Genomic DNA, 47085 nt, shown 5'->3' on the forward strand with positions numbered 1-47085 from the left:
GCTTCCTGGCAACGATGGAAAATCAGAGACAGAGTTTATTACAAGTTTAAAAGGAGCGACTGGAGCAGACGGTATCGGAGGTAAAACTATCGCAGGTACAGGTATAAGTATAACAGGATCTGGAACAGCTACTGATGAATATGTAGTTAGTGCTATACTTCCTCAACAAATAATTGACGAAGATACGGTTAGGACAGATGGTCAAGTTGATTTCACTTTAACACAAACACCTTATTTGGTTTCAAAAGTGAGAATGTATATCAATGGTGTACGTATTGCTAAGGATGCTATTACGGTAACTGGAACGACTGTTAAATATATTCCGGCTAATAATGGATCTTATGCTTTAAAAATAGATGATGCTATAACATTTGATTATTTGAAGTAATATTTTAAAAAAAAGGAAGGCTGTAAAGCTGATAAAAGACTAACCAGCCTTCCTATATATTTTGATATAGATATTTAGTACGTTGATCCTTAAAAATTGATTAAGAAATGAAAAAAATAATATATATGCTGTTATTGATCCAGAGTGGATTTATGATGGCACAGACCAAAACCGTTGTGACACCAAATGGTGAAAAAGTAACAATTAATCCATTTGTAAACAATGGGTTGTCGACTGATAATGGTTATATACAATTAGGTGGACCTTTAACAAGAGAATCTGTTTTAACAACTACCAGCGCCTTTACCTTGGCTATAAAAGGATTAGGAACAGGTACTACTTCTGATAATATATTGGTAGCCGATCCTACATCAGGTGTTCTTAAATATATCAGTGCTTCTTCTTTATCAGGAACTGGAACTTTCTGGAGTCTTTCAGGTAATGGAGGTACTGATCCAGCATTAAACTTTTTAGGAACGACAGATGATAAGCCATTACGTTTCAAAATTGAAAGTACTAACGCAGGAGCTTTAACTAAAACATATACAGCTTTTGGTTACAATGCTTATAACGCAGGTGCTACAGGAGCAGGTAATACGGCAATTGGTATAAGTTCATTGAATGCCAATACTACTGGTTGGAGTACTACAGCTATTGGTTTTCAAGCTTTGATGTCGAATACCACAGGAGCTAGTAATACAGCAGTAGGAAGCTCTACATTAAGTTTAAATAGCACTGGTAGCAACAATACAGCTTTAGGAAGTATTGCATTGCAAGATAATACAACGGGTGGCTCTAATACTGCATTAGGAGCTTCAGCACTCACACGAAACCAGACTGGAGATTGGAATACAGCTGTTGGATCTGCCGCTGTTAGCGGAAACACTACAGGTTATTCAAATACTGGGGTTGGTCATTTCGCTTTGTATAATAATACAACAGGAAATCAAAATACAAGTGTAGGAGATTATGCATTGAGAATAAATACGACAGGTAATAATAATACAGCTATAGGATATGAATCTGGAAGAAATATCGGAGGAAATAGTAATGTCGCTATAGGAAATAAGGTTCTTACCCAAGATACTACTACTGACAATGTTGCGTATTCAGGAGATAAAAATATCGCGATTGGAGATAATATTAAATTATCATCAAAAACAGCTTTTAACGAATTAAACATTGGAAATGCTTTATTTGGTACAAATGTAAACAGTACAATTGGTACAGCAAGAATTGGTGTAAATACTCAGGCTCCTGGTACAGCTTTACATGTTAAACCTGTTGGTACAAATGACCCTCTTACAGTAGAAGGGCTTAAAAATATAACTTTAGGAACTGAAAAAGTTATAGTAACTGGTACAGACGGTGTATTTAAAACAGTAGATGCTTCTTCTTTATCAGGAACTGGAACTTTCTGGAGTCTTTCAGGTAATGGAGGCACAACTTCAGCTAATTTTTTAGGAACTACAGATAATAATCCATTACGTTTTAAAATAAATAGTACAAATGCTGGTATATTGTCTCAGTCTAGTACAGCTTTTGGATATAATGCATTGAATCCATCTTCTTCAGGAACTGCAAATACGGCAATTGGTGATCAAGCCTTGACAAATAATACAAATGGTAGTCTAAATGTAGCTATTGGTAGTAATGCATTACAAAGTAATAATGGAGGATCTTCTAATAACGCTGTTGGATATAATGCATTAAAATCGAATAAGAGTACTTCACATAATAATGCTTTTGGAGCCTCTGCACTAGAAAATTTTAATGGCAGTGTTGTTGGTAGTAATAGTGCATTTGGAAGTAACACCCTTAAGGCTCTTGTAAATGGTAATTCAAACAGTGCGTTTGGTTTTAATGCTCTTACTGTCGCTACCTCTTCATATAATACTGCCGTTGGACATAGTGCTTTGCTTACTGCTACAACTGGTGCCAATAATACAGCTATGGGTTATGGTTCTTTCCAAACTTTAACAACTGGAGGTAATAATACAGGTTTAGGTTATCAGGCTGGTTTTAAACTTACAGGTAATAACAATATTGCTTTAGGTAATAATGCGGGTTACCATGCTTCTAATACTTACACAGGTGATAAAAATATCTTGATTGGTGATGCTGTAAATTTATCTGGTACAACAGCTGCTAACGAATTAAACATTGGTAACGCTTTATTTGGTACAAATGTAAACAGTACAATTGGTACAGCAAGAATTGGTGTAAATACTCAGGCTCCTGGTACAGCTTTACATGTTAAACCAGATGTTACGAATGCCGACCCTCTTACTGTTGAAGGTATTCAAGCAGGAACAGGAACAAATGAAAGTGTTGTGGTAGTTAATAATTCGGGGGTTTTCAAAAAAGTTGACGCTTCTTCATTATCAGGATCAGCAAATGCTTGGAATATTTTAGGGAATACAGGAACAACTCCTGGAACAAACTTTGTTGGGACTAATGATAACAATGCTTTAGCTTTCAGAGTAAATAAAAAATCAGCTGGATGGATTGGTACATCATCAGGTACAGGAGCAAGTAATTTTGCATCAGTATATTTAGGACAGGGAACAACACCTGTCACTAGTACTGGTGACGCCAATGTCGGTATTGGAGCAGCAGCATTAGGTCTTAATACATCAGGTAATGGAAATACTGCAGTAGGTGCTCAGGCATTACGTTCATACAATAGTGCTACTAATGGAAATAATACAGCAGTCGGTTATTTTTCATTAAAACTTGTGACTGATGCTTCTAATAATACAGGTATAGGTGTTGGTGCTCTTCAAAACACTACAACAGGAGGGTATAATACAGCATTAGGTGTAAATGCTGGTACAGGAAATACTACAGGAACTAATAATATTTTTATAGGGAGTAATAATCCAAATGGTTCAAAATTAGACGGATCGGCTTCAAATGAAATGAATATTGGTAATCTTTTGTATGGAACAGGTGCAAATCAAGCTTCAACAACACAAGCAGGTAGAATAGGTATTAACACTAATGCACCAACCACAACATTTCATATTTATAGTAAAGCAGCAAGTGATGATCCAATTCGTGTAGAAGGTCTTAAAACAGGCGCTGGTAGTGAAAGTGTCGTAGTTGTTGATAATACAGGTGTATTCAAAAAAGTAGATGCTTCTTCATTATCAGGTAGCGGATGGAGCTTGTTAGGAAATTCAGGAACTACAGATTCTAACTTTTTAGGAACGGCAGATGATAGACCATTTTACCTTAGAATTAACAATGCCAACTCAGGAAGTTTGAGCAAAAATAATACAGCTTTTGGTTATAATGCTTATAATACAACAGCTACTGCTTCGGCCATAAACAATACCGCAGTGGGTCTAAACACTTTGTCAAACAATAGTATTGGTGTAGAAAATACTGCCCTAGGTTCTGGAGCTTTAAAATCTAATACAAATGGAAGTTCAAACATTGCAATTGGTATAGATGCATTAGGAAAAAATACTTCAGGAAATTACAATGCGATTGTTGGTTATCAGGCTATGTCAAATGGGGTTTTAACAGGAAACTATAATGCAGCATTTGGTTATCAGTCATTGTTTAATAATGCTGGTGGAAACCATAACGTGGCTCTAGGAGAGCAGGCAGGCTACGGTTTAAAAGATGGTAATTTGAATGTTTACTTAGGATATAGAGCAGGTTACAGTACAACAGATTATCATGGAAATAACAATATCTTGATTGGTGCTGAGACATTGCCGTCAAGCCCTGTTAATAATGATGAAATTAATATTGGTAATGCTATTTATGGATTAAATGTGAATAATTCAGGAATTGGTTATAAATCAGCAAAGATTGGTATTAACACACCAGCACCTAATACAGCATTGCATGTAGTGCCTAAGACTATTGGAACAGATGATCCACTAACCGTAGAAGGTCTTAAAGCTGGTGCTGCTACAGATAAGTTTGTAGTAGTAGATCCTAACGGTGTTTTTAAATCAGTTGATAGAGGAAGTACCGGGGCTTCTATGAGAATTAGAAGAGTAACAGCAGCTTCAGCAACTCTTGTTGATGCAACTGATGATGTATTATTAATAGATGCTACAGGAGCAGCAGGTCCTTTAACGATTACTGTGCCAGCTTGTGCTGCAGGAAGAGTATTTACAATTAAGCGAGTGGATTCAGTTGTTCAAGATGTAAAAATTATATTTGCTGGTGGAGCTACAGTAGATGAAACTGATACTTTTATTTCAGTAGGAAATAAAACAACTTATCAGATTATCACTGAAGGCGCTAATAATAAATGGCAGACCATTTCGAGAGTATAAAAAGACGACTTGATTGAAGTAAATAATTTAAAAAAGGTTTAATAAACCAAACAAGGAGGCCGAGGCCTCCTTGTTTGGTTTATTATTAGATATTCATAAGGCATTTTTTTTGTTTGTTCTTAATCCGTCTGTTGCTGGTATGGCCAGGCTGGATGTAAAAGACTGGAATCCTGTACTTGCATTTCCTGCAGAGAACTTTCAGATTATCTAGTAATTGTAAATAATAATGGCAATTTGTCACAAAGGGTAGCAATCGATGTAGCTACTCCTTTAGTGATTTTGCAACTTTAGATGCTGGTATTCCTATTCCTGCTACTACCACAGCATATTTACTTTACATACAGATTCCAGTGTTACTTTACCATCACGTAAATGGTCTAGATATTGTTTCGAGTAATTCACTTGTAAGTTGTGTGCTACCTATTGTGTAACGCTTTGCGAATTAATAATTATTAACAATACCATGTCCAGAAATAAAACTTATTATTACTGGGCTAGAAATATAGTGGTGTATAGTACCTCTGGTAATTTGTTAAAGTTTGGTGGTAACGGTTTAGTCAAAGGATTATATTTCTTATCAGAAAATTAATTAATACAAGACGGTTGTCATGTAAGAATACATTGAGATAAGTTTAAACATATTAAGGAGGCTTTTGGTATCATTAATTTATGTTTTTTTACTTTTTTGGTTGTAGCGTTTTTTTGTTTATAACAGTAAGTTTAGAAAATATCAACTTCTAAAATTTATAATTGAAGTCTTAACTCCTTACAAAATTCCTCTCTGATATAAATCTTATTTTAATATAATTATGGCTTATTATAGATAATTAAGTTGTTTCGTTGAAATATTTTTATATAGTTCGTTTTTTGTTAAAATGTAACTGTTTGATATAAAAGCTATGGATTATTGTAAAGATTGTTTAAGAATTGTGTATAAAGGTTTTTTTAGAATGATTTTATGTTTTTAATAATTAGCTAAAAACAGATTTATTGGGGACAAGAACGAGTGATTTTACTATTATTAAATAAGTCAGGAATATTAAAATTTTAGGATATGGGAATAGTGTATGGAATAGATATATATCATAAAGGTTTTTTAAATAATTTGAATTATTATTCAGCTTATGAAGTCTTTACTCTTAAACAATTGGAAGAAGTCTTAGAAAAAGCAATTAAAACAACGGGCTATCAATTAAAAAGAATTAGTAATCACAGGCTTTTATTACAGTATTCTTGCACAGTCGAGAAAGAATTTGATGTGATAAAAGGAAATGAGCAGTTTACAATAGAAAATGATTTGGAGGGAAATAAAACAATAATTAGAACACAAACTCTAACTCCAAAATTATATAGTCTGTTAATACAGCTCTCACGCAAAAATAAAATAGAAGTTAAAAGCGAAGTAACTATACCAATTTATACGCTCGAAACAATGTCGCAATATAGTGGTATTGGGAATTACTGGCTGGTATATACAAGAAACTCTAGTGGACTTAAAGATGACGCAATGCAAATAGCAAACAGTTTTTTGGAATATAACGATTTCTGGGAATTTACCATTTTTGTAGAAAACTACGGATGTCTGTATTTTAATAATCATACCGATCAGCCTGCTGATGGTTTTTATAATGTTATCGTTAAGTTAGTTTCAGCTGTAGAAGAAAATAATGTCTATATCACATTAGAAGAAAGTGAAAATGTACTGGATAGTTTTACTCGTGTTTTGCTGGAAAAAGAACTTAAAGTCGTTTCTGTGCTTTTTCAGCCTCTTTATAAATCTTATCAAGGGATAAAGATTGAGATAGAAGGAAAGCATAATATAGAAAAATTGGTAAAAAACTATTTAGAGATTAATATAGATCAAAACAAAACTTTTAAAAGTTATGATGTGCAGCGCTTAACAGAATATATGATTAGTGTTTGTAACCAGTCTAAAAAAGAGAAAAGCAGATTTCGCAATTTAGAAATAAACGAAGCAGGTCTACAAAGAGGGCTTATTTATAATAAAATATACAATAAAGCTTTGTTCCATTTTTTATGTACTGAAATAGCGGCTAATTTCTGTCCCTGTTCACCAGAAGGGAGTTATAATAAAGGAGAGAAAATAATTTATTATAGACAGGCAAAAGATAAAGTAATTCTTCAAAAAACGTATGGTACCCATTTTAGAAATCTAATTTTTAAAAAGGTGTAGAAGTTTGTAATAACAAGCAAAACAGATTTGAAAAATTTCAAAGTTTTTAAAACTTAATTAAAATCGTAATGTTTTTCAAACTATATTTTTAGAATGACAAAATAGATATTCAGTCTAAAAAGCGTCAGTTTTTATTATTGTTTCAATCATCATTTGTAAAAAAAGGATAACGTTGAAAAATAGAAAAACGTTATTTTTTGGCTTATCGACCATTTGCATCAATTTATCTTTAATAAAAAATGCAGGTTTTTAAAATAAGCTACAATTAATTTATAAATCATTTTAGGATGCCACAATAAAGCTGATTTTTTAAATGTACCTACTAGGAATTTAAGATCTTATTTTAAAATTAGCTGTTTCTACACTTCAATCTATCGTCGCTTTAGAGTCCTTCTTTTCAAAATTCTATTGTAATTTCAAATCATTGCTATAAATGGTACTTAATAGCCGGGATTTTTAATAGATATTCTTTCCAAAAAATGTTTTATAAATAATTTCAGTAATAAAAGATAGTAAAATCTTAGGTAAAATGTTTTTTTTAAACCATAAATAAGATCACTGTTGTGTAAGTGTATAAGTTTATTTTAAAAGTATTTTCGGAAATGTATTTTGTTAAAAAGAAATTCAATATTTCTTAACGTTTATCATTTTTAGTATTTGGATTATTTTGTAGTAAAATTTGTTGCTGTAAAACATTGTAATACAGTGTTTTGTTTTTTGTGTTAAAAAGATGTTATATAACATTCTGACTTATTTTGATATACTTATAACTTTTAGTAGACATTCTAGAATCATCGTTCCTATAATTTTGCACTGTTATTTAATGCAATTTGTAAAGTAAACAGAATGATGGAAAATAGTATGTATAAAGTTTATCAATTTAAAAGTAATATTGATGTTATCAAAGAAAAATTCTTTTCCTGTCTTGGATTTTCTTCAATATTGTTTTGTTCAGTAAACAGTAATGCCCAGTTTGCAAATCAGGGTGATGTAAAAGTTAAAGAAGGAACTATATTGTCTGTTTACATGAATTATGAAAACACCAATTCGGGTAATTTTATTAATGATGGTTTAGTTTACATTTTTGAAGATTGGAGGAATAATGGTACCGTAACTTTTTCTCCTGATAAAAATGGACAGACTTTTTTCACTGGAAAAAAAGACCAGCGTATTGACGGAACCAAAATCGCTGATTTCCAAAATTTAATTTTTGAAAATTACAGTGGTCTAATTCCTTTCAAATTGGCAACTACCATATCTGTAAACAATAAAACAGAATTCCTAAACGGTATTATTGATGCAGATACATTCAATGGAAAGATGATTTTTCAAGAAGATGCTTTTCATACAGATGCTAGTGATTTAGCATTCGTAGATGGACAAGTACAAAAAAACGGATATAAAGAATTTGAATTTCCAATAGGAGATGAATTGTATTTTAGACCTTCTTATCAAGATCAAGCAGATAAAACAAAAAATAATAATGATAGCTACACCGCACAGTATTTTTACAAAAATTCAGATGCAATCCATTCTCATTCAAGTAAAGATCAGACCATAAAGCTCATCAATAATAAAGAGTATTGGAATGTTACTCGTGATAAAGGAACAAATCAAATTGTACTAAGTCTTACTCTAGACAGTAATACAACACCTTCCGAGTTTTTTGATCATGACGATAAGACACAAGTTATCATGGTAAGATGGGATGAAACAGCTGCTAAATGGGTTAGAGAAGGAGGAGAAGTGAGCGAACGAATGAATAAAGGAAGTAAAGGCGCAGGTTATACTAAATTATTGATGGGAAAAGTAAATGGATACGGAATGTTTACAATGGCATTAGTAGACAAAGAAATACCAAATGACGACTTAATTGTGTACAACGCTCTTTCTCCAAATGATGACGGTATCAACGACACTTTTCTTATAAAAGGAATTGATAAATATCCAGACAATACAGTTGAAATATACAACAGATGGGGAGTAAAGGTATATGAAGCAAAATCATATAATGAAAGTGATGTTATGTTTAGAGGATATTCTGATGGACGTGCTACTATCAATAGAAATGACAAACTTCCAACAGGAACTTATTTTTATATCATAAAATATACTAAAGAGCAGAGAGGAATGCAGAAAACAGGTTATCTGTATATCAATAACCAATAGTCTTAATTTTTAAGAATTAAATCAATTTAGAAATAATGAAAAAGATTTTTCACATAGTAATAGTATTGTGTGCAGGGATTTTTAGTGCCTCAGCACAACAAGAATCACAATATTCACAATACATGTACAATACCATGACTTTTAATCCTGGATATACAGGGTCAAGGGAAGTTCTAAGTGTATTAGGATTATATAGAACACAATGGGTAGGATTAGAAGGAGCGCCAAAAACAATGAATTTCTCTGTTCAAAGCCCAATTTCAGAAAGAAATGCTTTAGGATTAAATGTTGTAAGTGATCAGATTGGTCCGTCAAAGACGACAACTGCAACACTTAATTATTCCTACACTATTTTAGGAAGCACTGATGTAAAATATTCATTTGGTATTTCTGGAGGATTCGACAATTTTGAAGTAGACTATAATAAATTGAATCGCGAAAGACCAGAAGATCTTTATTTATCAGGTACTATATCTCAATTTTCGCCAAATGTTGGAGTAGGGTTTTATGTACATTCTTATAATTGGTATGTAGGATTGGCATCACCAAGATTACTTAAAACAAGCTATTATGACGATATTAAAGAAACTACTTATTCTACAAAATCACATGTTTATTTAATTGGGGGGTATGTGTTTGATCTTAACCCTTATTTGAAATTCAAGCCAGCAGCTTTAATAAAAGGAGTTTCTGGTGCACCTCTTTCTGTAGACGTTTCGGCAAGTTTTTTAATCAACGACAAATTAACTCTTGGAGCAGCATATCGTTGGGATGCCGCAGTAAGTGCTTTAGCTGGTTTCCAAATTACAGATGGATTACAAATCGGTTATGCATATGATTATGATACAACAAAAATTGGGAATTATAATTCTGGATCTCATGAAATATTCCTAAGGTTTGAATTGTTTAGTAAATCAAAAACTAGACTTGTAACACCAAGATTCTTCTAATAAATTAAAACTAAAACAAAATGAGCTACAGAAAAATAACATTAATTTTCGTTTTATTAACGTCATTAATAATGCAGTTCTGCAGTGGTTTGCATGCGCAGACTAAAAAAGTAAGCAAAGCGGATGACGCATATAATAAATTTGCTTTTATAGAAGCTGCAAAATTATATAGAGAAGAGATAAAAAATGGAAGTAATGCAGTCGATCTTTATACTAAACTGGGAAATTGCTATTATTTTAATGCCAATTATGCTGAAGCTGTAGAGTGTTATTCTAAAATAATAGAATCTTTGACAAGTGCTGAGCCTGAGTATTATTTTAGATATGCCCAAGCTTTAAATAATATTCAAGATTATAAAGAATCAGAATCTGTAATGAAAAAATATTATGAGAAATCCGGGAAAAAAGACTTAAGTGAAAATTGGAATGAAAAGAAATTATTGGCGGATATTAAAAAACAATCTGGACGTTATTCGATAAATACAGTAAGCATCAACACTCCATTTTCTGATTTCGGAACTGCATTGTACAATAAAAATAATGTAATATACGCATCTGCTAGAGATACTGGAATTGTTGTAAAACGTAAACACAGTTGGAACGAAAAAGCTTTCCTTAAACTATATTCTGCTGAAATTACTGTTGATGGTGGGCTTCAGAACCCTGTAAAGTTAAAAGGTGATGTTAATACAAGGTACCACCAAAGTTCGCCAGCAATAACAAAAGATGGTAAGAAAATGTTTTTTACACGAAATAATTATTTTGAAGGAAAACTGGGAGAGGATAAAAAAGGAACTACTTATTTGAAAATTTATTCGGCTGAAAACGTAAATGGGGAATGGAAAAATGTAAAAGAATTACCTTACCCTGTAAATAGTGATGGATTTTCATCTGCTCATCCTGCCTTGAGTCCAGACGAGAGCCAGCTTTATTTTGCTTCAGATCGAAACAACACTTTCGGTAATTCGGATTTGTATGTGGTAAGTTTAAAAAAAGGTGGAATTATTGGAAATGATGTTACGAAATTAGGTGACGAGATAAATACTTTAGGAAAGGAGACTTTTCCTTATGTAGATAAAAATGGAGTATTGTATTTTGCTTCTGATGGTCATCCTGGATTAGGAGGATTGGATTTATTTGCAGCTAGTAAAGATAGCGATGGAGTATATCATGTTGTAAATTTAGGCGAAGGAGTAAATAGCAGTTCTGATGATTTTGCTTATATGATTAACAATGATACAAAAATGGGCTTTTTCTCTTCAAATAGAAGTGGCAATGATGATATTTATAGTTTTGTAGAAAATAAACCAGTACAATTTGATTTTAATATTAGTCCTATGGTTTATGGACTAGTTAAATATTATAAAAGTGGAATGCCAATTGATGGGCTGTCAGTAGAAGTTTATAATGATAAAGACGAAAAAATTAAAACATTATTGAGTGATAAGGATGGTAAGTACTCAATGGAACTAGAGCCATACAAAAAATATAAGTTAGTATATAAAAAGCCCGGGCTGGTAGAAAAAACACAATTGGTACCTGAATTAAAGCCAGCAGAAAAAAGAGAATATATACATGAATTCTTAGATGAAATGATTGTACAGGTAGGAAATGATATTGTGCCGGTTGTTGAAGGAACTAATTTGACAGATATTTTGAAACTAAATCCAATTTATTTTGACTATAATGGATACAAAATTAGAGAATCCTCAAAACCTGAACTGGACAAAATAGTCGATTTTATGAAATTACGTCCAAATGTAACTATTAAAGTAAATTCGCATACAGATAGTAGAGGAAAAGATGATTTTAATATGAAGTTATCTGAAAATCGCGCTAAAGCTACTGTAGATTATCTTGTAGATCATGGTATAAATAAAGAGCGTTTAACCGGACAGGGATATGGAGAAACACAATTGATAAATAGATGTTCAAATGGAGTTCCTTGTTCTGAAGCAGAACATCAAGCCAATAGACGTTCTGAATTTATTGTACATATAAATCGGAATTAAATTGTTGATAAATTAAATTTAAATTGAGAATGAGGATGTTTCTTTAGAGATATCCTCTTTTTTTAAAAAAAAACTGCCTCACTTTTTGAGGCAGTCTTATTTTGTTTTTATTGGAGTCATTGTAATTTTTTAATTAGCTTTTTTTACAAAATCATCCATAGGTTTATGATTGAATAATTCAAAATATTTAGAAGAAAAATAGCTTAATTTACTATAACTTAATTCATACATAACTTCTGTAAGTGAGTAGTATTCACCACTTTTTAAAAGTTCTCGTCCTAGATTCATTTTTTCCCGGATGAAGAAATTATTAGGCGTAGTATCTGTGTTTTCTTTAAAAGCCATTTTATATTTTGACTCTGACATTCCTGCCATCGAAGCTAGAAATGTAACAGAAGGAAATGGACTGTATAAATTGGACAGCATATATTTTTTGGTTTTGTTTATGGCATCACTTTCTGCTTGGGTTAAATTATTTTTTGTCTCTCCTATATCGTAAAATTTACTAAAAAAATTGCCAAGAAGTTTCAGTGTAATACCTTTTAAAAATGGCTCAAAAGATAAATCATGAATTGATTTGGTTTTAAGGGATTGTAATAAAAGGACGCTGTTACTGTCGATGTTTCCGTAGTGATAAAATACTTCATCGTCTATTTTCTCATTTAGACTGCCTTTATATTTAATTTCAGGATATTTGGTTATAAAATCTGCCAGCATTTTTTTATCAACCAATATTCTAAGAGCAAAGGTTCTTTCTTTTAAAGCGGGTTTATAGGTACTTTCAATTTGATTATCAATTATAGCAAGATCTAATTTATCATAAGAACCTATCTCATAATTTTGGTTGTTAATCTTAATTAAATTAACATGCTCACTTAGATCAAAGTGAAATATATATAATTCGTAATCGGATCTCTGACGGTGTATTTTAAGAGGAGTATTCAAAAAAACATCCATAAAAACCACAGATATATTCGGAGTAACTTGAGTAAAATAACAATGCCCATTTCCGATTTTTTCTGGAAAAATAATTATTTTGTCAGCTATCATTTCACCACCAGTTTGTTCTGCCAGTTGTGGCATCCATTCAGGGCTCAAGCTGTAGTAGTGTAATATTTTCTTCATAGAACAATTAGATTTTTTTTGAACTGATTATTAGAAAACTGTTTTTATAATTCTTTAACAAATGTTTTTGGAGGTATACCGAAATGCTCTTTAAATTTAGAAGCAAAATAGGAGTTGTTAGTAAAATTTAGTTTATCAGCAATTTGTGATATTGATAATTGTTTGGCTTCAAGAAGTTCTTTTGCTAGAAGCAATTTGTTCTCCATAAAAAAGACATTCGGTGTGTTACCAGTGATTTTGCTAAATAAACTTTTGAATTTAGACTCCGACATATTTGCCTTACTAGCGAGTTGTTTTATGCTTGGAAAATTATCTTCTATATGTTCCATCAAATACATTTGTATAGAAATAATAGTGGCTAGGTCCTGCTGATTAACAGTTTGTATTATAATACGTTTTGTAGCTATTTTTTTTAGATAATTGGCAATTAGCATATGAACAGTCCCAGTAAGATATAAATCAAATATAGGCCCGCCTACTTTTACTTTTCTAAGATCATCTAGAATATGAAAACTGTCATTGCTCATTCTGTCAAATCTCACAATGGTATTTAATTTTGGGTTGACTATTTTATCAATGTCGGGTAAAAAAATATTGTTTTTAATGGCGAAAGATTCAATAATGTCTTTTCTAATAAAAATACAGAGAGCAAAAGTTTTACTTCCTTTAGTTACCTCATAATCAGTTGATAAAGATCCGTCAATTACAGATAGATTATACTGCCATTTAGTAACATTGTAGGCAAAGTCATCACCAGAAACTACGGCTTCTCCTTCAGTAAGATTATAATAGTATCCTACAAAATTAGGATTACTATTTCGCTGTATGAGGTGAAGTCTTTTTTTGTATTCCACATCAATATAATAAGCTATTATTCCTTCGTCACATTTTAAAAAATACCGTATACCAGTTTGAATATCTTCGGGAATCATAATGAAATTTCCCTTTACTTCGCCGCCAAATTGCTCCGCCAGATTTTCAACCCAATCCAAATCTGCACTATAAAAATGCTCAATTGTTTTCATAGATAAGTATTATTTGTCTTATAAAGTTAATATTTTTTTAATTTACTGTTTTACAGTGGTTTAAAAAAATATTGTTTTAATAAGCTACTTTACATGTTTAGTAATGTTTCAATTCATTATTAAAACTATAAAAGTAGGATTAGTCTTATTTTGTTGTTTTTTTAACTTATTGAAGACAAATGGTATGCCTAAAAAAAATATTTTTGATTATATGTTGGAAATCAATTGTTTAATTTTTAAGTCAAAATGTTTTGAAATTATTTACATGGGAATTTATACCTAAAAAGGGAATATTTCCTCAATCTTTTATTTCATTTTCTGATTTAAAGTCTTGCGGTCGATTTTCAAAATCTGTGCGGCCTTTGTTTTATTATTGTTTACAGATGATAGAACTTTTATAATTTGTTCTTTTTCATATTCCTTTAGAGATTTAAAAATATTATTAGAACCAGATATATGGTATTTCAAACGATCTGGAACTTGATTTAAGCTTATTGTATTGTCACTGAGGATAACCATACGATGGATAATATTTTCTAGTTCTCGAATGTTTCCAGGCCAATTATATCGAAATAAAACCTCGGTAACTTTATCATCCATCTTTATATTTGGTTTGTTGTACTCGCGAGTGTATTTTTCGATAAATGCATTAACAAGTAGCGGAATATCTTCTTTACGGTCTCTTAAAGGAGCAGTTTTTATGTTTATAACATTGATACGATAATACAAGTCCTGTCTAAATGTGCCTTTTGAAATCATTTCTTCCAAATCACTGTTTGTGGCAGATATTACTCTTACATCAATTTTTTCTGCTTTACTTGAACCTATTCTTAGGATTTCTTTTTCTTGTAAAACTCTTAAAAGTTTTATTTGAACCATCAAAGGAGCATTGCCAATTTCGTCTAGAAATATTGTACCGCCTGCCGCCGCTTGGAATAAACCAATTCTATTCTCTAGTGCTCCTGTAAATGATCCTTTTATATGTCCAAACAATTCCGATTCAATTAAATTTTCAGGAATTCCTCCACAGTTTATGGCTATAAAAGGTTTGTCAGCATTATTTCCTGTAAAATGTATCGCCTTCGCTATTAACTCTTTTCCAGTACCGCTTTCCCCCTCAATCAATATATTTGCCTTTGTATCTTTTACGCGTTTAATCATTTCAATGTTGTCTATACATTGACTTGAATGGCCAATTATTCCGCCATAAGATTTTTCATTTTTATAATATTCAAAATGTTCGGTAGTCTTTTTAGAATGATTTACTTTTTGTAAAGAACTTATTATAGCTTTATGTAATTCGTCACTTGTAAATGGTTTAGTTAAATATTCTAATGCTCCTGATTTAATAGCATTAACAGCTGCATGGACAGATGGAACACCAGAGATTACTAATTTGGGTATAAAAGGATAATGTTCTTCTGTATACTTTATCAATTCTATTCCATTGATATCAGGCATATTGATATCTGTTATTAAAAGATTTATGGATGACAGTTTCAAAACTTCGACCGCCTCAGTAACTGAGGAGGCTTTGTATGTGCGATAGTTTAGAGATTTTAATTGCCTTTGAATCAAATCAAGCATATCTGTATTGTCATCGACAATAAGTATGTTTTCTTTTCTAGAAGTCATTTTGATGTTATGTTAAAGGGATTTTGATTATGAATATGGTTCCATTAGGAAAATTATCTTGCTGGACTATTTCACCATTATGATTTTTAATGATGCCATGTACTACACTTAAACCCAGTCCACAGCCATAATTGACAGGTTTGGTTGAGAAGAAAGGATTGAATATTTTGTCTTTTATTTCTGCGGGGATGCCCGTTCCTTGATCTTCTATTTTTAGGTATAAGTTATAATCGTCATTATCCACAATAATTTTGATTGTACTTTTTTCTGGAGACGCATAAATGGCATTTATTATAAGATTGAATAGCACTTGTGTAATTTGAACAGAATCTATTTTTGCAATGATGGTATCGTCTTTTATAATAAGCTCATGTTTGATTTCTTTTTTTTGAAAGTTTGATTTTAAAAATGATAAAGCAAATAGAACTATAGGTTTTACTTCTTGTAGTTCTAGTTTCTGTGGCATTTCACAGGAGAAAAACATTAGTTTTTTTACAATTTCTCTAGAATAGATAACAGAATTTATTACAATAGAAATATCAGAATCAATATCAGGGTCAGTATTGTGATCTTTTATGAGTTCTGCAAAACCAAGAATATTTCCTAACGGTGTATTTAATTCGTGGGCAATTCCAGCTGTCATTTCTCCTAAAAGAGTAAGACGTTCCATTCGTTCTAACATTCTTCTTAAAGCCGTTTTTCTTTCCAAAGTTTGATATTTTTCAATATAGTTGCCTATCTCTATAGCAATTGTATCTAACAATTTCTGCTCATCTTCTTGAAAATCCTCTTGTGAATATTTTATGGATGGATAATGAACTTTAATATGACCAACATCTTCGTTTTTAATTTTTATTATACTTGACTGGAAAATACTGTTTTCACTATGTTCAGAAGTTGACAAATGATAGTCTATTACGTGAATTTCTACAGTAGCATCCAGATTAAATCTCCAGGCATTTTTTATGCTTACTATAATTTCGTGAAGCGTCTGAATATGAATAGAATTGGATTTGGAAATAATCTTCGAAATTTCATATAGGCAGGTAAGTTCTTTAATTCTTTCCTTTAAATTTTCCTCTGTTAATTGCAAATTCATTGTAAGAAAATGTTTGTTTTTTTGGTTAGATTGGGTTCAAAAGTAAATAATTATTTTTGTGATAAAACCAAAAGAAAGTTAAAACTTAACTTATTGATAATAAAATAAATAGCGCTTAGTTTTTTGTCTTATATTGCTATTTTTTTAACTTTTTAGGGTAAATTCTGAAAGATGTTTTGTGTAAAAAACTAAGCCGAAAACTAGTATTTTTCATAAGATTAGTTTTAATGAAGTTTTAAGAACTGGATATTGGTGAATTAAGTCTTATTTTAATAGTTTAAAAACTTATAGCTCTCTGCAAAAAGCACTGGTAAAAATAATTTTGTAGTCAAGAAAAGTATAACTGAAAACAAAAATTATGACAGCTGCTAATTTTTCATTAGAGTTTCAACTTAATATTTCCGAGATAAAAAAACTGAATAAAATGTACTTTAGACATTTATTTAGAGATCGCGTTATGTTTTGTCTTCTTGCTTTATTAGTGTTTGTAATTTGTATTGACTATATCCTAGAAACAGATTTCTTTAATTGGTTGCTTAAAAGTTTGTTTCTAGTCGTCATTTTTGTAATTATTCAGTTTTCGTTTATTGATGTTATTTCTAAAACCGTCTTTAGATGGACCAAAAAACTAATGAGGCTAGATAAATTCCCTAATAGATACAAATTGACGTTTACTTACTCTGATATTTGTGTAAAATCACCACTTGGAGAATTGACTCATAAATGGTCTAAAATTGAAAAAGTAATTTTGACCAAAAACTTTTTGTTTTTCTACATTAAAGAACGAAATGGATATATAATTTCTATCTCTAAAAAGGACAGTGATTATAGAAAAATTGAAGAATTGCTTTCATTCGTAGAAAAAAATGTTATTCCTGTTATTAAAGTCTAATTGTTAGCTTTCTTTTATGATTAAATAGATTAAAAAAATACCTTATAATTACCATTTTATGACTTTTTGTGGGTTATGCTAATAAGAGGATAGACTTAATTTTACAATGTTCTTACTGATTTATTGTTAGGAGAAAATATTCATTGTGGGATCTTAAATAAAATGAAAATGGAAAAGGAGCAAGTTTTAGTACGAGATAATAAAGGGATCTTTTTGAAAATGTTTAAAAGAAGGTTAAAAGCTGACTTTGATTTTTTTGAAAAATCCTTTTTTGATTATAGTGAAGACAAAATAAAACAGTATGACCGTATTGTTTATGTTGTATATGATAAAAATGAGTTGCTTGGTTTCTTACAACAGGAAAATAAAAACGAAAATATTCTAGTTTGTTTATTCGACAAGCAATTTTTTACAAGCCTTTCATTTTTAGAAATGATTAATAATTTGATTTTGTTTGACGAATCTAAAACCAGCCGAGAAGTTTTTAAGGAAGTAAAAACATTCTTTAAAAAGAAGTTAGATTTTAGAAATGATCGAATCTCTTTACAGCAGTTAAATTTTATGCAGGCAAAATTTCCTGAGTATTATAAAGCAATGTATTATTTAATGTAATTATTTATTTTTTATATTTTTTGTGTATCTATTTTGACTAATAGTACACCGTGAAATGCAGGATAAGGATTTTTTCTTATCCTGCATTCTTTTTTTAGGTTGCCAGGAACTAGTTAATAAAGTTTTTGATTTTTGCGTATTGATTATAATAATGGACTCCCTTGAATTTTTCAAAGAAAGGATTGATAAAAGTCTTATTGAGGACATTGTTTTTTTTAGCTGTCTATCTGAAACTAGGTGTTTTTCGATTAATTTTCTCCTATCTGAGACATTTTTTCTTAATTAAATTGTAAGAAAAGGGAGCGGTTGTTAATGAAATCTTTTATTATTTCTCATGTTTAGGATACTTTCTATAAAGCCTATGAAGGAAATGAAATAGTTTGTTTTTAAAATAAGTATTTGATTTCTAATTGATTGTGTTTGCTGGCGCTCACGAAAAATAGAGAGTCAATTTATTGTAAAGAAAATGAATGAAAAACTGCATTAAATTTAACAGCAATTTTGTTGTAACTATCACACAAACTTTTATTTTTGTGGCTTAATTTAACAATATATAAGCATGAAAGATTTATTAGTAAAAATCAACGCCGAAATTGACACATTTAAAGCAGAAGCTGAATCTTTAACTGAAAAAGGAATTAAAGCTGCAGGTCCAAGAGCACGTAAAGCTACTTTAGAAATCGAAAAACTTTTAAAAGAGTTCAGAAAAGTTTCTATCGAAGAATCAAAAAAATAATACAACTAAAAACCTCGTCAATTGACGAGGTTTTTTTTATAATTTAAATTTGATTACAAGCTTGAGACAGTGGTAAAGAAAACTAAGTATCTTAGATGGAATTTCTATCAATAAAATTAAAAGGAACTTTTATTTGTCCTCTTTCTTTGTTTAAAATCATTTGTGCAGCAGTTTCCCCCATGATATTAAAATCGGTTGACATTACTGTAATGCCTAATAATTCTTTTAAAGGAGTATCATTATAAGAAATCACACCGATCTCTTTTCCCAAAATAAATTCTTCATCACGAATTTGTTTCATTAAATTCACTAAGTCAGATTCTTCAATAGTGATAAATAGATCTCCTTTTTTCAGAATCATATCATCATAAACTTCGCTTAAAATTTCAAAATTGATTTCGTGTTCAACACAAAATTTTCTAAATCCATGTAAAATTCGCCTTGGATAAGGATAAACGGCTTTGTCAGGATAAACTAAAATTAATCTTTTATATTTATTGATTTTAGAAAGACCTTCTTTAAGAGCGTTGTAAATATCATTTTCAAAATCTTGATATATTTTAATGACATCATCGCCGGTTCCTAATTTAATATTGTCCAAAACAACCAATTTTTCTTGCGGAATTTTTTTTATGGCATTTACGACATCGTCGGTGAAGCTTAAGTGTTTTAACTCGTCTGTCTTAAAGTGAGTCGTTATTACATAATAGTCATAAGCACCTTCAAATTTGTCCAGTATATTAAGAAATAAGGTTTCGTCACAATGATAAATTTGTAAATCGACATGTGCATTTGCTCCCAAGGTATTGATAAAAGAGCTGTAGGTCTTCATTTTATAAGAACTCAGCTTATTGGTCAAAAACAAAATGTTTACTTTAGACTCTAGTTTTGTTCTTGTGATATAATAACCTTTACCTCTAATAGAAGAAATAATTTTTCGTTCTTTTAAAATATTATATGCTTTTTCCACAGTATCACGTGACATATAAAATTCTTCGCTAAAACTATTGATAGAAGGAATCTTTTGATTGATTTTTAAATTTCCGTTGGCGATGTTCTGAAGAATAGAGTCTACAATTTGCTTATACTTTGGAACTCGTGAATCTTCGTCTATTTTAATAAGTTTAATCATGGTGTCTGGGAAACTTGTTCCGTATTTCAACGAAACGATTTTTTAATTATAACTTTTATAAGAAAAACTCTTTAAGGTAAATGTTTTTTCATAAAAAAAAAGAGATTTTCAATCGGCTTGTAATACTTTTTTTATATTTATTGAAATTTCCTCAAAATTCGGATTCAACAATTACGAAATCGATTGCTAAAGTAGCCATTTTAAATTTATTTCCCCAATAATTACAGGCTGTTATTTCTAATAATCCTCGCTTTTTAACAAAAAAACCAAAAAACATAAAGGATAGTACAGGACAGTTTTGTTTTTTACATTCTATTATTTTACAAAACCAAATTACTAACAAACCTAACCTTAAACCAAAAACATTATATGGAATCATTATTAGGAATCATTTTTCATTCTATCGGAGGATTTTCTTCGGGTAGTTTTTATATGCCTTTTAAAAAAGTAAAAGACTGGGCTTGGGAAAGCTATTGGTTGGTAGGAGGATTTTTCTCTTGGCTGATTGTTCCACCATTGGCTGCTTACTTAACGATTCCAAATTTTACCGAAATTATCGCATCAGCTTCTCCATCAATAAAATACTTTACTTTTTTAATGGGATTGATTTGGGGAATTGGTGGTTTAACTTATGGTTTAGGCGTTCGCTATTTAGGAATGTCTTTAGGAAACTCTATTACATTAGGATTCTGTTCTGCATTTGGAGCTTTAGTGCCTTCTATATATTATGATATCGTTCCAACAGAAGGTAAAATATCCTTTTCTCATATGATTTCTAATTCTGGCGGACAGCTGGTTTTATTTGGAGTTGTAGTGTATTTGGTTGGAATTGCGATTTCTGGAAAAGCAGGAATGCTGAAAGAAAAGGATTTTGCAACCGGTCATGAAGATAAGGATAAAGACTTCAATTTAGTAAAAGGTTTAACTGTAGCCGTAATTTCAGGAATTTTAAGTTCGTTTTTTAATTACGGAATTGAAGCAGGAAAATCAATGGCAGAACATGCTGTAGTTAATGGTGCAAATCCGTTGTTCCAAAACAATGTGACTTATGTTGTTTTATTATGGGGCGGACTTACAACCAACTTCATTTGGTGTCTTTATTTAAATTTTAAAAATAAAACAATTAAAAATTATACTGATAAATCTACTCCAATAACTAAAAACATTTTGTTTTCTGCGCTTGCAGGTACAATGTGGTTTTTACAGTTTTTCTTTTACGGAATGGGAGAGAGCAAATTAGGAAATGGAGCAAGTTCATGGATTCTTCACATGGCAACCATCATCTTAACAGCAAATTTTTGGGGTTTTTATTTGAAAGAATGGAAAGGAGTTTCTAAAAAAACAATAAGAACTTTTTTCTGGGGGATCGGGCTTATTATGCTGGCGATCGTTTTGGTAGGAATTGGTAACTCATTATAAACAATACAAGAAAATAATATAAAGTATATGTCAAATACAAAAACAATTAATACAAATTTTAAGCATGTAAGCTACCTTTGGGATGATGCTAAAGCTGCAGAACTTGCAGGTGATGAAGTAGCGCTTTTTATTTATCGTTCTAATTTACTAGGAGCTGATTTAAGACTGACTAATTATGGAGGTGGAAATACTTCTGTGAAAATTACAGACAAAGATCCTTTGACTGGAGAATCTTCTGAAGTAATGTGGATTAAAGGTTCTGGTGGTGATATTGGAACATTAACAAAATCGGGTTGTGCAGCTTTGTATTTGGATAGACTTCGTAATCTTGAAAATGTTTACAGAGGTATTGAGTTTGAAGATGAAATGGTAGAATTGTTTAACCACTGTATTTTTGATTTAGCTTCAAAAGCGCCTTCAATCGATACGCCTTTACATGGTTTTCTTCCGTTCAAACATATTGATCACTTGCATCCAGATGCAGCAATTGCTATTGCGGCAGCAAAAGATGGAAAGAAAATCACAGAAGAATTATTTAACGGAGAAATTGGCTGGGTAGGCTGGCAGCGTCCAGGTTTTGACCTTGGCCTTCAGTTGAGAGCTTGTTTAGAAGAAGCCGCTAAAAACGGTAAACAATTACGTGGTATTATGTTAGGTTCTCATGGTTTATTTACCTGGGGAGATACTGCATACGAAAGTTATATCAATACACTGGAAGTAATAGAGAAATGTGCTGAATACTTAGAAAGCAACTACGGAAAAAAACGTCCAGTTTTCGGAGGAAAAAAAATTGAAAGTCTTCCTGAAGCAGATCGTAAATTAAAAGCAGCAAAAGTAGCTCCAATCTTAAGAGGTTTCTGTTCGTCAGAGCGTCAAATGATTGGGCATTATACAGACGACGCAAGAGTTTTGGAATTCATCAACTCTAATGATTTAACAAAATTAGCTCCATTAGGAACATCTTGTCCAGATCACTTCTTAAGAACTAAAATCAGTCCTTTAGTTTTAGAATTAGATCCAAACGAAGATTTATCGGATGTTGATGCTGTTAAAGCAAAATTAACTCCTGCATTCGAGGGGTATCGTGCAATGTATAAAGACTATTATAATGCATGTAAAAAATCAAATTCACCGGCGATGCGTGATCCAAACCCAGTTGTAATCTTATATCCGGGAGTTGGTATGTTCACTTTTGCTAAAGATAAAACAATGGCTCGTTTGGCATCTGAATATTATATCAATGCGGTAAACGTAATGAAAGGTGCTGAAGCGGTTTCTGAATATACTTCATTACCACACCAAGAAGCTTTTGATATTGAATATTGGTTGTTAGAAGAAGCTAAATTACAGCGTATGCCAAAACCAAAAGCATTGTCTGGAAGGGTAGCTCTTATCACTGGTTCTGCGGGCGGAATTGGTAAAGCTATCGCTAAAAAATTCGCTCAAGAAGGTGCTTGTGTCGTAATTAATGATATTAACGAAGAGCGTTTAGAAGGTGCAACTGCTGAGTTTATCAAATCATTTGGAAAAGATGCGGTTTCTAGCACTTTATTGAATGTTACAGACGAAGTAAGTACAGAAAAAGCATTAGATGAAGCTTCTTTGGCTTTTGGTGGTGTTGATATTGTGGTAAATAACGCTGGAATCAGTATTTCAAAATCTATCGCTGACCATACTTTAGAAGAATGGGATAGATTATACGACATCTTGGTTAAAGGACAATTTATTGTTTCTAAAGCAGGAATCGAAGTAATGCGTAAACAAGGTTTTGGAGGAGATATCGTAAATATCGTTTCTAAAAATGCTGTTGTGGCTGGTCCAAATAACCCAGGTTATGGTTCGGCTAAAGCTGCACAGGCGCATTTAACACGTTTAATGGCTGCAGAACTTGGAGCTGATAAAATTCGTGTCAATACAGTAAATCCTGATGCTGTAATTTCAGACTCAAACATTTGGTCTGGAGGATGGGCAGAAGGTCGTGCAAAAGCATACGGAATCACAGTTGAAGAACTTCCTGCTTACTATGCAAAACGTACGTTATTAAATGAAATCATATTGCCTGATGATATTGCCAATGCATGTTTTGCTTTTGTTGGAGGTTTACTCGGTAAATCTACAGGAAACGCTTTAAACGTAGACGGTGGCGTAGCCATGGGCTTTTATAGATAAAGATTGTTTAGGTTTTTTATATAAGTTTGTTTAAGCAAAAGTGGTTTTTTGTGGTCTAACGTTCGAATCTTTCGGACGTTAGATTTTTTCAGCATATAACAATTGGCTTTAACAACAAAAAGTTAACAAAAAAGTGAAGTACAACCAGAGTTTAGATAATGTGAAATTTATAAGTTCAAAAAATATTTAAATGCATAAGATATTGAACGCGGATTAGACGGATTCACACCGTGAAGACACGAAAAAAAAGATTTTTTGTTTCACGCAGATTTAGACAGATTTAAGCAGATTAATATTTAAATCTCAGATAAAAATTTGCGTGAAACTAGGAAATAAAATCTGCGTCAATCAGCGTCTTCGCTATAGCGAAGCCGTAAAATCCGCGTCCAAAATTTCGAAGGCATGTTAAAAAAAATATACTAAGCGTATAAAATTTATATATTGTAAACTCTATAAAAATATTAATAACTATGTTGATCTCATCAAACCATATTGATTCTCATAATGAGGATTTATTAAAAAAACATCAAAACAAATTAGTTTTTACAGCATCTGAAATAAATGATACAGAAGCTATTATTCAAAAATTAATTGATTTTCAAATTGCCATTCCATCTTGGGCTTTAGGAACAGGAGGAACACGTTTCGGACGTTTTGCAGGTGGAGGAGAACCTCGTTCATTAGAAGAAAAAATCGAAGATGTTGGATTGCTTCATAAATTAAACAATGCTTCTGGAGCAATTTCACTTCATATTCCTTGGGATATTCCAACAAACTACGGGGCAATCAAAACATTGGCTGGACAGCACGGTTTGAAGTTTGATGCTATGAATTCTAACACTTTTCAAGATCAGGCAAGCGCTGAGCATACTTACAAATACGGTTCTTTACAAAACGTAAACAAAGCAGTTCGTAAACAAGCAATTGCTCACAATATTGAAGTAATTAAACACGGAATCGAATTAGGATCTGAGTCTTTAACAGTTTGGCTGGCAGATGGCTCTAATTTTCCGGGACAATTAAACTTCAGAAAAGCATACCAAAACACATTAGAAAGTTTAGAAGAAATCTATGATGCATTACCTTCAAACTGGAAATTATTCTTAGAATACAAATGTGCTGAACCTAACTTTTATTCTACAACAGTAGCAGATTGGGGACAGTCTTATTCGTATGTTAAAAAGTTAGGCGACAAAGCACAGACTTTGGTCGATTTAGGTCACCACCTTCCAAATGCCAATATCGAACAGATTGTCTCTTTATTATTGATGGAAAACAAATTAGGAGGTTTCCACTTTAACGATTCAAAGTACGGAGATGATGATTTAACTGCCGGTGCATTAAAACCATACCAATTATTCTTGATTTTTAATGAATTAGTAGAAGGAATGGATGCAAGAGGAATGAATCATGCTAAAGATTTAGGCTGGATGATTGATGCTTCTCATAACATCAAAGATCCTTTAGAAGATTTATTGCAGTCAGTTGAAGCGATTATGATTGCTTATGCGCAAGCACTTTCTGTTGATAGAAAAGCATTGGAAAAAGCACAAGAAGAAAATGACGTGGTAAAAGCACAGGAAATTCTTCAAAATGCTTTCCGTACAGATGTTCGTGCATTAGTAGCAGAAGCTCGTCTTCGTTCTGGAGCAGCTTTAAATCCTGTAGCATTATATCGTTCTCTTCAGGTGAGACAAAATCTTATCGAAGAAAGAGGTTTAAAAACAATGGCCACAGGATTATAATTTGAGATATTAAGTTATTAGTTACGAGTTATTCGTTAGGAGTTTTAAGTACAGAATGTTGAACTTTTAGCGTACCTAACGAATGATTCTTAACGAATAACCCATAACTCCTAACTTCTAATTAAAAAAATGAATGTAGTTGCGATTTTTGATATTGGTAAAACAAACAAAAAGGTTTTTTTATTTAATGAAAATTACAAAATTGTCTGGGAAAAATCAGTTAATCTGGAGGAAACAAAAGACGAAGACGGTTTTCCCTGCGAAGATATAGTGGTTCTTCAAAAATGGGTTTTAGATCGATTAGAAGAAATAAAAGAATTGACTGATTATGTTTTAAAAGCCATCAATTTCAGCACTTACGGAGCCAGTTTTGTTTATGTAGACGAAAACGGAAAAGTTTTAACTCCTCTGTATAATTATCTAAAAGATTATCCAGAGGAATTAAAATCTGATTTTTATAAAAAATACAAAGGACAAGAAAAGTTTGCTGTAAAAACAGCTTCTCCAGTTTTAGGAAGTCTGAATTCTGGAATGCAGATTTACCGATTAAAAGAAGAAAAACCTGAATTGTTTCAAAAAGTAAAATACTGTCTGCATTTGCCACAGTTTTTGAGTTTTCTTTTGACCAATGAAGCTTGCGCTGATATTACCAGTATTGGCTGTCATACCAATTTGTGGAATTTCAAAAAAATGAAATATCATAAATGGTTAAAAAGCGAGGGAATTGACACTAAATTACCTCCAATTTATTATGGTAAAGATGTTATAAGAACAAAAGATGGATTATCTATTGGTACGGGACTTCACGATAGTTCTTCAGCAATAATTCCGTATACCATCAACTTTACAGAACCTTTCGTGTTGTTGTCAACTGGAACTTGGAGTATTTCTTTAAATCCTTTTAATAATAAGCCGTTGACTTTTGAAGAGTTGCAGCACGATTGTTTGTGTTATATGCAATACACAAACAAGCCCGTTAAAGCTGCACGTTTGTTTGCGGGAAATGAGCATGAAGTACAAACCAAAAGATTGGCAGAACATTTTAAAGTGCCTGTTGATACTTATAAAGAGGTTTATTTTGATAAAAAAATAACAGCCAATTTACGTTCACTGAACTATCAGATTTTTTATCCAAAGAAATATGATTTTGATATTTTAAAAGAATGTCCGTTTCAAAAGAGAGATTTATCACAGTTTAAAGATTATGAAACGGCTTATCATCAATTGATGCTGGATTTGGTAGAACAGCAGTTTTTCTCTACTAATTTGGTGGTTCAAAATAGTCCTGTAAAAAAGATTTTTGTAGATGGCGGATTCAGTAAAAATTCAATTTATATGAATTTATTGGCGGAGGCTTTTCCAGATGTGGAAGTTTACGCAGCTTCTATGGCTCAGGCAAGTGCATTGGGTGCAGCATTGGCGATTCATGAAAACTGGAATCCAAAACCAATCCAGAACGATTTAATTGACTTGAAATTCTATAAACATTAGGTAAAAACGGTCTGTATGTTGTAAATTTGCTGAGAAACGTATTTTTTACATTTTTACCCTATACGCCAAATGAACAACACACTAAATACTACAATATGAAAATTGGACTTTTTATACCTTGTTATGTCGACCAATTTTACCCAAAAGTAGGAATTGCTACCTACGAATTACTTCAAAAATTAGGTTGTGAAGTGCATTTTCCGATGGGACAAACCTGCTGTGGACAGCCAATGGCAAACAGTGGTTATGCTCATTTAACAAAAGGATGTGACGCCAACTTCATTGCTAATTTCTCAGGTTTTGATTATATCGTTTGCCCTTCTGGAAGCTGTGTTTTGCATGTAAAAGACCATTTGCACGACGAAAAACAGGAAGAAAAGGCAACAGCAATTCGAAATACAGTTTACGAACTTACCGAGTTTATCACTGACGTTTTAAAAATTGATCATATTGACGGAAGATTTCCGTTTAAAGTTGGAATGCATGTGAGCTGTCACGGTCAGCGTGGATTGAAGCTTTCGCAGATGTCAGAATTAAACGCGCCATTTTTTTCTAAACCAGAACAATTATTACACAGTATAAAAGATCTTGATTTGGTTGCTTTAACCAGAAAAGACGAATGCTGTGGTTTTGGAGGTACTTTTTGCGTGACCGAAGAAGCTGTTTCTGTAAAAATGGGACAAGATCGTATCAAAGACCACGAAAGTCATGATGTGGATTATATTACAGGTGGAGATATGTCTTGCTTAATGCATTTGGACGGAATTCTAAAAAGACAAAAAAGCAAGATCAAAACCATCCATATTGCAGAAATATTAAATTCACTCGAAAACTAAGAACAGATGTTGAGTATAAAGTTTAACCGCAAAGTTCGCAAAGTTTTACGCAAGGTTCGCAAAGTTAATTTTAATCTTTGCGAACTTTGCGTTTAAATAAAGCATACCAATTATAAACATTTCAAAATTGACTTTTAAATAGTAGAAAATGTCATCAGAAAAAATAATACAGCACAGCGAAGCAGCGGCAAAGTTTAATAAAGATGTAGAACGTGTTAATTGGCACGATGAGACACTTTGGTTTGTCCGCGCAAAAAGAGATCGATCTGCTCACCAAATAGCAGATTGGGAATTGCTTCGTGAAACAGCTTCTCAAATAAAATTTAATGTACTTTCTAATATTCACGATTATTTAGTAGAATTTGAAGCCAATGCTCAAAGAAACGGTGTAATTGTACATTGGGCAGCCGATGCAAAAGAACATAACGAAATTGTTCATTCGATCCTTGCAAAACACGATGTAAAGCAAATGGTAAAATCCAAATCGATGCTTACAGAAGAATGTCATTTGAATGATTATTTAGCCGAAAAAGGAATTGAAGTAATAGATTCAGATTTAGGAGAATATATTGTACAGCTTCGTAAAGAACCGCCAAGTCATATTGTACTTCCTGCGATTCACCTTAAAAAAGAAGATGTAAGTGAAACTTTTCATGAACATTTGGGAACGGAAAAAGGAAATTTTAATCCGCAGTATTTAACCGAATCTGCGCGTCAAAGTTTGCGAAATACTTTTTTGACTAGAAAAGCAGCTTTAACAGGAGTTAATTTTGCTGTTGCAGAAACAGGAGAATTTGTGGTTTGTACCAATGAAGGAAATGCAGATATGGGTGCGCATTTAGCAGACGTTCATATCGCTTGTATGGGATTTGAGAAACTGATTCCGAAAAGGGAACATTTAGGTGTTTTCCTGAGATTATTAGCAAGAAGCGCAACAGGACAGCCAATCACTACTTTTTCAAGCCATTTTAAAAAACCAAGAGACGGAAAAGAAATGCATATCGTAATTGTAGACAACGGGAGAAGTAAACAGTTAGGAAGAGAAGAGTTTAGAAACTCTTTGAAATGTATTCGTTGTGGTGCTTGTATGAACACTTGCCCAGTTTATAGACGAAGTGGCGGACACAGTTATCATAATGCGGTTGCGGGACCAATTGGTTCAATTCTAGCGCCAAATTTAGATATGAGCAAAAATGCCGATTTGCCTTTTGCCAGTACACTTTGTGGATCTTGTACCAACGTTTGTCCGGTAAAAATTGATATTCACGATCAGTTATACAAATGGCGTCAGGTTTTGGTAAAAGAAGGACATACACCAACTGCAAAAACAGTGGCTATGAAAACCATGGCAACCGTTTTAGCCAATCCGACCGTTTTTAATATTGCTGGAAAATCAGGACGATTTGTAATGAAGAACATTCCCGGAATGGTCAACAATAAAATGAACAAATGGTATGATCAGCGTGAAATGCCAGATGTTCCGGAAGAATCATTTAGAGAATGGTACAAGAAAAATTCAAGGGAATCTAAAGAAAAAGGAAATGAGTAGTAAAGGCGAAATTTTAAAAAGGATAAAAGCAAATCAGCCGGAATTGGTTTCAGAATTACCTGATCTTAAAGTTTTAGGTTCAGAACAATTTGATATTTTAGAAACCTATAAAACGGTTTTAAAAGGTATCGGAGGTGATCCTGTAGAAGTTGCCAATTATAATGAAATCATCAATTATATAAAATCGAATTATAATTTAGAAAAAAGATTAATTACAACACTTCCGGAACTTTCAGAAATTGCTTCTTTGGACTGGAAAACAGTGGATCCTCATTCACTTCAGGATGTTGAATTAGCAGTTATAAAAGCACATTTTGGAGTAGCAGAAAACAGCGGACTTTGGGTTACCGATGATATTTTAGGACAGCGTGTTGCCCCTTTCATAGCACAATATTTAGCAATTGTAGTTCATAAAAAAGACATTCTGCCAACGATGCAGCAGGCTTATGACAGAATTGGAAATATGGAATATGGTTTCGGAACTTTTATTGCTGGCCCATCCAAAACCGCTGATATTGAGCAGTCTTTAGTTCTCGGAGCTCACGGAGCAAGAGGTCTGATTGTGTTTTTATTAGATTAATAAAAAAAATAAAGAGCCTGCCTCATTTTTTGAGGCAGGCTCTTTATTTTTTTATGTTCCGTAGGAACATTTCGTCGGTAGATTGTTTTGCGTTCCGTAGGAACGTTTGGTTATCATTTGTAATAAACATAACAATTGGGATGAAATAGAAGATCCTATACGAAATTTCTACGGTTGAATGCCGAGGAGATATGCTAATTGAAAAAAAAAAGACAAGAATTAATTTGTTAAAAACAACGTTTAATAATAAAATCCTGCAACTACAGTACAGAAATATGCTTTTGGTCTAAAATTTAAGGAATCTAAGCAAAATTATCTTATAATTGTACTTATTACTCGACCCTAACTAAGTACATTTTGAAACCATTTGTTCTCTATTTTCTACTTCTTATAGGATTTTCTTCTGAGGTTTTTTCACAAGATTATCCAGTCAAATTCCTTGATATCTCTGACGGTTTATCTAATAATTCAATTATCTCTATTTACCAGGATAATGAAGGGTTTATGTGGTTTGGAACTTATGATGGTTTAAACCGATATGATGGCTATAATTTTAAAGTCTTTAGAAATCGGATCAACGATAAAAAATCTCTTTTATTCAATACAATCTATAATATTGAGGGCGATTCTAAAAATAATATTTGGGTAGGAGGAACCAACGGAATTTGTATTTACGACAAGAAGAAAGCCTTCTTTCATACTGTTAGATATATCGCTCAGGATAAAAAAACAAAAGTTTTACAGGATATTATTCATCAGATGCGTTCTGTGTCAGATCAATTGGTGCTTGTTGCTTCCCAAAAATTGGGATTATTAGCTTTTGAAAATGGCTCTTTTATAGGAAATCCAATTTCTTTAAATGCTTTAGGAAATAGAATCAGTATTAATAGTTACGATGCCATCGCCATTCAGGAAAATAAAGAAAAATCAGGATGTTGGGTGTATGTTCGAAATGTTGGAGTTTGTACTTACAATTATAAAGCAAAAGATTTAAAAATCATTTTTCCGCTTTCTATTGGAGTAAAAGCCATGAAACTTTCTGTTGATGGAAATCTTTTATTAGGAACCGATGAAGGATTATTTTCATTGAATACCAAAACAGGCTCTGTTTCTGATAATTATTTTAGTAGTAAATGCAGTGTTACAGATATTTTGATAGATAAAAAAGGGAAAACATGGCTAACAACGGACGGATGCGGTATTTTTTATATCAATCAGAATAATAAACCGCTTCCTTATAATGAGCAATTAGCAAAGAGTAATTCGGTTTGGAGTTTATACGAAGACAAATCGGGTAATAAATGGTTTGGTTCACTCCGTGGCGGAATCAGTATGCTGAGCGATACGCCTAAGTATTTTAAAAGCATCCGATACAATGCAAAAGAGCCCGCAGATAACTTTATTTTATCTTTTTGCGAAGATGAAAAAAAGAATCTTTTGGTGGGAACAGATGGCGCAGGATTAAAATATTGGGACAGAAAAAATAATACGTATACCAATTACGGAACTTCACTTTCAAGTCCTTTTATAACGGGAATAATCCGTGATAATAACGATATCTGGATTTCTACCTGGGCGGGAGGTATTAATCGTATCAATAAAAAAACAAATACTGTAAAACATTATTCCTGCTACAACACTTTTACCAAACAGACTGAAAAAAATATCTGGTTTGTATTTAAAGATTCAAAAGCCAATATCTGGGCAAGTGCGACAAATGAAGGTTCGTTATATCTTTTAGACCGAAGCACAGACAGTTTTGATCTTTTTGACAAAAATATTGACAATCTGCAATGTATGACGGAAACTTCAGATGGAAGATTGTGGGCTGGAAACTACAGCACGCTTTTGTCTATCGAAAAAGAAACCCGAAAAGTTACTAAAAAAGCAATTGGAAATCCGATTCGATGTATTTATGAAGACAAAGACAAAAATCTCTGGATTGGAACACAAGAGGGTGGTTTGCTATTGTTTGATCGAAAAACAAATACTTTTAAAAGATTAACGATTGATGACGGTTTGCCGTCAAATACGGTGTTAAGACTGCTGGAAGATCAATACGGCAACTTGTGGATGAGTACTTACAACGGAATTTGTCGCTACGATAAAAAGAGCAAAACATTCCGTAATTTCTCTGTAAACGATGGACTTCAAAGCAATCAGTTTAGTTTTAATGCAGGAATCAAACTTTCTTCTGGAGAATTTCTTTTTGGCGGAATTAATGGTTTTAATATTTTTTATCCTGAAACTATAAAAGGATTTAACCAAAAGAATACTGTTTTACTGACTGATTTTTACGTCAACAATCAATTGATAGAAGAAAGTAAAGCAGAAGTAGATATTGATTCAGATAAAATAAAAGATGTTAGTTTAGAATACGACCAAACGACATTGTCTTTAGAATTTGTTGCGCTGGATTACAACAACTCAGACAAAATAAATTATGCCTATTTTCTGGAAGGCTGGGACGAACAATGGAATTATGTCGGACAAACCCGAAAAGCAAATTATTCGAGACTGCCGGAAGGAAAATATACTTTTAAAGTTAAAACAACCAATTTTCAGGGAGGATGGAACAAAGAAGTGAGTTTGGTTTCTATAACCGTTTTACCGCCTTGGTATAGAACATGGTGGGCTTACACGCTTTATTTGGCAACAATTGGCGGAATTTTATTTCTGTATTTAGATTATAATAAAAATAAAGAAAAACTAAAGTATAAGGTAAAAATCGCCGAACTGGAAAGCAAAAAAGAAAAAGAGATAGCTGAAAAACAGGCGTCGATGTTTACTTATATTTCGCATGAATTCAGAACACCGCTTTCGCTGATTATTAATCCGTTGAAAAAAGCAGTTCAGAAAGAAAATATCGAAAATGGTTCTTCTGGAAGCGATCTGGCTATTGCGCATCGAAATGCCAGAAGACTTTTAAGTTTGGTCGATCAGTTGCTTTTATTGAGAAAAGCAGAAAATGATGCCGATTCCCTGCGATTGTCTCCAATCGATGTTAATAATCTTTCTAACGAAGTGTATCAATGTTTTGTCAATCAGGCAAAAGAAAAACAGATTAGCTATAATCTCGTTATGCCGGAACATGAAATTACCATAATCGGTGATTATGAAAAGATTGAAATTTCGTTATTTAATCTAATGTCAAATGCTTTCAAATACACGCCAGTTGGAGGTGAAATCAATTTGACTGTAAGCGAAAATGAAGATGAAGTTTTTCTTCAAATAACAGATAGTGGCGACGGAATCGAGAAAAAAGATATCGACGTTATTTTTGAAAAATTCAAACAAATCAATTCGAAGGTTTCTGTTGGAACTGGTTTTGGTATCGGACTTTATATTGTGAAATATTTTGTGGACAAACACAAAGGATCTGTAACCTGCAGCAGTGAAACAGGCAAAGGAAGTACTTTTAAATTAACCTTCTTAAAAGGAAACAGTCATTTTGAAGATGCTGAAATAATAGACGAAAAACCGCAGAGAAGTCAGTTGTTTGATGAATTGATTCCGGATGAAATTGAAGAACCTGCTGTAATAAATTCAGTTTCCGAAAGTGATTTTAAAAAGACCATGTTGACAGAAAAACGTACGGTATTAATCATTGATGATAATGCAGAAATCAGGGCTTATTTAATAAAATTGTTTTCGGATAACTATATTGTGTATAGTGCGGAAAATGGAGAAGAAGGACTAAAGCTGACCAAAAAACACATGCCGGATCTTATAATCAGTGATATTACAATGGAAGAAATGGACGGTCTGGAATTATGCCGAAAAATTAAAGAAGATAATGCTTTATCCCATATACCGGTTATTTTACTGACAGCTTCGAAAAATCCTGAAACGCATTTACAGGGAATTAATGAAGGGGCAGATGATTACATCACGAAACCATTCGACGATGATATTCTCACCGCAAGAGTAGAATCTTTATTACGAAACAGGCATAATTTACGTGCTTATTTCTTAGATAGCATTACATTAAAAGAAAACACGCAGAAAGTTCCTGTAGAATATCAGCAAATGCTCAAAAAATGTATTGATATTGTAGAAGCCAACATTCATAAAAAAGACTTTACGATTCGAACTTTTGCGCTCGAAATGGGAATGAGCCACAGAACTCTTTATACCAAAATCAAAATCATTTCCGGACAAACTTTAAATGCATTCATCCGTTCCCTAAGAATTCGAAGAGCTGCGATGTTGATGCTGACCGAAGAAATGAATATTGCACAAGCAAGTGCCGAAGTAGGTTTTGAAGATCCAAAATATTTCAGACAACAGTTTGTAAAACTTTTTGGAATGACTCCTTCAGAATATATCAAAAAGTATAAAAGTTCCTTCAATTCGGATCTAAATATCATTAAATAGTTAAGAGAACAATAAAATTACGCTGCATTATCTGCTTGATTTTTGCGATAATGCTTAAAATCTTCTATGCAACTTAAACGTTTTAGCTGAAAAAATAGTATTTATTCAGTAATTGTGGATAATTTAAAAATATGTATATAATTTTTAATAGTTGCTAAAAATAAACACGGAATAATAGTTAATTACGATTTTGACCTCCTTTTTTTTCCATTTTACCCCTCCTTAGAAGTGTGTAATAAACATTTCTTTGCACTTATAGCAATCAATTAGTACGGAATTGGTGTTAGTTATAAATGTTAGTTTCAAGATAATTTTTTTTATCTGTTTAAAGAGCTGAGCACTCTTTAGATTTTCTAAAAGTAATGGTTGGTTACATTACTTTTTGAACCCGCGGTTTAGCAATAAACTGCGGGTTAATTTAAAAAGTGACTAACATAATTAAGAAGTAAAAAAAGAGAAAAAAATAGTGAACAATCAATTAAACTTTATTCAATATGCAAGCAATTACATAATTAATTTCGACTTCTTTTCTGCCTCAAGAAAGGAGAGCAAAATTCGAATAACCTATGACTTAAACAAACTTTCACTTTCGAAAGAACACTAACTAACTAAACCTTAAAATCAAAGAAATGAAAAAAAATGTATTTTTATTTTTTCTTGCTCTTTTTGGCATTCTTCTAACAGGCTGTCAAAATAATGAATCAGGATTCCCTAGTTCTGATAACCCTACGGTGGTAGTTTCTACAAAGGAAATTTATGGAGCGCCAAGTAGAAAATTTGAAATCAAAGCAGCTCTTGCTGATGATTTAGGATTAAAAAGCATACAGATTCAAATTCCAGAATTATCACTGGATAAAACAATTAGTTTTTCAACAAATCCGCTTTTAGAATCGTATGATCTTAGCTACTTTTTTGAAGTTCCAGCAAACAGAGGAACATCAGAAGCATTCAAAATAAAATTAATCATTACGGATGTTTCAGGAAATGTTGTAAACGAAGAAATCAATTTACGTTTGGACGGAGAGTTCGCAGCGCCAAGCATTTCTATGATAACGCCAAAAGAAGGAACCGTAATTTTGTTGTCGACAAGTAATGACATGCCTGTAAATTTTGTAGTAAATGACGATTCAGGAATTGATTATATTCAGATAAAATGTGAAGAACTGGGTATTGATGAAACCGTACAATTAGACGGTGCTCCTCATTCTTATACTTTTAATAAAACGTATAAATTGCCTGTAACAGCTGCTAATTATGTTTTAACGATTACGGCTAAAGATAAATTTACGATTCCAAATACAGGTTCAATCAATATAAATATTGTAGCTACGAATGAGTATCCAGCAATCTATTTATGCGACCAGCCAAAAGGAACTAATTTAACAACAGATGCAGTTGGTGTCCCAATGTATTTCCATGAGAAAACGGGTCAGGATTTTGAATTCAAATATTACGCAGATAAAGACAATAAAGAAATTTACTTCTTAGGTCAGGAATCCGATTTTGCACCACATTGTTTTGGTTTAAATGCGTCAGGCGAATTGGTTGATGATGTTGCTTCTACAGCAATTATTTTACCAACAAAAGGCTACTACAAAATTAAAGTGAATCCAAATACTTTAAAATACACTGCAGAAAAATACACGCCTTCAAGTAAAGTTTGGGCAGATGTGGCTAACGGTTTATGGCATGATGATGCTGCGCAGCGAAAACCTTTCGTAAGTGTTTGCGGTGGCGGAATTCAAGGAGCCACTTGGGATACTTGGGATGCTTGGACACAAAAAGGATTGCACTTAGCTAATAATGCTTCAAATCCATATCAATTAGTTGGAGAGTATACTTTAACGGGAACTATGGAAGCTACTTTCACAGGTCAATGGTGGGATCCATCTTGGAGATTGATTAAAAACGGAATTGCAACAATGTCGCCGGGAGAAAATGGTAATGCTAAATACCCAGCGGCTCCAGGAGTTTACAAAGTAGTTTTAGATACCGAACTAGAAAGAGTATTTATAACCAAAAAATAGTCGGTTATAACATTTAATAAATAAAACAGCTTCATATGAAATTTAAATATATAGGTTTTTTTATGGCCCTTTTGTGTACTGCTGTATCCTTTGGGCAAATAAAAATAAAAGGTACTGTAAAGGATAAAGCCAATGTGCCGATTCCAGGAGTAAACGTAATTGTTAAAGGAACTTCTTCATCTGCAGCAACAGATTTTGATGGAAATTATGTTCTTAATGTTCCAAATAAAAATGCACAGATCGAATTCACTTTTGTTGGATTCACGACCAAATTGGAAACAATTGGTGACAGAACAGAAATAAATGTTATCCTTGAAGAATCAAGTCAGGCATTAGATGAGATAGTTGTAGTGGGTTATGCTGCGGTTAAAAAGAGCGATGTAACGAGTTCTATTTCTTCAGTAAAAGGAAAAGAATTACAGACTATGACAGTTGGTAACGTAAGCGAATCGCTTCAGGGAAAAGTAGCAGGAGTTCAGGTTACGGGACAAGGTGGGCCAGGTGCACAACCAAGAGTTTTAATTCGTGGTATTTCGACTTTAAACTTAAATACAGATCCGCTTTATGTGGTTGATGGAATTCCAATGGGAACCAGCATCAATTTCTTGAGCAATAATGAAATTGAGTCTATGGAGGTTTTAAAAGATGCTTCGGCAAGTGCTATTTATGGTTCACGTGCCTCAAACGGGGTTATTTTGATTACCACAAAAAAAGGTAAAGAAGGTAAAACAAGATTTACTTTCGATTTGAGCTCAGGTATGCAGATTATGAACAATCCATACAATATGGCCGATGCAGAAACATATGCCAGAATAATGAATACGGCTTATAATAATTCAGGTTATTCGGATTATTTGCCAAATCCTTCTCAATACAGAGGAAAAACAACAGACTGGTGGAAAGCTGGAATTAGAACAGGAACGCCAGTTACTAATGCATCTTTAGGAATCTCAGGAGGTTCTGATAAACATACTTTTGGTATCAGTCTGAATTACTATAATTCTGAATCTATGTACGGTATAGGCGGATGGGAAAGAGTAACAATGAGAATTTCGAATGATTTTAAATTTTCGGATAAATTTAAAGCAGGAATTACTTTAAACCCACGTTATGAAACTTGGGGATCACCAGGAAACTGGGCAGATTTTGATAAAATTGATCCAATTACGCCAATTTACAAACCTGCGGATCAATTAAATGGTACAGAAAACGGATATAGCATTTATGCCAGATCTCCTTCGTATGTATGGAATCCGGTTGCAGCAGTAAATAGATATGACGATTATACAGATAAGTACAATTTAAACACCAATGGATACTTACAATATGAACCAATTAAAGGATTAGTGATTCGTACACAGGCATCTGTTGAGGTAGGTGATGAAGTTAGAAATTCATTTACGCCTGATTTTGTAATCGATGCAGCGCACGAAAAACAAGAAATTAATAATGTTCAGAAATGGAATACTACAAACGTAGATTGGACCTGGCAGAATACCATTACCTATTCTAAAACATTTGCAGAGAAACATAATGCTTCTTTAATGATTGGTAATACAATGGAGGAATATAATGGAAATAATCTTTGGGGTTATGGTGAAGGAGTTCCAAACAATTCTGATTCGATGAGAGAATTAAATGCTGCAACTAAAAACAAAGACAGTAAAGGAAATAGCTGGTCGAGTTCATTGATGTCTTATATTTCTCGTTTTTCTTATAATTACGACGGGAAATATTATTTCACTGGAACATTCAGACGTGATGGTTCTTCAAAATTTATGACCAATAACAAATGGGCGAATTTCCCTTCGGCATCGGTTTCTTGGAGAATTTTAAACGAAGGTTTCATGGAATCGGCTAAAGATGTAGTAAGCGATCTTAGATTAAGAGCTGGATGGGGAAAAGTAGGAAATCAAGGTTTGCCAAATGCGGTGTATCAGTCTAATATCGGACAAGGATATTACGTAATTGGCGGTGAAGTGGTTGACACTTCTTTTCCTTCGTCAATGGCAAATAAAGATATTAAATGGGAAACGGTAGAAGATATGAGTTTCGGATTGGATTTTGGCTTCTGGAAAAACAAACTTTCAGGTTCATTAGAATATTATAAAAAGAAAACCAATGATATGTTATTCTTAAAACAGTTTCCAACCTATAGCGGATTCCCAGATAATTCAAGGATGTGGACAAATGTTGGTTCTATGCAATCAAGCGGTATCGATTTGTTGGTTTCTTATAAGGATAAAAAAGGAGATTTCTCTTATGGTCTTGATGTAACTTTTACAACCGTAAATGTTGAAATGCTGACGCTTTCTGCAGATGGTGAAAGATTATACGGATCAGGAAACAGAACATTGACCGTTAAAGGAGATGTCCCAGGATATTTCTACGGATATGTGGCAGATGGATTGTTCCAAAACCAAACCGAATTAAACTCACATACAGACGAGCACGGAACGAAATTACAGCCTTATGCACAAGTGGGAGATGTTCGTTTTAAAGATTTAAACGGAGATGGAAAAATAGATGAAAAAGACAGAACTAAAATAGGTTCTCCTTGGGCAGACTACAACGTAGGTCTGAATTTAAACTTCGCTTACAAAAACTTTGATTTAGTGGCAAATTTCTATTCAAGCATTGGAAATGAAATTGTAAACCAAAATATTTCAGATTTATATAATGGAGCTAGTTTAACGAACAAAGTTAGCGGATTAGAGCAAATGGCTTGGCATGGAGAAGGAACTTCAAATTATGTTCCGCGTTTGTCTAAAGATGACAACAATGAAAACTTTACCAAATTCTCGTCTCTGTATGTTGAGGATGGTTCTTTTGTCCGTATGAAAAACTTACAGTTAGGATATACTTTCAATAACAAATTCGGATTAGATAAATTAAGAATTTCATTGTCAGGACAAAATTTATGGACTTGGACAAAGTACACAGGAGTTGATCCAGAAGTTGCTGGAGGAGATGCTGATAAGGGAGACAGAGTAAAGGGGTCAGGTTTTGGAGGATGGAATTATCCAGTACAGCCAACAATCTTGATGGGACTTAATGTTGCATTTTAATCAAAACGATCATGAAAAAAATAATAGTATCAATAATAGCTTTTTCTCTGTTTTCAGCTTCTTGTAGCGACTTTATAGAAAAAGAAGAAAGAGGAACGCAGACTTTAGAAAATTACTTTCAGACGGCTCAAGAATGTGAAAACTATGCCAATGAATTAACGCAACGTTTATTACTAGCAAAAGAATGGTGGGTATTAACAGCTCCAAGAGTAACCAACGAAATGTCTACTGATGACGCTTGGATGGGAAATACAGGACAGGACAACAGTGCACACAGACCTTGTTCACAATATATCATTACGCCAGATAATATGGGAGATATGAATGGTATTTATACGGCTCATTACTACACCATTCAATCGGCAAATATTGGTTTGGAGAAAATGGCTATTTCGCCAATTACTGAAGCTCAGAAAAACCAATATATGGGAGAATCCTTATTTGTACGTGCTTACTGCTATTATGAATTGGTGAATCTTTTTGGTGGAGTTCCGTTATATACAAAATCATTAGGAACATCAGATTTAACTTTGGAAAGAAGTTCTGCAGCAGACGTATATGCACAAATTGAAGCTGATCTTAAAGATGCAGCAGCAAAATTAGAAAGTGCTCCAGTTGCAAGAAATGGTAGAATTAACAAATGGGCTGCTTATGCTTTATTGGCGCGTGTATCGCTGTTTCAAGAAAAATGGGCAGAAGCGAAAACTTATGCGAACAAAGTGATTACTGAAGGTCCTTTTCAGTTAGAAGCTGATTTCTTAAACATCTGGAATGTGAATAATCATAATGGAGTGGAATCGATTTTGGAAGCGCAATCCTCTTCTGTTCAAAACAGAAATTTAGGAGCGGCTTTACCAACTTTATCAGGAGCCAGAGGAGAAGATAAAAAGAATTTCCCAAGTAATGACGCAGCAGATGTTTTGGACGGCTGGGGATGGTGTATGCCAACAAGTGACTTAGAAAATGCCTATCTTTCTGAAAATGATGAAATCCGTCGTAGAAGCACGATTACCAAATGGGGAGAAGCGGCTTATGGAGATGAGGTTTTAAATCCAACACATAAATTCAGTTTAAACGATAATAAATCAGGACGTATCTGCCGTAAATATTATATTCCAATTGCAACACGTCGTTCATTGGATAAAAAAGACGGTCATTTGCCGTTAAACATTCCGTTGATTCGTTTGGCTGAAATGTATTTAACAAGAGCAGAAGCGAATTATCATACGGGCGGAGATGCTTTAGCAGATATCAATGTAATTAGAGCACGTGTAAAACTAGATCCCAAAACAGGAATTTCTGGCCCAACACTTTTAAGACAAATCTATAAAGAGCGTCGTTTAGAATTGGCTTTCGAAGGATTACGTTTATTCGATATTCGTCGTGAAAAAGATCCAACAACAGGAAGACCGGTTATAGAATCATTGATGGGACCAAACGGAACTTTCGTTAAATATAACTTGAGTTCTACAGATCAATACGAAACTACAAACTTGAGAGAACCTCAGGATAAAGGAATCAATTTTAACCCTGCTAAACACTTATTGTGGCCAATTCCACAATTAGAAATCGATTTGAGTGGAGGCGTAATTAAACAAAACCCTGGATACTAATGAAGTTTAATAATCATAATAAAGTAGGTCTGCTGTGTGCAGGCTTACTTTTCGCAAGTTCTCTTTTTGTAAGCTGTGATTCTGAGAAATCTGAAAATTTAGGTTCAGAAAATGCGGTAACAGAATTGAAGGTAAGTTTGGATATGAATCTTCAAACAATGGAAAGTTTTGGAGCTTCAGATGCTTGGCAATGTAACTTTATTGGAAAAAACTGGCCAACAGATAAAAAAAATAAAATAGCCGATTTATTGTTCAGCCAAGGTTTAGATGCTGACGGAAATCCAAAAGGAATCGGATTATCGTTATGGCGTTTTAACCTAGGAGCAGGAAGTGCAGAACAAGGAGAGGCGAGTGATATTACAGACGAATGGAGAAGAACAGAATGTTTTACCACTAACGGAGTTACGTATGATATGACAAAACAAGCCGGTCAGGTTTGGTTTATGAAAGCAGCTAGAGAACGTGGTGTAGATAAATTATTAGCATTCGCTAACAGTGCTCCGGTTTATCTGACTCAAAACGGAAAAGCACATGCTTCTATCAAAGAATTCTACAATTTAAAAGATGGAAAAATGCCTGATTTAGCTGATTTCTGGGTTACCTCTTTGGACAAATTAAAAACAGAACATGGCTTAACAATCGATTATGTGAGTCCGTTTAATGAACCACAATACGAATGGGATGGTTCAGGACAGGAAGGTTCGCCAGCTACTAATACTAATATTTACAGTTTTGTAAATATTTTATCTCCAAAATTACAGGCTAAAAATTTAGAAGCAAAAATTGTAGTAGGAGAAGCAGGAGCTTATGAACCTTTATATAAAACAGTTTCAGGAAAAGAAAGCAGATCAAACCAGATTGATTATTTCTTTGCTGCGAATTCGACTAAAAATATTGGCGGTTTAAGCAATGTAAAAAAGACGATTTCTGGACACAGTTACTGGCAGGCTTGGCCATTAAGCACTCTTATTTCGTCAAGACAGGAAGCTTCATCAAGAATCCAGTCAGTTGGTGGAGTTAGTCTTTGGTCATCAGAATATTGTGTTTTAGAGAGTCCAGGAACTGCAGAACTTCCAGGTGGAGCAGGAGCAGGAAGAGATTTAGGAATGTCTCTGGCACTTTGGACAGCTCGTATTATCAGCACTGATATTGCGGTTGGAGGTGTAACTTCTTGGCAATGGTGGACAGCAATCAGCCGTGGAGATTACAAAGATGGTTTGATTCACGTAGACGATGGTGCAAGCAACGGAGCTGGAAATGCAGATTACTGTAAAAATGATGGATACATTAGAGATTCTAAAACGCTTTGGGCATTAGGAAACTTTTCATTCTTCATAAAACCGGGAATGGTTAGAGTTCAAATTCCAAGTGTTGATAATACAACAGAATTAAATAATGTCATGGTTACGGCTTATAAAGATGTGGCCAACAAAAAACTGGTTGTAGTTGCAGTTAACATCAGTAAATCGGCGAAAGCCTATAAATTGAATCTTGCAGGAGGAACAGTAACCGATAACAAATTAACGCCTTACATTACCTCCGAAACATTAAGTTTGAAAAAAGGAACAGCGGTTGATGTTTCTGGTTTTGAAATTCCAGCGAGATCTATAGTAACCTACGTAGGAACGTATAAATAAGAATAAAAAATTAACCGCAAAGTCGCAAAGACAAACCGCAAAGTTCGCAAAGTTTAAAATCAACTTTGCGAGCATTGCGTAAAATTTAGGGCCCCTTGCGGTTAAAAAAACAAAGAAAATGAGAAAAGTATATCTCTTGCTTTTATTGGTGATCAGTTCGCTGTCTTTTGCACAGCGAACCGTTACTATCAGCACAGATCATGTAGTACAAACCATGGACGGTTTTGGAGGTTCGGATGCCTGGAGAACACAGTTTGTAGGCAAAAACTGGCCGGAACAGAAAAAAAATGCCATTGCAGATTTATTGTTCAGTAAAGAAATCGATGCAAACGGAAATCCAAAAGGAATCGGACTTTCGATTTGGAGATTTAATCTAGGCGCTGGAAGTGCAGAGCAAGGAGAAAACAGTAAAGTTTCGGATGAGTGGAGAAGAAGTGAATGTTTCCTAAATGCTGACGGAACTTACGATTTCTCAAAACAAGAAGGCCAAAGATGGTTTTTGCAGGCAGCCAAAAAACGTGGAGTAGAAAAATTCCTGATTTTTACTAATAGTCCGCCAGTGCATATGACGAACAACGGATTGTCTTTTGCTTCTCAAAAGAATAAACTGAATCTAAAAGATGGTGCAATTCCAAAATTTGCCGATTTCTTAGTTCAAAGTATTCAGGGATTGGAGAAAAAAGAAGGAATCAAATTCGATTATGTAAGTCCAATAAACGAACCGCAATGGGAATGGATGCCGAAACATGGCGATACCAACAGTCAGGAAGGAACGCCGGCAACGAATCAGGAAATTTATGATTTGACCAAATCACTTTCGGAAAAACTGAAAGCTAAAAAAATGAGCACCGAGATTGTGATTGCAGAAGCGGCGCAAATCGATTATTTGTATGAAAATGTAAATGCTGAAAATCGTGATAATCAGATTGATTTTTTCTTTGGAAAAACGAAAACCAATGTGACTAAATTTTCGAATGTAAAAAATGTAATCCTTGGACACAGTTATTTTACAACTTGGCCAATTGAAAGACAGGTTTTAAGTCGTAAATTAATCGCTGCAGAAGTAAAACAAAAACCGGGATTAAAATATTGGCAATCTGAATATTGTATTTTAGAAAATCCGGGAGAAAATGAAATCCCTGGAGGTTCAGGAGGAGGAAGAGATTTAGGAATGCAGACTGCTTTGTTTGTAGCGCGATTAATTCACAATGATATTGCAGTTGCCAATGCGGCTTCATGGCAATGGTGGACATCCATCACAAGAGTGGATTACAAAGACGGTTTAATCTATCTGGATGATGGAAAAAGCAACGGCGGAACTGAGCCAAATTATGTAAAAAATGATGGCGAATTTCACGATTCAAAACTGCTTTGGGCATTAGGAAATTATTCGCTTTTTGTTCGTCCGGGAATGCAGAGAATCGAGATTCCAAATCAAAATGAATTAGACGTAGCAAATGATGTAATGCTGACCGCTTATAAAGACATTCAAAATAAAAAACTGATTGTTGTAGCAGTAAACTGCGGTAAAGAAGCTCAGAAATATAAATTAGATTTATCAAAAGGAACTCTAAAAAATAATGAGTTTACTCCTTATGTAACTTCTGATAGCTCAAATTTAAAAAAAGCCAATTCACAGAAAATTAATAATTTAGAAATCCCTGCGAAGTCGGTAGTGACGTTCGTGGGAGAATTTGAGTAAGTTTTCAGTGTTCAGTCTCAGTCGCAGTATACAGCTGCTACACTGAAAACTGTGACTGCGACTGAGAACTAATTCAAAAATGCAAGAAAAATAAATTAACTAAAAAATAAAAATATAGTGTTAAGCAAGAAAACCTTAATCCCAGTTTTGCTCTTTTCATGTCTGTCTGCGAGCAGTCAGATTTCGTTTGGAGATTCAAAGAAAATTAATGATAATTGGAAATTCAATCTTCAGGATGTTTCCGATGCAAAAAATGCTGCTTTTGATGATACTAAATGGCAGAACGTAAATGTACCACACGACTGGAGCGTAAAAGGGCAGTTGAGTCCAACGCTGGCAAGCTGTCAAGGATATCTGCCGGGTGGAATTGCTTGGTACAGAAAATCAATCAATATTCCGCAGAGCAAATCAGGTGAAAAAGTGTATTTGTATTTTGAAGGCGTTTACAACAGAAGTGAAGTGTTCATCAACGGGAAATCATTAGGAAAACGTCCAAATGGTTATATTTCTTTTGCGTATGATGCAACGCCGTTTGTGAAATTTGGTGGAGAAAATACCATTTCAGTTCGTGTTGACCACAGTCAGAGTGCTGATTCAAGATGGTACACAGGTTCAGGAATTTATAGAAATGTGTGGGTAGTTTATGCTAATCCCGTTCATATTGCTCAATGGGGTGTTTATGCTTATCCAGAAGTTAAAAAAGGAGATGGAACATTGAATGTTGAGGTTGATGTAGAAAATGGTTCTGCATCTAAATCAGCTTTGACCGTTGTAAATGAATTGTTTTCAAAAGACGGAAAATCAGTTGGAAAAACAACTTCTAAAGTTGAAGTTGCAGCCAATCAAAACGGAAAAATTTCGGCTAAAATCAATGTTAAAAACCCACAGTTATGGGATTTAGACAATCCAAATTTATACGAACTGAAAACTACTGTTTTACAAGATGGAAAAGAAATCGATAAAACGGTAACACAAACAGGTTTTAGAAACTTTACTTTCGATCCAAACAATGGTTTTGCTCTTAACGGAAAATGGATGAAAATGAAGGGAGTTTGCTTACACCATGATGCAGGAGTTTTAGGATCAGCAGTTCCAAGAGAAGTTTGGAAAACAAGATTACAAACCTTGAAGGAAATTGGTGTAAATGCCATCAGAACAAGTCATAATCCGCAGGCACCAGATTTTTATGAGCTTTGCGACGAATTAGGATTATTAGTTTTAAACGAAGCTTATGACGAATGGGAATTCCCAAAACGTAAATGGTTAGAAGGCTGGAACTACGGAACTCCGGGATTTGAAGGTTCGTTTGATATTTTTGCAGAGTATGCTGAAAAAGATCTTGAAGATTTTGTGCGTCGTGATAGAAATCATCTTTCAGTTTTTGCATGGAGTATTGGCAACGAAGTAGATTATCCGAACGATCCTTATTCTCACCCGGTTTTAGACCAAGGAAAAAACGGCTTCGGACAGGCGGCTTACGGCGGTTATAAAAAAGATGCGCCAGATGCCATGAGACTTGGAGCAATCGCAAAACGTTTGGTAGCTGCAGTTAAAAAATATGATAAATCACGTCCGACGACAGCTGGTTTGGCAGGTGTTGCCATGTCTAATGAAACAGAATACCCAGGCGCTTTAGACATTACAGGATACAATTATACAGAAAGTAAATATCAGACAGATCACGCTAAATATCCAAAAAGAGTAATCTATGGAAGTGAAAATGTTCATGATATGGAACCTTGGTTAGCAGTAAAAAATAACAAACATATTTTTGGGCAATTCCTTTGGACTGGTATCGATTATTTAGGAGAATCAGGAAGATGGCCTTCAAGAGGATTTTACTCAGGTTTAGTTGATTTTGCTGGAGTTATCAAACCAAGAGGTTATTTCCGTCAGTCCTTATGGTCAGATAAACCAATGGCTTATTTAGGAACTTATCCCTTAGAAAATGAAAAAGATATTTCTAAAGATGCATGGGCAATTTGGAATTATGAAAACGGACAAAAGATCCGTGTGGTTTGTTATACCAATGCAGCAAAAGCACGTTTAGAATTGAACGGAAAAGTAGTTGGTGAAACTAAATTATACGACGAAAAAACAGGAATCATTTACTGGGATATTCCATTTGCTTCAGGAAAATTAGAAGCTGTTGGCCTAGACAAAAACGATAAAGAAGTCAGCCGTTACGCGATTACTTCAACACAACAGCCAGTTGAATTAACGATTGCAGAGAAAAACATCACAATCAGCAAAGACAAAGGCGTTGCTAAAATCATGGTTCAGGTTAAAGACCAAAACGGACTTCCGGTAATGCTTTCTGATAATGAAGTGACTTGTACGATTGTTGGTCCGGGAACATTATTAGGACTAGAAGCAGGAAACAACAGCGATATGACCGATTATACCGATAATGTACAAAGAGTATTTCACGGTCATATTGCAGCGTATATTCAGGCAAAAGGAGATTCGACAGAACCTATAAAAGTGAAATTCACAAGCCAATGGCTAAAACCAGTTGAGGTTACGATTAATGTAAAGTAAAAAATGTTCCATCAGAACATCTCATAGGTAGTTGAGGTTACGATTAATGTAAAGTAAAAAA

Annotated in this window: 28 protein-coding genes; 23 read left to right on the forward strand and 5 right to left on the reverse strand. The window is 33.3% G+C overall.

Annotation, left to right across the window (positions count from 1 at the left end; all coding sequences use genetic code 11):
* From BM289_RS25470 to BM289_RS16190, 6 genes are all read left to right on the forward strand, one after another.
* On the forward strand, positions 1–388 hold a 388-nt coding region (locus tag BM289_RS25470), incomplete at its 5' end, for a hypothetical protein (RefSeq protein ID WP_167365445.1).
* A gap of 107 nt (positions 389–495) precedes the next feature.
* Complete coding sequence (locus BM289_RS16170) at positions 496–4689, forward strand: beta strand repeat-containing protein (protein ID WP_143102093.1); 4194 nt, start codon at positions 496–498, stop codon at positions 4687–4689.
* A gap of 1054 nt (positions 4690–5743) precedes the next feature.
* Complete coding sequence (locus BM289_RS16175) at positions 5744–6883, forward strand: hypothetical protein (RefSeq protein ID WP_091495425.1); 1140 nt, start codon at positions 5744–5746, stop codon at positions 6881–6883.
* Positions 6884–7729: 846 nt separating this feature from the next.
* Entirely contained in the window at positions 7730–9052 is a 1323-nt protein-coding gene (locus BM289_RS16180; RefSeq protein ID WP_091495426.1) for a T9SS type B sorting domain-containing protein, read from the forward strand.
* Positions 9053–9087: 35 nt separating this feature from the next.
* Positions 9088–10002 carry a PorP/SprF family type IX secretion system membrane protein gene (locus BM289_RS16185; RefSeq protein ID WP_091495428.1) on the forward strand — a complete coding sequence of 305 codons (915 nt, stop codon included), beginning with the start codon at positions 9088–9090 and terminating at the stop codon, positions 10000–10002.
* 20 nt (positions 10003–10022) lie between these two features.
* Entirely contained in the window at positions 10023–12014 is a 1992-nt protein-coding gene (locus BM289_RS16190; RefSeq protein WP_091495430.1) for an OmpA family protein, read from the forward strand.
* Between the two features lie 129 nt (positions 12015–12143).
* Here BM289_RS16190 and BM289_RS16195 read toward each other — a convergent pair whose 3' ends face one another.
* The 4 genes from BM289_RS16195 to BM289_RS16210 all read right to left on the reverse strand — a co-directional run bounded on the left by BM289_RS16195 (position 12144) and on the right by BM289_RS16210 (position 16898).
* A complete protein-coding gene (locus BM289_RS16195) occupies positions 12144–13139 on the reverse strand; it encodes a helix-turn-helix domain-containing protein (protein ID WP_091495432.1) in 996 nt (331 codons plus the stop codon).
* A gap of 44 nt (positions 13140–13183) precedes the next feature.
* Positions 13184–14164 carry a helix-turn-helix transcriptional regulator gene (locus BM289_RS16200; protein ID WP_091495434.1) on the reverse strand — a complete coding sequence of 327 codons (981 nt, stop codon included), beginning with the start codon at positions 14162–14164 and terminating at the stop codon, positions 13184–13186.
* A 306-nt stretch (positions 14165–14470) separates the two neighbouring features.
* Entirely contained in the window at positions 14471–15799 is a 1329-nt protein-coding gene (locus tag BM289_RS16205; RefSeq protein WP_091495436.1) for a sigma-54-dependent transcriptional regulator, read from the reverse strand.
* Positions 15800–15806: 7 nt separating this feature from the next.
* A complete protein-coding gene (locus BM289_RS16210) occupies positions 15807–16898 on the reverse strand; it encodes a sensor histidine kinase (protein ID WP_091495438.1) in 1092 nt (363 codons plus the stop codon).
* 631 nt (positions 16899–17529) lie between these two features.
* Between BM289_RS16210 and BM289_RS25475 the strand changes: the two genes are divergently transcribed.
* From BM289_RS25475 to BM289_RS16230, 3 genes are all read left to right on the forward strand, one after another.
* Positions 17530–17790 carry a YcxB family protein gene (locus BM289_RS25475; protein WP_167365446.1) on the forward strand — a complete coding sequence of 87 codons (261 nt, stop codon included), beginning with the start codon at positions 17530–17532 and terminating at the stop codon, positions 17788–17790.
* Between the two features lie 123 nt (positions 17791–17913).
* Positions 17914–18402, forward strand: a complete 489-nt coding sequence (locus BM289_RS16220) for a hypothetical protein (protein ID WP_091495442.1) — start codon at positions 17914–17916, stop codon at positions 18400–18402.
* 559 nt (positions 18403–18961) lie between these two features.
* A complete protein-coding gene (locus tag BM289_RS16230; RefSeq protein WP_026729959.1) occupies positions 18962–19138 on the forward strand; it encodes a histone H1 in 177 nt (58 codons plus the stop codon).
* Positions 19139–19229: 91 nt separating this feature from the next.
* On the opposite strand, the gene BM289_RS16235 is transcribed toward BM289_RS16230, so the two are convergent.
* On the reverse strand, positions 19230–20270 hold the full coding sequence (locus BM289_RS16235; protein ID WP_091495797.1) for a GntR family transcriptional regulator: 1041 nt from the start codon (positions 20268–20270) through the stop codon (positions 19230–19232).
* A gap of 369 nt (positions 20271–20639) precedes the next feature.
* Between BM289_RS16235 and rhaT the strand changes: the two genes are divergently transcribed.
* The 14 genes from rhaT (at position 20640) to BM289_RS16310 (ending at position 47024) form a co-directional block, all read left to right on the forward strand.
* Positions 20640–21689, forward strand: coding sequence for an L-rhamnose/proton symporter RhaT (rhaT, locus tag BM289_RS16245; protein WP_091495448.1), 1050 nt, complete (start codon positions 20640–20642; stop codon positions 21687–21689).
* A gap of 27 nt (positions 21690–21716) precedes the next feature.
* The gene (locus BM289_RS16250) at positions 21717–23858 is read left to right on the forward strand and encodes a bifunctional aldolase/short-chain dehydrogenase (RefSeq protein WP_091495450.1); all 2142 of its coding nucleotides are present in this window, start codon (positions 21717–21719) and stop codon (positions 23856–23858) included.
* 470 nt (positions 23859–24328) lie between these two features.
* Positions 24329–25603, forward strand: coding sequence for a sugar isomerase (locus tag BM289_RS16255; RefSeq protein WP_091495452.1), 1275 nt, complete (start codon positions 24329–24331; stop codon positions 25601–25603).
* Positions 25604–25732: 129 nt separating this feature from the next.
* Positions 25733–27094 (forward strand): FGGY-family carbohydrate kinase, encoded by a 1362-nt coding sequence (locus tag BM289_RS16260; protein ID WP_091495454.1) that lies wholly within the window; start codon positions 25733–25735, stop codon positions 27092–27094.
* A gap of 95 nt (positions 27095–27189) precedes the next feature.
* The gene (locus BM289_RS16265) at positions 27190–27930 is read left to right on the forward strand and encodes a (Fe-S)-binding protein (protein WP_091495455.1); all 741 of its coding nucleotides are present in this window, start codon (positions 27190–27192) and stop codon (positions 27928–27930) included.
* A gap of 148 nt (positions 27931–28078) precedes the next feature.
* On the forward strand, positions 28079–29479 hold the full coding sequence (locus tag BM289_RS16270) for a lactate utilization protein B (RefSeq protein WP_091495457.1): 1401 nt from the start codon (positions 28079–28081) through the stop codon (positions 29477–29479).
* Positions 29472–30059, forward strand: coding sequence for a LutC/YkgG family protein (locus tag BM289_RS16275; protein WP_091495459.1), 588 nt, complete (start codon positions 29472–29474; stop codon positions 30057–30059). Before BM289_RS16270 ends, BM289_RS16275 begins: the two co-directional genes overlap by 8 nt.
* 357 nt (positions 30060–30416) lie before the next feature.
* Positions 30417–34436 carry a two-component regulator propeller domain-containing protein gene (locus tag BM289_RS16280; protein WP_091495460.1) on the forward strand — a complete coding sequence of 1340 codons (4020 nt, stop codon included), beginning with the start codon at positions 30417–30419 and terminating at the stop codon, positions 34434–34436.
* A 629-nt stretch (positions 34437–35065) separates the two neighbouring features.
* Positions 35066–36463 (forward strand): hypothetical protein, encoded by a 1398-nt coding sequence (locus BM289_RS16285; RefSeq protein WP_091495462.1) that lies wholly within the window; start codon positions 35066–35068, stop codon positions 36461–36463.
* Between the two features lie 35 nt (positions 36464–36498).
* A complete protein-coding gene (locus tag BM289_RS16290; protein ID WP_091495464.1) occupies positions 36499–39531 on the forward strand; it encodes a SusC/RagA family TonB-linked outer membrane protein in 3033 nt (1010 codons plus the stop codon).
* 11 nt (positions 39532–39542) lie between these two features.
* Positions 39543–41144 carry a RagB/SusD family nutrient uptake outer membrane protein gene (locus BM289_RS16295; protein WP_091495466.1) on the forward strand — a complete coding sequence of 534 codons (1602 nt, stop codon included), beginning with the start codon at positions 39543–39545 and terminating at the stop codon, positions 41142–41144.
* A complete protein-coding gene (locus BM289_RS16300; RefSeq protein ID WP_091495468.1) occupies positions 41144–42781 on the forward strand; it encodes a glycoside hydrolase in 1638 nt (545 codons plus the stop codon). The genes BM289_RS16295 and BM289_RS16300 overlap by 1 nt, the downstream gene beginning before the upstream one ends.
* 118 nt (positions 42782–42899) lie before the next feature.
* Complete coding sequence (locus tag BM289_RS16305; protein WP_091495470.1) at positions 42900–44483, forward strand: glycoside hydrolase; 1584 nt, start codon at positions 42900–42902, stop codon at positions 44481–44483.
* A 117-nt stretch (positions 44484–44600) separates the two neighbouring features.
* Positions 44601–47024 carry a glycoside hydrolase family 2 TIM barrel-domain containing protein gene (locus tag BM289_RS16310; RefSeq protein ID WP_091495472.1) on the forward strand — a complete coding sequence of 808 codons (2424 nt, stop codon included), beginning with the start codon at positions 44601–44603 and terminating at the stop codon, positions 47022–47024.
* Positions 47025–47085: the final 61 nt, after the last annotated feature.

The sequence above is a fragment of the Flavobacterium phragmitis genome (assembly GCF_900112575.1).
GTDB classification, from domain to species: Bacteria; Bacteroidota; Bacteroidia; order Flavobacteriales; family Flavobacteriaceae; genus Flavobacterium; species Flavobacterium phragmitis.

What these genes read in the sequence shown, in the direction of transcription:
- BM289_RS16170 (WP_143102093.1), top strand. Translation starts at nt 496, where the DNA reads ATGAAAAAAATAATATATATGCTGTTATTGATCCAGAGTGGATTTATG.
- BM289_RS16175 (WP_091495425.1), top strand. Translation starts at nt 5,744, where the DNA reads ATGGGAATAGTGTATGGAATAGATATATATCATAAAGGTTTTTTAAAT.
- BM289_RS16180 (WP_091495426.1), top strand. Translation starts at nt 7,730, where the DNA reads ATGATGGAAAATAGTATGTATAAAGTTTATCAATTTAAAAGTAATATT.
- BM289_RS16185 (WP_091495428.1), top strand. Translation starts at nt 9,088, where the DNA reads ATGAAAAAGATTTTTCACATAGTAATAGTATTGTGTGCAGGGATTTTT.
- BM289_RS16190 (WP_091495430.1), top strand. Translation starts at nt 10,023, where the DNA reads ATGAGCTACAGAAAAATAACATTAATTTTCGTTTTATTAACGTCATTA.
- BM289_RS16195 (WP_091495432.1), bottom strand. Translation starts at nt 13,139, where the DNA reads ATGAAGAAAATATTACACTACTACAGCTTGAGCCCTGAATGGATGCCA.
- BM289_RS16200 (WP_091495434.1), bottom strand. Translation starts at nt 14,164, where the DNA reads ATGAAAACAATTGAGCATTTTTATAGTGCAGATTTGGATTGGGTTGAA.
- BM289_RS16205 (WP_091495436.1), bottom strand. Translation starts at nt 15,799, where the DNA reads ATGACTTCTAGAAAAGAAAACATACTTATTGTCGATGACAATACAGAT.
- BM289_RS16210 (WP_091495438.1), bottom strand. Translation starts at nt 16,898, where the DNA reads ATGAATTTGCAATTAACAGAGGAAAATTTAAAGGAAAGAATTAAAGAA.
- BM289_RS25475 (WP_167365446.1), top strand. Translation starts at nt 17,530, where the DNA reads ATGAGGCTAGATAAATTCCCTAATAGATACAAATTGACGTTTACTTAC.
- BM289_RS16230 (WP_026729959.1), top strand. Translation starts at nt 18,962, where the DNA reads ATGAAAGATTTATTAGTAAAAATCAACGCCGAAATTGACACATTTAAA.
- BM289_RS16235 (WP_091495797.1), bottom strand. Translation starts at nt 20,270, where the DNA reads ATGATTAAACTTATTAAAATAGACGAAGATTCACGAGTTCCAAAGTAT.
- rhaT (WP_091495448.1), top strand. Translation starts at nt 20,640, where the DNA reads ATGGAATCATTATTAGGAATCATTTTTCATTCTATCGGAGGATTTTCT.
- BM289_RS16250 (WP_091495450.1), top strand. Translation starts at nt 21,717, where the DNA reads ATGTCAAATACAAAAACAATTAATACAAATTTTAAGCATGTAAGCTAC.
- BM289_RS16255 (WP_091495452.1), top strand. Translation starts at nt 24,329, where the DNA reads ATGTTGATCTCATCAAACCATATTGATTCTCATAATGAGGATTTATTA.
- BM289_RS16260 (WP_091495454.1), top strand. Translation starts at nt 25,733, where the DNA reads ATGAATGTAGTTGCGATTTTTGATATTGGTAAAACAAACAAAAAGGTT.
- BM289_RS16265 (WP_091495455.1), top strand. Translation starts at nt 27,190, where the DNA reads ATGAAAATTGGACTTTTTATACCTTGTTATGTCGACCAATTTTACCCA.
- BM289_RS16270 (WP_091495457.1), top strand. Translation starts at nt 28,079, where the DNA reads ATGTCATCAGAAAAAATAATACAGCACAGCGAAGCAGCGGCAAAGTTT.
- BM289_RS16275 (WP_091495459.1), top strand. Translation starts at nt 29,472, where the DNA reads ATGAGTAGTAAAGGCGAAATTTTAAAAAGGATAAAAGCAAATCAGCCG.
- BM289_RS16285 (WP_091495462.1), top strand. Translation starts at nt 35,066, where the DNA reads ATGAAAAAAAATGTATTTTTATTTTTTCTTGCTCTTTTTGGCATTCTT.
- BM289_RS16290 (WP_091495464.1), top strand. Translation starts at nt 36,499, where the DNA reads ATGAAATTTAAATATATAGGTTTTTTTATGGCCCTTTTGTGTACTGCT.
- BM289_RS16295 (WP_091495466.1), top strand. Translation starts at nt 39,543, where the DNA reads ATGAAAAAAATAATAGTATCAATAATAGCTTTTTCTCTGTTTTCAGCT.
- BM289_RS16300 (WP_091495468.1), top strand. Translation starts at nt 41,144, where the DNA reads ATGAAGTTTAATAATCATAATAAAGTAGGTCTGCTGTGTGCAGGCTTA.
- BM289_RS16305 (WP_091495470.1), top strand. Translation starts at nt 42,900, where the DNA reads ATGAGAAAAGTATATCTCTTGCTTTTATTGGTGATCAGTTCGCTGTCT.